Source organism: Phycisphaerae bacterium (genome assembly GCA_018003015.1).
GTDB lineage: Bacteria > Planctomycetota > Phycisphaerae > UBA1845 > PWPN01 > JAGNEZ01.
On sequence record JAGNEZ010000001.1, the window covers coordinates 230,686 to 272,925 of the forward strand.

Below are 42,240 nucleotides of genomic sequence, written 5' to 3' on the forward strand. Positions count from 1 at the left end.
TCGGTTACGTCATTGCGGCACTTGTGGCGATGACCGGGGCGGCAAGGCTGGAGGATGCCGCGCGGGTTGCGGTGGCGAGCCTGCTCGTTGTTGAGCTCCTGTTGTGGTGGTTTGGCCTGGTTTACCTTTCGCGGCACATGACCGGGCGCGGTGCCGTGGGGGTATTCGTGGTGGCGCTGGCTGGTCCGCTAGTCTGGCTTCTGGCTGTCGGCCTGACGGTGGTGGCGGTGAGGTTCCTGGTTGTGTTCCCGGGGCTGATCTACCACAGCCTACGAGGATGACTTTGCTCCTTCCGAGGCGGATTCCGGGCCCGCCGACCGGCCGTTGAGGTAGAGGGTTGTCTTCGCGTCCGGATCCGGCCCGGCGAAGGACACCTGGGGCACCGCTCCCTTTTTTTGATAGTATAAACTACTATCAAACTCCAAAAGCGGACTGCTCGGCAGGTAGGGCAGGTAGTCAGGGACCAGGGCCTGAAGGGTTGCCGGCCGCTCACCATGGTCCAGCTCATACATCCGGATGGCCAGGACGGTAGCGGCCAGTCGCGCCCGGGCCAGTTGGTAGAAGCAGGTACGATGTAAATCGCGGGAAGACAGCACCGAGCCGCCGCCGAAGCCGTAGGCGGTCCGGCTCTGTCCCGGTCGCGGTGAGGTTTTCAGCCCGGGCGCGACCTGGGAGAAACAGGCTGCCTTGGCACCGGTGATCAACCCGCGATCGAATTGCCGCAGTTTCCTGCAAGTCGCAAGGACGAGCATTGGACGGACCATGGACAAGTACGCCCGTTCCAGATGGCTGATCGGCGGCGGGGCCAGCTGAAAACTCACGGTCCGGTCTTTCCCGCTGCTGAGCCTGCGGTCGGCATCGAAACTGACGGCCCTTTCGGCGTAGACTGCCCAGAGGAAGGCTTCCCGAATGGGGCGTTCATCCAGGAGCCGGTTGATAAGTTGTTGGCCGTGCTGTCGCGACGCGTGTCGAGTCGGAGCGGCTGTTGGTTCAGGTCCGGAGAAACGCAGGGTGGGGCTGAGATTCTCGATCGCGTTGGTCACGGAGTCGATGGTGCCCAGTTGAAGCCAGGCCACCGTGAGGGTGCGGTAGTGGGCGACGTGGGCCGCCAGACCGAGGGCGTCCTGCAGCGACCGGATGGCCTCGAGGTCGTCCCCCTGGAGATGGGCCACGTAGGCGGCGGTGACGATGCAGTCGCTGAGATCGTGGAAGTTGGAGAAGGGAGCGGCGCGGATCAGGGATGGGCCGGGGAACCCCCAATCCACATCGGGGAGTGCTCCGGCCTGACGGACCCACGAACGGGCTGCGGTGGTAGCAGCCATGAGCTGATTGAGTTCTGAGAGATGCTGGGGGACATCGGCCTTGTATCGGCCCAGGGACTTGAGGAGTCGGGTTTGGCCCTGGTTGAGTACCCATGCCTGCGTTGCCTTGACCAGCAGTGGAGCCGCGTTTTGATCCTCGGGCACGGGCGGCAGGAGGAAGTCCTCTGGGAAGAGCGGCTCGTCGGCGGCTTTGATGCGGGCGACTTCGGTCTCGTAGATGTGCCAAGCCTTGGCACTCCACCACCAGCGGGCGGCGGCCACAGCGAGGACGATCAAGCCGGCGGCGATGGTAATACGTCGGAGCCACCAGAACCGCGTGGGGATGGGTTTGACGAGGGTGCTGGCGTGGACGGGGGGTTGGGAGGACATGGTTTCAGCTTACCGTTTGGCACGGCAGCTGGACAGTGTCTGACGAAGCCGATTCCCTTCCAGGGTATCTCAGTAGCCCAGGGACTTCAGGTGCGAGTCGAAGTCGGGTGGCACGGGGGCGATCGGTTTGTCGGCATCGTGGGCGGCGTAGCGGAGCATGTTGCGTAGCAGGCGTTCGGCGGTGGGATCCTGGCCAAGGGCCTGGCGGACGCGGAGGGCGTTCAGGATGAAGCGGCCCTGGCCGAGCTTGTAGACCGTCAGCATCAGTTCGGCGCAGTTGTAGCCCATTCCGGTTCGGAAGGCGCCGGCCACGGCCTCGTCGGGCGTGTCCTGACCGGTGTATCTGAGGTCAGGAATGATCTCGCGGTAGAAGACGTAGTCCATCAGGCCGGTTGGCAGGCCGTCGAAGATGGGGTGCCGCTTAGCCCACTCGTCGCGGATGTAGACCTGAGGGAAGCGGTACTCGCTGACCAAGCCCATTGAGCCCTTGTTAGCCAAGGGGAGCCAGCCGAGCGGATTGCCTTTCTTCTCAAACACGTCCAGGGCCAGGAACACGGCCGTAGAGCCGGCGGCTATTCTCTCGACCAGTTCGCGCCATGCCTGGGCATCGCCGGCGCCGGCGGGCACCGCGGGCACGAGGATGACTTCTCGCCTGGCCGGTTTGCCGGGGGCAAACGGATGCGTCTCGATGCCGTGGTTTCTGAGCCATTGGGCGAGTTCCCGGTCCTCACCCCAGCGCGTGATGACGGTTTTGACGGTAGGCATATCGTGCGGATCGGTGACGTAGAACTCGACGGACTCGCCGGTGGCCGGGCCGCCCTTCAGGAGTCTCGCGACGAACCGGCACTTGCCCGACGGAGCGTCCACGGGCAATTCCTCGGAGAATACCGGGATTGCATAGGGTGGTTCGACGTTGCCGGTCTTCGCGGGAATGTTGACGGTGATGTTGCGTTCGATGAGGCGCTCCTCACCGGGGCCCAGCACCTGGAGCAGGGCTGGGTAGTTGCCCGGCTGGAGCACGTCTTCGCTGGAGAGGACGGCCTCGAACTTCACCGTGTCCCCGCGATAGACACTGACGGGTTCGGTGAAAAGGCACCAGCGCAGGGGGGCGAAGACGTCGCACATGGCGTCGAAGGTTCCGAGTTTATGTTCGCGGAAGGCGGTGATCACGCCCTCGGAGTAGGCCTCGGCGGTGTCATGGGTGCCGGTCAGGTTGTAGCCGACGATGGCCGGATTGGACCGCAGGGCGTTGATGCCCATGGTGCGGAGGCCAGCCATCCTGGCGAGGCACTTGTCGAAGAAATCTTCCGGGCTCGGGAATGCCTCTCCGAGTTTCCACCGATTCCAGTCGGCCATGAACCTGGCGAGCATTTCCTGGTAGCTCTTCGCCCCGGGGTAGGATTCCTCGCCCAGAGCCTCGTAATGGCGGAGCATTCTCGGGAAATGCGTCCCGCTGCCCATGCCGTATTCGGCGAGCAGGAGGGGGCGGTCGATGTAGGCTACGGTTCGGAGTCGCTCGATCTCGAGTCTCCGGTGCGGTGATCTCGGATAGGTGTGCAGGTCGCCCAACACGTTTTCCCACTCGCTGGAGCCGGGGTTGCTGATGCCTCCGATGTTGGGAGCGTTGAGGATCTCGCAGTTGGGATAGGCGGCGAAGGTCGTGGTGTCGGGCGACTGCCCGGGTGCGAGTGAGCCGTAGCACCAGGGGCCGTTGGGGTTGTGGGCGTTTGAGAAATCGGCGGCCAGGTCGAATCGGGCACCGCTGGACGACTGGATGGTTGCGTGGACTTCGGTGGTATCGGTCCAAGGTGCGAGCCCAGCCGCATCGGGGGCATAGCCTCCACCCCAGCCCACGATGAAGTCGAGGGTATCGCCGGCGGCGAGGTTGAGAGTGGCGGAGTGATTGCATTGGTCGCCCCAGCCACGGATATTGATGAAACCCGCATAGATTGGTTTGCCCGCGTGGAGCACGTGGACGTCGGTCGTTGAGAAGCTTCCCGTTCCTCTGAATTGGGCGGAGACGGTGTAATCGCCAGCCGCGGGCGCGGTCCAGCGGGCGACGCTGTACTCACCTTTGGTGCCGGGATTCAATGACACGGACTTAGCCGGCCAGAGCGGAACGTGATAGATGGCGTAGGGTTTGGAGTTGAAGAGGACGTTAGGTTGAGTCTCTTTGGCGGGCTTCCAGAGCTCCAGGCCGTTGAGGTAGGCGGATACGGCGTCGAAGCGCCCGCTGCCCAGCATCACCACGCGGGTTTCATCAAGAGCTCGCAGGAGGGGCAGGGCCTTCACCGCCTGGCGGAAGACGGGACCCTCGCCGGTTTCGTTCAGGAGTCCCCAGATCACGATGGCGGGATGGTTCCGATCGCGGCGGGCCATAGAAGCGACCTGCCGGTCAAAGCGTTCGGCCATGTTTGGGGAATCATAGAACATCCACGAGCTCGGGTTTTCCTCGTAGACCAGGAGGCCGATCTCGTCGGCCATATGGAGCTGGTTGCGCAGGGCGACCCGGCCGATGAACCGGACCATATTGAATCCCATGGCTTTGCAGCTGACCAGTTCGCTGCGTAGCACGCCCGGATCGCGCGGGAGGCAGTGTCCGACCGGCGCTTCGGCGGCCGTGTGCGAGGAGCGAAGGAAGATTCGCCGGCCGTTGAGGCGGAAGAAGCCGTTGTCGAACCTGAAATCCCTGAAGCCGCAGCGGGTGGAGGACTCGTTGAAGATGGGGGAGTCGGGCGTTGTCACTCGGACGGTAACGCGGTAGAGGATGGGATCGTTGAGATCCCACAGTCGCGGGTTGGGGACCTGGAGTTCGCCTTCGATCAGGGTGTCACCGGAGGGCGTTTCACGGGAGATCGTGATGGCGTCAAGCGTTTCACCGCTGGTGGCGGGGGAAACAGTGAACTCGATGTTGCACTTACGGGTGTTTGTTGTGGCGTTGCGGAGGTTGACCTGGGCGCGGATTCTGCCGGTTTTGGGATCGGCCCGGACGAAGAGATCCTCGACGCGGACTGCCGGCGTCAGCAGCAACTCGACGCTGTCCATGATTCCGCCGGTCTGGGTGAAGGCTGCGCCGCCATGCGGTGTCTGACGAAATGTGAAGCCCTCGATTGGCGTGTCGCCGGGGAGGAGGACGCGCACGGCGAGGCGATTGTCTGATCCGGGCTTGACCACGGCCGTCACGTCGAAGATGAATGGAATCATGGCTCCCTCGTGCGAGCCGACGTGGGTTCCGTTGACCCAGACGTCGGCCAGGTAGTCCACATCCCAGAAGCGAAGCAGGTAGCGGCCATCGGGGCATGGATTGGCTGGCATCTCGAGACTGCGCCAGTACCAGAAGACGCCGCAGTAGCCCGGGAACGTATCGCCGATGAACCAGGGGATCCTCGCGGGCTTAGCTTCGGGGCGAGGCTGCTGCCACCACTTCTCGGCGACGCCGACATTCGTCGGATCGATGGCAAGTTGCCAGCCGTCGCCGTCGAGCGAGATGACCTGACTGGCGATCGACGTTGTACCGAAAGCGGAGGCGGTCAGTACGAGCCACAAAGCGATGGTTGTTGAGGGCCGCACAAGAAGGTCCTTTCGTTGAGACTAAAGTCGGCAGTGGTTCATTCCGGCGAGGTCCCGGTCAAAGGTGGTTGAAGAGCAGGCGTCACAATGACCTTCATTTTCTGCGTGATCGGTTTCCCGTCGGCCTCGCATCGTGCGGTGACGATGTGGATACCAGCGGGGGTGAAGCGATGAGACAACTCTGCGTAGGACGGGTAGTTTGTCACCTTGGTGCCGTCGTCGAACTCGATGGTGATTGGGCCGCTATCGCCGCCCTGGAACCAGAGTCGGAAGGTGACCGGCTGGTTCGGGCGGATGTTCTCGGTGGGCGAACAGGTCATGAATAGGTGGGGCATGCCTTTTTCAGGGTTGAGCTTCGAGTAAACCTTGATCTGGCAGAAGTCTACGTCTTCGTTGCCCTGGCTGTCCTTAACCCAAAGTGCGGCGACATGGGCGCCGGGCTTGTCGAACACCTTTTCCACTTTGGATTGTCTGACCGTCTGTCCGTCGGGAAAGGCCCATTGCCATTCGACGATTCTGGCGCCGCCCCAGGCCAAGGAGCACGAGCCATCAAGGGTGACTTTCTCGCCGGCCATGGCGATCTGATGCGGCCGGGCCACGGCGAAGAGTCCCTTCGGATGGCGGGCCTGGTAGGCGGTAATCAGCCATGGATAGAGGTTGAGTCCACGGTTGGGTCTGTCGGCGGCGATGTGGCTGCGGGCCTCGTAGGATCCCACATGCAGGTGGGCGAAGTTGCCGGACGGCCCGGTCCGGCCGAGCAGTCCGATCTTCTGGCCCTGCCGGACCGACGCGTTCAACACGATGTCCGGCTCGACCGAGCTGAGATGGGCGTATTCCCAGAACAGGCCGTCGGGATGTCGGACGACAACGGAGCAGAGGTCCTCGCGGCTGGGCCAAAACAAGACGATCTGGCCGTCGGTGGCGCTGATCACCTCGTCGCGACCTTCGAAGCCGGCGGTATCGAAGCCGTAGTCGTGGTAGAAATGGTTGCCGCCGGGGTCGTCGTCGCCGAGGCCGAGGTGTACGGGTTCATTGTAGCATTGGGTGCCGTGGGAGAACAGGTGATGGTGGCGAAGCGGGTAGCGAAAGTGTCTGGTGTTGACGATGGGATCGGCGGCGTCCCAGATTGAAAGCCGGGCGGTCTTGGCGGTATTGCCCCAGCCGCTCGTGGAATCCACTTGAACGCGGAGGCCGGCGACTTCGGTTGGCATGACGTAGGGCATGCAGACCAAGTCGAGCGGCCGGCCGTCGATCTCGGCGCGGACTTCGGCTCGGCGCATCAGGTTGACCACGCTGTCGCGGTGTTCCCGGATGGCGAGAATACGGAGGGTTCGCTCGGCGCCGCTCCTGAGCTTGAAGGTGAAGGGTTCGTTGAGGTCGAGTTCGACGATCTGTTGCGAGGAATACGGTCGGATGAGCTGGTTGAGATCGATGCCCGATTCCTCGGCGTAAAGCGGGGCGGCGGCCGTGGTGATCAGCGACAGGGTCGACAGCAAGGTATGGCATGTTGGGTGCATGGCTCCTCCTCTCACGGGTTTTCGGCCTGGTATGGCGTCAGGGTCCGGTCTTGATGAGCCCGCTGACGACGCGATGGGCCTCCTCCGCGGCGAGCACGTTCTTTTCAACCAGGAGTCTGGCGGCCGCGGAGGCCACTGCAGTCCTGTCGCGGGCGTTGCGGTTGGCCCAGTCTGAGAGTGAGGCCATCTGGTCGCCGCGGACGAAGTTCCATGCAAAGCCTTGTTTCTTGTCCCGGTCGAAGACGTAGTGATGCGTTTTCCACCAGCCGACGAGGGCGGCCGTTCCGTCGGCCACGCGGCGGGCGCAGTCGTGGTCGTCGCGGGCCGGTCCGTTGATGGCGGTCAGCAGGCCGATTCGGGCGGTTGTGTGGGCCGCGAGGATGTCGAGGTAACGTTGGGGTCCGCCGGGAATGCAGCGGGCTGCATCGCCGGTCAGGGTGGTGCCGCGGAGGCGATCCGGGAGGTCCCTGGGCAGGCGATCGAGAGGCAGGGTGAGGGACTGCCATGCGGGGAGCAGGAGGTCGGCGGGGCCGCCGAGGAGCTGGGCGAAATCGCGGAGCACTTCTTCATCGCCGCGATCCAGGTAAGCCGGGTCCCAGGCGCCGCGGGCGAAGAGGTAGACATTGGGGAGGACCATGATCGGTTGTTGGGCGTTGCCCATGACGCCGGCGGCTTTGGATGCCAGATGCATCTCCTCCTTGAGGATTCGGCGTATGGCGTCGAACTGAAGTGTGGCGGCCGGAGGCGAAGGTTCGAATTCGATGGCTTCGTAGCAGAGGATCATGGAGCGGTCGATGAGATCGAGTTGTTCGGCGAGGGCGACGTTGACCCGGCCATTGCCCCAGCCCTGGCCGTGGCTGCGGCCGGGGATGATTTGCCAGGGTTCGGGCAGACGCTGTTTAAGGAGGGTCATGGCGGCCTTGGAGAATGGGGTGAGATCGCCCTGCCAGAGCGGGAGCTTCCTTCCCCATCCGGCCCAGATCCAGGGGATCACCATCTGGTGAGGCGGATCGATGCCCCAGGCGTCCAGTGTCTGGCGGTCTGCCTGGAAGATGCGAAGGAAGTCTTCGGGGCTGGCGTCTGGGTAACCGCCGGGGTCGCCGTCAATGGTCACATAGGCGTCTGCGTTATTGACGACGCGGAGCATGGACCGGCGATGGGCCAGGAACAGATCGGCCTCGCCGGGTTTGTTCAGGTGGACGGTCTGGTAGGTTCGGAAGGGATTGCGGTCGGCGAAGGGTTGAGTGGCGATCTCGGAAGGCGAGGTGAGATTCGGCGTCAAGACCAGCCAGCAGCGGAGCCCGCTGGTGCGGGCGTCGGCAATGACGTCGCGGACGATGCCGAGCGAGGCCGCGTCCTGGGCGCTGATCGGGGTGGGGATGGCCTCGATCTGCGGCCAGTACATGACGATGTCGAAGCCCAGGCGGCGCAGCAGTTCGAACATGCTGCTGAAGTCGGCTCGCGACCAGGCGTGGGGTGCGAAAGGGTGATCGAAGGCCCATCCGCAATGCAGATAGAAGCCACGGTGTTTGAATGCCGGCCGGCCGGGGAATGGGGCGGGCACGGTGGGCGATGTAGCCTGTGGGGAGAGAAGCTCGACGGGCGGGCGTATGGGCTTGACTTGGGCTGACGAGGTGGTGGGACGAACGGCCCCCACTCCGAGGAGCATGGTCAACAGGGACACGGGAATCCGGGTCTTGAGCATGGCCAGTCTCTCCACTTATTGAACCGGTCGATACACGAAAAGTGCGGCTGCAGGACGATCGCCCAGGTTCACGCGTAGGCCTTCGCCCATCAGCTTAGCGCCGGCCGACCTTTGCGTGCTGCCGGTATCGAGGTTCTCCACGATGTAATCTGTCCCGGGGGCGAGTCCGTTCAACTGGAACGTCCGTGCGTCATCGTTGGCCTGAGCGCGCCGGAAGGCCTGCACGACGCCTTCGCCCTGGTCGGGCCGGTGATACTGCCAAGCCATCCACTCGCTGCCCGAGGCGCTGTAGGGGGTCAGCGGGTAATAATCGCCGTTGAGGATGTGGACGCGGAGACTGCACCACTGATCGAGCAGCTTACGGTGAAGATCGTAGTTGGCCTTCGGGGTGAGGTCCCAGCAGGAAGTGAAGCTGGGCCCCATCTGGCTACGGAAGATGTAGGGCAGGTCCTTGGGGTCGGAGTGCATGATGCCGGTGCCCCAGAAGGGAATCCAGTCGGCAAGTCCGTAGGTCTGGCACTGCTGGCCGACGGGCTCACCCCAGGTATCGCTGCGTAGCAGGGGCACAGACCGGCGCAGCGTCTCCACGTCGTTCCGCCGGCCCCCGGAGGCGCAATTGTCGATAGGCATTTGCGGGTGCCGCCGGATGAGCTCGTCGTAGTAGGCGAGGAATCCGGTGACGTACTTGATCTCGGTGACGCCCTGACGGTCGGGTGGGTCGTTGGCCCGCCAGAAGATCAACGGCTCGATGTTGAAGTCATGGCGGTAGTAGTCGATCCCCTGCTCGCGGAGGACTCGGTCGGTGTTGTCCGTGACCCACTTGAGGGCCTCGGGATTCCCCAGATTAAGGACGGTACGGTTCTTGAGGGGCATGCCCTGGTTGATCTCGGCCTCGTGGCCGGGGGGGGCTTTGAGCAGCCATTCGGGATGATTTTCGACGATCCAGTTACCCGGGCCGGGGTAGTAGTGTTCCGGCTCGAACCAGGCGATCAGCTTGATGTGGTTCTGATGGAGGTAGTTGCTCAGCGACTTGAGCCCCCTGGGGAACCTGACCGGATCGGGGTCATAGAGAGCGTTAAAGACATAGGTTTTGTCATCCAGTGCGAACCAGGACAGGTCGCACCACCAGTAGTCGTAGGCGATGTTCTCTTCCTGGTAGCGTTGGATCCAGGCTCGCTGGTTCTCTTCGGTGATGCCGAAGTAGCCGAACTGGTTGGCGTTGCAGACGTTGAGCTGAGGCGGCAGCCGCTTGCCGCCGGGTCGTGGTGAGTTGTGGGTGTTCATCCAGCGGCGCCAGAGGTTCTGGGCGCGTCGATGGTCGCTCTTCCAGGGTTCCAGGACAACGAGTGGCGAGCGCAGCTCCTCGCCGGGCAGGAGCTTGAAGCGAGTGATTTCCTGGCCGGCGGTCACGTGCAGCGATTCAGCGTCGTCGCGAATGAAGGAAGCGGACCACTGGCCAGGCCAGCCGATGGCGATGACCCATCCCCCTTCTGGTGATTGGACGTTGAAGTAGGGAAACTCGGTGCTGCACGGCCGGCCGCCGTTGGGGGCGAAGCGTTTGGCCTGCCCGGGGGCGAGGGTGATTGGATCCGGCTTGTAGATATCCGCCCCGCCGTCACCGACGGTGCGATGTACGATGAACTCTCCTGCCGATGCTCGCTTGATGGTCAGGTCCAGGGCCATGACTTCCGAGATCAGGGGCGTGTCGTCCTGGCCGGCGTTCTCGAAGTACAATGTCCACTCGATCATTGGCAAATCGGCGTAATCGACGACGACACACCGGACGCTGAGGTTGGTCTTGGGGTCGGTCCAGGTCAGGGTTTGCTGTGTTCGGGCATTGTCGAGTGTGCGGGTTTCGGCCTTCTTTGGCCACGCGGCCAGCAACTCCGCGGATGGCTGCCCGCCGTAGTTGAAGGAGAACGGCAGCCGGGGTGCCGAGGCCGAGAAGTACTGGTTGATCCATTGGCTCTTCGGCCGCATTTCGTCGGAGGTGGCGGGCTGGGGTGTCTGGCCGAGGGTGGTCCCGAACGCCGCCGCGACCCACAGAGGGAGACACACAGCGATCGCTTTTCGAGTCAGCGGATTCGTCATTCGCGTCATTTCTGGTCCTTTCGAGTCACGCATGGTCCACTGCAACGGTTCGGAAAGCAACTTGGGTTCGCGTTGCCGGCTACTGGCGCCGGAATCGCAGGACTTCGGATTCACCGCGGCCGAGGGGAATCGTCAGGCCGGCCAGTAATTCCCGGCCGGCGAGGTTACGCACGTGACTGCCGTCCGTGTGGCTGAGCTTGTACTTCATGTCCGGCTCGATGCCGCAGAGCCGCACCTCCACCGACGCGTAGGCTGATTCTTGCGGCCGCAAGATCACGAGGAAGCCTTCACCGGTCGTCGGATCGTTGAACTGCCATCCGACCCACTGGGCGAGGTCGAAGGTCTGGGGGAGGAGCGGGTAGTAATCTCTGTTGAGCAGATGGCGCACGGTCTTGTAGGCGGTGATGGCCTGACGCACGCGATCGCGGGCTGGGGGGTCCAATCGAGTCCAATCACAGGCGAAGCCCAAGGGACCGGCGAAGAGGCTGTGCAACTCGAAGCAATTCGCCGAAGATGAGGCTGGGAGATTGGTGTTCAGCAGGACGCCGGGCAGGAATCGGTTGCCGCCTGTCTCTTGCGAGCGGGCCGCGGTCAAGTTGCCCGTTTCATCGCTTTTCCAGTAGGTGTGGGCGCGGCGCATCGTCTCGAGGTCGATCCGCCGGCCGCCGCTGGAACAGCTCTCGATGAGCAGATCGGGGTACTTGCCGCGGAGGCGATCGAACAGCTCGTACTCGCCTTCCAGGTAACGAATCTGGGTGAGGCCCCGCGTTTCAGGCTGGTCGGTGCGGTCCCAGCCGGCGAGCGGATCGAAGTTGTAGTCATAGCGGATCCATTGGACGTGTCCTTCGTCGATGAATCCGCACATCATGTGAAAGAGCCACTGGCGGGCTTCGGTGATTTCCATCTTGACGCGGTTGCCATCGACCCAGTCGGGATGTTCGCGGCAGAGCCGGGTGCCGGGCTCGGCACGGGCGGGTTCGAACCATAGCCCCAGCTTCATCCCCTTATCGGCGACGTACTTGCCGATCGGGGCCAGGCCGTTGGGGAACTTGGCTCGATCCAGGATCCAGTTACCGACGCCGCCGGGAAAACCGCCTTCGAACCAGCCCGAGTCGATGCAGAAGTACTCCAGTCCGAGGTCTGCGGCGGCATCGGCCTGGCGCTTGAGCATATCCTCACTGACGGCGTTTTCGAAGGTGAACCAGTGATTCCACGAGACCGGCGGCAGCGGCTTCTTGTCCCCCAACAGGGCGACGTAGCGGTCGTAGAGAATGCGTCGCAAGGCGTTGGAGCCGGTCGGCGGATCGCCTCGATAGAGACCCAAGAGCACACTTGGCGAGAAGATCTTCTCGCCGGGCGGCAGAGCCAGACTCATGTTCGGCATTTCGATCGTGACTCTCGTGCCATGGGCTGCATCGGGGCGGAAATCTGCCTGCCACTGTCCCGACCAGCCAATGCCGACGAAGAGGCCGGTCTGGGCGAGGCCATGGTGAAGCTGAAAGAAGGGAAGGTCCTTAGCGGAGGATCGGCCGCCTGCGGCCGACAGGGTGACAGGCGACGCGAGGTTCGACTCTGAAATCAGGAACGCCGGGGCCTCGCCGAGAGGCACGAAAGGGCCCGTCAGGCCCCCGGTGCTATGGATCAGTTGGAAGGAGCGGGCTTCGGAGAGCTGCAGATCGAGGGCGTAGACGCTCGTCAGCGGTTTGGCCGGTGTTTTGCCGCGGTTCTCGAAGAACCAGCGGAAATCCAAAGCATGGTGGTCCTTGAACACCTCGGCGTGCCAGGTAGCCGCCAGGCCGGTCGGCGATTCCAGCCAGGTGATCTCGTGAATACGGCTGTGCTGTGTTTCCACCGGCGGCTTGGTCGTTCGCGCCCAGTCCTTGAGCAGGACTCGCGAGGACTGGCCGCCGTAAGAAAACGACGCGGGGGGAGCGTTGGCACGAAGGGCTCTTACGAGGGCAACGGCGGCACTGAGCTGAAGGGTTTTGCCGCTCGCGTCGATCAGACGGGCATCGCCCCAATCGCTCTGGTCGTAGGAGATCCCATCGCCGGCGTCGGTTACGATCAGCTCCAGTTGCCGGACGTCAGCAATAGACACCTGAATGTGCTGGGGTGGCTGGCCGTAGCGGCAGACGGGTGTTCGAGCCAGCTCGCGGTTGTCACCCTTGACCACGAACACGGCGCTGGCCTTGTCGCGCCCGCGCGAGGTGTCGTCGTTGTGGTCGATGCCCACGTCGGCGGCGAATGTCTCCATCGGCGATTCGATCTGGAAAACGACGCGACCGTTGGCATGAGTCCCGAGGCCGTCCTTGTAAGTTTTTTCACCGATCCGCAGCGGCGTACGTGTGTGGCAGGAGGCAGCCACCGTCAATGTGCCGTAGTCCTGAACGGCACTGACCATCCACACAGGCAGCGGCAAGTCGGACTGCTCCGACGGCAAGCCGATGCTCGACAGGAAGTGGTTGAAGTCGCCTGATTCATCGGCCAAGGCCAGGGCGTGATGTCCTGCAAGACACGCCAAGGAGACGGCGATCACACGAGTCATCATATGCGGCTCCCTTTCGAAAGCTTGACAATCACCGACGCCCGCGCAGCTTCAGCAGCAGGTGTCCTCTGGTCGGGATTGACGCCTTCACGATCACCTCGTCGCCATCGTGCTGAGCCGGGGCACCTTCGACGTCGATGGGGCCGGCGGGCAGGCCGACCTGGTTAGGCCGGAATCGGATGCTGCGATCCACCGGTTTGTCGTCGAGATTGAAGGCATTGACGACCGCTTCGCCGAGATCGGGCAGGGTGTGGACGTGGATCATCTCGTCGAGGCCGTAGAAGACGCCCTGGGTATAGAACCGCTTGAGAGTCTTATATACCTGCATAGCCTTTTTCTGGGCTTCCCAGACCGGGCCGCCGGCCTTACCGCCGACGCCAAGGTGGCGGCAAGTACTGGCGAACCACCAGAGGACCAAGGCGTTCTCGTTGTCGGGCTTGAGGCTGACGTGGAGGTAGAGCGGGATGCTGTAGGCCAGGTTGTAGTAATACAGGCTAACGGCCCGACGCGAGAGGAGATCGTCCATCGAGTTCCACATGAACTCGTGACCCCAGAGGCAGTCGAAGGAGTGGGGCTGGGCATAGCCGTAGTACGAAGGCGTGTAGTGGATTCCGCTCGGGCCGGTGATGAAGTCGTGCATTTCGATGAGCACGTTGGGGTACTTGGTTTTAACTCGCCGGGTGAGTTCGAGGAGGGCCCGGGCGTGGTCTTCGCGGGTCGAGGGGATCTGGTGGCCGTGGGTCTTGTCGTAACAGGGGCCGGAGAACTGGTTGCTGTCGAACATGAGGAAGGCGGCGCCGTTTCTGCAGACTTCGAGCAAGCGCTGCTCCTTGGTGTCCAGGAAGGCCGGTGAGGAGAGGCAGAGCAGGAAATTGGCGGGCTTGCCGTCCTTGTCGACGACCCGGGCATTGGGGGGACACACGTTGGGGTCGCCGTAGGTTGGCGGCACGCCGGCGAGCGAGCACCACAGGGAGACCGCTTTCAGGCCGTAGTCCTCGCGGATCATTCTGACGAATGAGGCCATTGGCCCAAGGCGATCCGTGTCCCAGATCTGTTCGCTGGACCCGACATCCCAGCCGGGATCGAGGTAGAGCGACTCGCAGCCCAACTCCTTGGCTTTGGCCGCCTCGCCTTTCATCAGATCGAGGCTGTAGAACTCGGCGAGGAGCTTCTTGGTCTGCTGCTTGAACTCCGGTCCGAAGACCTCGGCCGGGGGGTGGTTCTTTAGTCGCTGCTCACAGAGCTCACAGGCCTTGAAGTAGTACTGGTTGTCGTAGAGCTCGTTCCAGTGGATGGGCGGGTTGTAGTCACGGGGTGTACGGCAGCCCTTGGCTTCGAGGTACCCGCGATAGGCGTAGAAGGCCTGCTGCCAGTCACCGATGACGGCCTGGAGTCGGGTTTCGCCGAAGCGGTAGGACTTGCCCGGTTCGAGGCGGGCGGCGGGTTCGGGATGTCCGTGTTTCCACCGGCCGGCGCCGCCGAATCGCAGGATGGTGTCGGTGCCGCGTTTTTCTGGTTCCATCAACGACCATTCCATGGAATGGGGGTTGTACTTAGCAAGGAGGAAGCTGGCCGAGCCGTGGCTCCATACCCAGCCTTCGGCGCCCCAGATGGGCGTGGGCGTTGGTGGTTCGGCCCAGCCGCCGTAGGTGATGCCGTGCTCGGCCACCTCGCGCAAGGGGAACTCCTGCATCTGGCCGTTGGTTTCGCGTCGATAGGGGATGGGGCAGAAGCGGATCTCGACGTCGGGCGACCAGGTTTCGCCTGCGCGGAGGAGTTTGGCGAAGCCGCACTTGAAGTCGGCGGTGGCCAGGGGGTTGTCGGTGGCATTGGTGACAGTGAGGTTCTCGAGGATCACGCCCGGCTGGTTAGCGGGTGCGGTGAAGGCCTGCTCGATCTGGAGTGGGCCGAGTTGGCCCTTGAGAGTGACAGACTGGCTGCCGTCGTCGGATCTTGCGATGTCGGGGCTGCCGATCAGGATGGGGAACGCACCGCCGGGCCAGGAATAGTCCCGGTCGGCATAGACGATGCCGTTTTGCACGTTGCGGAGCGAACGCGGGTTGAGGCCGGGCCTAGTTTCGACGGTCAGCTGCAATGGGTCGTTGGTGAGCACCGCTCGTCCTTGACCGGCATCCCAGGTGACGGTCGGTTCGGCGAGAGCCGGCGTGGTCGACGTGAACACCAGCAGCAGCACGGCCCGGCAGCAGATCCATGAAGGCGTCATTGTCTCTCCTCCTATCGCAGTTGAGGCCACGGGTAATCCCACAACGCCGTCGTGGGCCTCATGGCTGGCGACGATAGGTGAACAGCAGCGCGGTCTGCGGGTTCGCCGCGGTCACTTTCAGTCCGGTTTCGAGCAGCTCCTGGCCCTTGATCGCGCGCGGTTCGGCGCCGTCGATATCCTGGAACACGTAGCGGGCCTCAGGATCGAGTCCACGGAGCTTAAGGGCGATGGACGAATCCGGGCATGTTTTCCTGCGGAAGGCATGCACGACGCCCTCGCCGGCGTCGGGCAGGTCGAACTGGTACGCGGCCCACGCGTTGGCGTCCTTGCTGTAGGGCATCAGTGGCCAGTAGTCGCCGAGGTAGCACTTCTGGACCTGTTTGACCTGCCTGCGGATCTTGCGGGTCAGATCGTAATCCCAATCTGGTTTCCGGGTATCGATGCCGATGCCGACGATCGGCCCCATCATGACGCTGCGAGCCCAATACAGATCGATGTGCTCGAATCCGGAGCCGTGATAGGGCATCCAGAGACTGATGCCGTGGATGTGGTTCTGCTGGCTGAGCACGTCATAGTTGGGATCTTTGGGGTTGCCGGCGTAATCGCTTCGCAGGATCGGCACGGCCCGGCGAAGCGTTTCGAGATCGTTGCGCCGGCCTCCGGACGCGCACGAGTCGATCCACAGTTTCGGATGCCGCTTGATCAACTCGTCCCAGAAGGCCAGATAACCTTCGACGTGCCGGATTTCCTCGATGCCCTGCCGATCCTCGGCGTCGGCGGCTCGCCAGTACAGCAGCGGGTCGATATTGAAGTCCTGCCGGTAGAAGTCGATGCCCTCGGAGGTGAGGAGTTGATCGACGCGATCGGTGATCCACAGGCGGAAGTACGGATCGCCGATCTTCATCAGTCCCCCGCCGGGGCCGCCGTAACACCATCCCGGGTGGTTCTGAGTCAGCCAGGTACCGGCGGCCGCCCTTTCGGGCTCGAACCAGACGATCTGTTTGACGCCGTGGGCATGATGCCAGTCGCTGGCCTGCCGGAGGCCCTTGGGCCAACGGGTCCTGTCGACTTCCCAGGTACCCACGTTCCACCAGCCGTCGCCACAGGGATACCAGCCGGCGTCCTGGTTCCAGTAGTCAGGAAGGAGGTCTTCCCTGGCGTAGCTCTCGAAGAACTGCAGTTCGGTGGCGGCGTCGGTCTTGAGGCCGGGATAGGAGTTGCCCGTGCAGCCGTAGATGAATGGCTGGAGTACCTTGCCGTCGTGCCGGGGCACGTTGCATTCCATCATCCATGACCGCCAGACGTTCTGCGATCGGATCCAATCGCCCTTGTAGAACTGCAGGACGGCCATCGGGCTACGGACTTCCTCGCCGGGGTGCAAGCGGAAGGAGGTCGCCTCCTGGCCGCCGGTGACGCGGAGGCTGTTGCCGTGGTCGCGGGTAAACTGCGCGGCCCACTGGCCGGACCAGCCGATGACCGCGATCACGCCGCTGTTCCTGCCTGTCTCGATATTGAAATAGGGCAGATGCGTATTGGTCGGGCGGCCGCCGGCGGTGTTGACGCGTTGGGCGGCTTTCGGCCCCAGCCGGACTTCGAGCGGCTCGTAGTCGTTGGGCTGACAGGGGCTACCCACGGCGTAGTGCAGCAGGAACTCGCCGTCCTCACCGCGCTCGAAGCGGGAATCGAGCGGGAGGATCCCCTCGATGATCGGCGTGTCGGCCGAGCCGGTGTTCTTGAAGGCAAGCGTCCATTCGACGGTTGGAAAACTGGCGTACTCTGTGATGCTGTGGCGTGCGACCAGACCGGTCTTCGGATCGGTGTAAGAGCGGACGCGGGTGGTTTTCCCGGGATCCGACGTGTCGCGATCTTCCCTGAAGGTCCAGGTGGGCAGCAACTGGTCGGAATGTTGCTGGCCGTAGGTGAAGGAGAAGGGCGGCACGGTACCGAGACGTTCGGCGGTCAGAGCGTCATACAGGGGGAGATCGGCGATGTAGACTTCCTTGCCGTCGGCCAGTGTGACCTTGGGGTCGCCCCAGACGCCTTGGTCGCTGCTGAGACCGTCGCCGGCGCATCCCACCGAGAGGATGAACTCCTGGGCCCCGTCCAGCTCCGCGGTGACGAACTTGCCCGCTTCGCCGCGGTGCATGACCGGAGACGAGACAAGCCGCTTCTCGCCGACGTCGACAGAGAAGATGACGCTACCGCCCTGGGAAGCGGCGTTGGTGAGAATACCGACCACCGCCGCGAAGGATCTAGCCGGTCCGGGCAGACACACTCGCACGCGGCCGGGGGCGTGGCAGAAGAGGCCGTGTTCGAACTTCTGGTCGGCGATCTGCATGGGCAGGGTGGGAAGCTGGTTGCAGAACGTTGGGCCCAGACTGGTCCAGGCGGTCAGGCCGGGCTGGGACCGCTTCGCTGATTCAGGCGCCGGCGACAGTCCAGACGATTGGGCGGGGAGGTGGGCGCGTACCCAAGCGTCGCGCTGGGCCATTTCCTCAACAGTGGGCCGTATTGCCCATGCATGGGAAACAAAGACGCCTGCGACGCAGAGGAGCGTAGCGATTCTCGAGCAACGGGGAGCCAACATATTGAGCCTCCTTCAGGAACTTTTAACCCCCTGGGTCAAGGTCGACGTTGATAGCGGTAGATCAGGGCTGCCGGCTGACTGGAGGCGGTGACCTTGAGGCCATTTTCGAGCAGGTCCATGCCCGGCATCTGTTGGGGTTCGCCGCCGTCGAAGTTGGTGAGATCGTAGCGGGCCTCGGGATCGAGTCCGCGGAGCTTGAGCGTCGTTGATGGTTCCGGGCATGCCTCTCTGCGGAAAGCCTGCACGATCCCTCCGCCGGATTCGGGCCTATCGAATTGCCAGGCGATCCAGGCGGTCTTCTCGAGGCTGTACGCCGTCAGGGGGTAGAAGTCGGCCAGCAGGTACGGCTCGACCTTGCGGAACTCGGCGATCATCTTGTGGAGCAGCGCGTAGTCGAGGTCGGTTTTGCGGGTATCCCACCCGACGCGTGACGCGGGGAAGATACAGCTTCGGAACCAGTATGGATCGCTGGTTCCCTGCCCGGACCCGTGGTACGGAATCCACAGCGAGAGGCCGTAGGTTTGGCACTGCTGGGTAATCGTGTCGCCGTAAGCGTCGCTTCGCAGGAGAGGCACGCTTCGCCGGAGGGTTTCGAGATCGTTGCGCCGGCCGCCGCTTGCGCAGGAATCCAGCCAGAGTCTAGGATGACGACGGAGCAACTCGTCCCAGTAGGCCAGGTAGCCGACGACGTGCTTGATCTCGGTGACGCCCTGGCGGTCCTCGGAATCGTTGCCGCGCCAGAAGCCGAGCGGGTCGATGTTGAAGTCCTGGCGATAGACATCGACGCCTTCGCTGACGATGAGGCTGTCAATGCGTTCGACGACCCACTTCCAGGCCTCGGGTTTGCCGAGATTGACGAGCCCCCCGCCTTTACCGCCGAGCACCCAGTCGGGGTGGTTCTCGGCCATCCAAGTTCCCGCCCAGGCCCGCTCGGGCTCAAACCAGAGCACGAACTGCATGCCGTTGGCCCGGGCATGATCGGAGACTTCCCGTATGCCGTTCGGGAACCGTGTCTTGTCGACCTCCCAAGTGCCGGTGGTTTCGAACCAGTTGCCTTTGCCCGGGTACCAGCCAGCGTCGATGAAGTAGAAATCCAGGTCAATCTTCTCGCGGATGTAGCCGTTCAGTACCGCGAGCTCGCTTGCCGCGTCAGGGTGGAGATCGACGCTCCAGCAGGCGCCGTAGTGTGTCGGGACGGGTTTGTCGTCTGGCCGGGGGATGTTGTGGGCGACCATCCAGTTTCGCCAGAGGTTCTGTCCGCGCATCCAGTCGCCCTGGTAGAATTGGAGGACCACGAGCGGAGAGCGGAGCTGTTCGCCGGGCTGGAGTTTGAAGTGGGTCAGTTCCTGACCCGCGCGGATCCGTAGAGCGGTTTGGCCTTGGCGATCGAACTGAGCGAGCCACTGGCCCGGCCAGCCGACGGCCACCATGAATCCGCCGCCTGGCGTGGCGACATTCCAGAACGGGAACTGGCCGTTGGTAGGCCGGCCGCCGCCTGGAGCCATACGCTTGGTGAAGCCCGGCCCCATGGTCTCGGCGTAGGGTTGGTAGCTGTCGGCCGCACACGTATCGCCCTTGATCGAATGAAGGGTGAATTCGCCGTCGCCGGAGCGAATGAAGCTCGCGTCAAGAGCCTGGATATTCTCCAGGATGGGGGAGTCGGCGGCGCCGGTGTTCTTGAAGGTCAGGACCCACTCGATGATCGGAAAGTCGCGGTACTCGACGGTCCGGCAGGTGAGCACCAGTCCTGTGGCCGCGTCGGTGTAGGTGATGGTGCGTTCGGTCCTGGCGTGGTCGAGTATGGTGGAGCGACGTTCGGCTTTCCAGGACTTGATGCACTCGGCCGCTGGCTTGCCGGCACAGGTGAAGGAGAACGGGGGCTCGGCCGATGGGATCTTCTCTCCATTGCCGAAGTGGGCAACGGCCCACTCGCGAGCGCGGGCGAGTTCGCCAGGGGTCACTTTCACCGCCCAACAGGGCGGCGGTGCAGACACAAGCACTGCAATCGACGCCAGAACCGCTGCTGAACGCGTGTGCATGACCTCATTCCTTTCCGTTGCCTGGGCGCGGGATCCGCCGAAGCAGCCGGCCGAGGCTTCGGCGAACGGTGGCCGTTGCGGTCCCGAGCACCCGGAGATCAGCGCCGGCCGTCCTGATCCGGGGAGGGACAGACATCAGTCATCTTACAACTTATAGCGCCGGAGTCGATGGACGGACGCACCGGCCCGCCGTTTTCTCGGACGCATGCGCAGGAGGAGATCGCCGGTGCCCTGTCGACCGGAAGCGGTAGACAGACACAACTTCATAATAACCAATATGTTAAAGACATCCAGGGCGACGGGGTGTCAGCCGTAGTCTGGTCTTCTTCCCGGGGAGCGTATGGGAGTTGCACACGGGATGGTTACCGCGTCGAGGAGGACGGGGAACGCGGTGTGTGTGGGATGCCACTTGCTAGGGATTGGCGGTGAGTGGCAGCAGGTTCATGACGCAGCCACCTCCTGGATCGAGCCGGACACGAATCGGATGGACGTCTTTCACCCTTCTTGATTCGATCTGAACACCGTGGGCTGCGGTTAGCTCGTCCCGATAGATCGCTGCGTGGTATCGATCGCCGCCCAGAAATCCAAGGGGGATTTCGATCTCCCGTGCCTCCCGATTCGTCATGGCTCCGATCCACCAGCCGCTACCGGATCTGCGGGCTACCACGACATACTCGCCTGGCGCACCGGCCAAGCCTATGGTGTCGTCCCAAGTGGTAGGGATACGGGCCAGTACCGGCGTCAGCGGGTGGCCGCGATAGGCCGACGGGTAGTCTGCGACCATGGGCAGGTGGTTTTGGAATACCACGTAGCTGGCCAGTGTTCGGCAGGGTGTACCCATGATCAGCGGGGCCGCGTTGCGCGGCTTGAAGTTGGCGACCGGCACGGTGCGGAATGAACCCTGGTGGAAATCGAGCGGACCGGCCAACATGCGGGTGAACGGGACCATGACCTCATGCTCAGGAAGCACGCCGACCTTGTCCCACTTGTCGTATTCCAGACTGAGGACCGCCTCGCTGGTGAGCAGGTTGGGGAAGGTACGTTCCAGACCGGTTGGCTTGGACACGCCGTGAAGAGTGACGGTCAACTGGTTCTCGGCTGCCAGTTTGAGCAGATCGTGCAGGAACCGCACCATCTGCTGGTCGTCGCGATCCATGAAATCGACCATGACGCCCTCAATGCCCCACTCACGATAGAGGGGGAAAGCGTGGGTCATGTGATTGCGGGCGGCCATCCAGTGCATCCACAAGCGGATTCGCACGCCCTTGTGCTTGGCGTGGCGCAGGATTTCAGGAATATCGAGTCCATCCACGGCTTTGGTCGGGTCTGCGCCCTGATAACCGATGGGGCCACCGTACCAAGCCAGATCATTCCGGCCATCAAGCGAGTGGCAGGGGATTCCCGCCTCGGCGCAGAAGTCGATGTAGTACTTGGCGGTCGCGGTGTTCAGATCACACTTGAAAGGGAGGTTCTCTTCATAGAAACCGTTCCACCAGGGAAACGTCGTCTTTCCCGATTTGATCCAGGAGGTCTCCTTGATTGCGCAGGGGGCGTTGAGGTTGAGCAGCAGGTCCGACCCGATCAGTTTCTCGGGCTTATCGGCAATCAGGACCACTCGCCAAGGGGAATCGTGGGGCAGGGTGGCCCGCACCGCGACCTTGGGCTCTTCCGGCAACGGAGAAAGGCGACTGACCAGTGCCGCGCCGGTGCCGGACTGCCGGGCCAAGTACATTCCGGCGTAATCGGTGAGATTGGCCTCGGTGACCGCGGCCCATGCGGTTCCCGGCACCTCGACCAAGAGTGGAAGGCCCAGCAGCCAATCGGCGGGCAATTCGGCGACGAGCTTGCGCTGATAGCGCTTCTCGTACGGCGTCGTAAAGCTGTTCAGCGGGAGGGCGAATGCGATCGTGCCCTCTGGGAAGGCGACTCCGGTGCGTTCGCTCGCAACCACGAGGGAGTCGCAGCCTTGCTGGCGTGGGAAACGATAGCGAAGCGCGGCACCCTCGTCGTACGCGCGCACAACGAGTTCCCACTTCCGGACGGGTTCTCTGCGTTCATGCAACGAGATCACCGTCTCGAAACCGTGATCCACAACCCGACTTCGCTTGCCGGGATGCTGGCGGTACTCGGTATCGATGGTTGTCGTCCGCGCGCCTTCGATCACGGAATCCGATCCGAGCCTCGTGCCGTCGGCGAGGTCAATCTGCAATGGAGAGTCGACAATCACCGGACGTTCTTTGAACGTCACCCGATATCGAGGCACCGCCCCACCTTGGCCAGCCGTATGGAGCGAGATTTGCACGTGAACATGGCCACCGGGCGAGGTCACGGTCACAGGTTTGACCGCATCGGCTCTCGCCCTGGCGGACACCATTGCGAAGCCGAGCCCCACAAGAACGAACCCCGAAGAGAGGAAGATACGGTGCATGGATCATTCTCCGCAAACTAACTCTCCGTCGCACAGAAACCGGCCAGGGCCACCCACTGGGCGACCCGGATACACTCCGGGCGAAGCGACAGGTCCCACCGGCCATCCTGCTCAGCACGGGTGAGCTGCCGCTGGTTCAACAGATTTCGCAGGCTCCAGCGGAGGGTCTTGCGGCGATGGTTGAAGCAGCCGTGGACCAGCCGGTTCAGTTCGTTTTGGACCGCCGGGGAGATGGGCGCATCCGAATGACGGTCGATCCGCAGCATGGCCGAGTCGACCTCCGGCACCGGCCAGAAGGCCTCGGGGGGGACGTTCGCCACCCGCTCGGTCGTGGCCAAGGCTTGGGTCCTGATACTGACCGGCCCGTAATCCTTGGTGCAGGGGGCGGCCAAGAAGCGGTTGGCGACTTCGGCCTGAACAGTGAAACAGAGGGGCGAGACTGAGAGCTCGTGCAGCAGGAGGTTGATAATCAGGGGTGTGGCGACCTGGTAGGGCAGATTGGCGACCAAGGCGATTCTCCCGCCGAGGATCTGGTGCCTAGCGGCGAGTTCTTTGCCCACGGCCGGTGCGATGCGGTTCTTGCTTTCGAGGACGTCGGTATGGATCAGCGTGAAGCGGTCGCTTGGACCGATCACTTGGCGGCAGACTGCCTGGAGAGTGTTGTCGATTTCGACGGCGACCACATGGCCCGCGAGGGCCACGAGTTCCTGGGTCAGCGAGCCGGTTCCCGGGCCGACCTCGAGCACCACGTCGTCGGAGCGGATGCCGGCCGCTGCGACGAGCTTCCGCATCAGGTTTCCGTCGATCAGGAAGTGCTGGCCGAACCGTTTGAGCGGCCGGATGCCTGCGGTGGTCAGGAGGGCCTGGATCTGATGTTTGGTCTGGGCCACGGGGCCACAGGCTACGGCGGTTTCGATGGAGGGACAAGCGGCTGGCGATTCGGGCAGGGCTCATGGTCGCTCAGGGCGTGCAGCGAACCTCCGGCTCGCGAGAACGGCGGTACTCGCGGGTCAGCGTTGTGTCAGCGAACAGCCGATTGAACAGCGGCATCCGAACCCGGTGGCTGAACAGTCGGCAGAAAAGACAGATGGTTGCGGGTGCGTAAGCCAGCCGGTCACAGATCCGTGGTCGAACCGAGGTCCTTCCAGGTGACGACCGAGGGCTCGTAGACGTTTTTCTTGGCGTTGACCATGGCCATGCGGGCCATGATGCACATCAGGCTGCAGACTCGGCCGGTCTCGACGTTGGCGTTGGGCAGCCGCTTGGCGTCGGTCTTGATGTTGAGCACGAAGTCGGCCAGTTCCTCGGGTGTGCCCCGATCCCAGGCCTTGCCGCTGGCCTCGCCGAGGTCCTTGTTCTTCTCGTCCCGTCCCCAGTATTTACCTGCGTTGAGGTCTACTGCGCCCTTCTCCCCGAACACGGTGAGGATTTCGGCGTCGTACTTACCGGGCAGCAGCCAGAGGTGGGTGTAGGAGAAGAGGGTCCCGTCGGCCCACTGGAAGGTGGTCGAGGAGTGGGTCTCGGAGAAGGAGGGGTTCTTGTCCTTCTGGCTAGAGGCCATAGCGACGCACCGAACTGGGGCGATGTCCTTCATAGCCCAGGCCATGACGTCGGTGTGGTGGCTAGCCTGCTCGATGAATCGGCCGCCGTCGCAGTCCGAGGGGGCCTCCGATGGGTCGCTGGACCAATGCCAGCCGCCCTGCATGAAGGTGACCTTACCTAGGAGGCCGTTGTGGATTTCCTTCATGCACTTGAGGTAGGTTGGATGGCAGCGACGCTGGGTACCGATCTGGTAGAACTTGCCCTTCCCCTTCCAGGCCTTGCGTGCGGCGTGAGTGAGGGCGTCGCAAGCGGGCACGTCCTTGTCCATGGGTTTCTCGGCGAAGCAATGATAGCCGGCCTCGAGGACGGGGATGGCGACCTCGGCGTGCTTGCAGATCTGGGTGATGCACATGACGCCGTCGATCTTTTCTTTCTCGAACATCTTGCGGAAGTCGAGATAGCCGTTGGGGTTGTCGCGTTTCCAGAAAGCCTTGGCCTTTTCCATGCGTTCGGGGATCAGGTCGCAGACGCCGACGACCTTGGCGTCGGGCACGCTGTTCATCATATGGTGCATGAGTCCGCTGCTGCGGCCGCCGCACCCGATCCAGCCGAGCTGGACTTTCTCGTTGGCCGGGAACCCGCGGGCGACTCCGCCGGAGGACAGGGCCGTGATTGTGGCGGCGGCGGCGGAACTGCGAACGAACTGGCGACGTGTGAGCTTGAGAGCCATCGAAGATCTCCTTCTGACGAAAAGGCGAGGACGAGCCAAAACGGACTTCGTACAACGAACGGGCCTATCGTAACCGGGCGGGGCGAGGGCGACAAGCGGTCTGTGGCTTGACGGGCGAGCACCGTGCGGATCTCGTCACCCGTCTCGATGGCGCCGATCCTGAGCGGATTGCCGGTCGGCTTTGGGTTTCATCCAAGAGTTCAAAATATGCGGATCGTCAACTATCGGAAGAGGGGACGGTCACCCCCCGAGTGATTGACGAGAAAGGGGGTGCCCGCACATCAGCTGAACGGACCCAATGCAGAAGAGACTGATGAGCCAAAGGGACGGGTGGTCGCTCTCCCTGCCGGGGGCGGTCACCAGGAGGAGCGGCCGTTTGAAATCCGGGGTACTCCATTCACGGACGATCTGTCAGGGCCGCGACGAGGTAGGCGAGGCCGCAGAGTTCGCTGTCTGAGGGCTCGCCCTGGCCGGCTCGATGGCGAGCGTAAGCCAGGAGTCGGTCGCGGACCTGGGGGCTGTGGCGGGCGAGGCGGCCCCAAGTGAAGGGGGCGTAGGCATAGGTGTTGGTCTTGCCCTTGCCGCTCAAGGTGTCAGAGACGGTGGTTGGGGCGACCATCACCCGAGCCAGAAGAGTCCGGGCGACGCGATCGACGTCGGCTTTCTGGAAGACGATCTTGCGTTCGTAGCAGAGGGTGAGGAAGTCGGCGTTGATGGCCGCGTGGGAGACGTCCTCGAAGGCCGTGCCTGGGCCGTCCAACCCGGGCCAGTAGGCCCACTCGCAGGCCCCGTCGGCGCCGATCCGCAGACGGTTCTTCATGAAGCGGGCCAGCCGGGTTGCGCGTTCGGTGTACTGTTTTTCGCCGGTGAGCTGAGCCAGGCGGATCCAGACCCGGGCCGGGGCGTTCTGCTGGTTGAGGGGCAACGGCTTGTCGAGGAACAGGCCGAAGAGGTAGCTTTCGTCAGGCGCGGGACCTTCGCGGTACTCGTCGTCGTGGACGGCCACGCTTTCGGCGGCGACGCCGGCGAACCGGTCGGCGTCCCCGGCGAATTGTTCGTGCAGGCGGGCTTCGGCCCGCACGGTGACTGCGAAGTGGGCCATCGGCTCGGCGATCATGCCGGTGTGTACCGCCCACGCGTTCCGCCGGCCCTTGCTGTACCTGGTGGAACTCCAGGCCGGCACCACTCGCCTGCGCAGTTCGTCGGTCAGGTTGCGGTGATCGTCACGGGCGGCCACGACGTGATCGCCGAGGCGGGTGAACAGTCCTGCGTACTTGGGGTCGCCGGTGGCCTCGAGCATCTGGGCGAGGGCATTGAGCTGGTAGCTCATCCCCCAGGCGATTCCGCCGGCGTCGTTGTTGGCTGGCCGGGCAACGGCGGCGTCGACTCGCCTGGTGATCCACGCATCGAAACGACTGACAAGCCATTCCCGATCCGCGGAGGGGGTGCTGGCAGGCCGGGTGTGGGCGGTCGCGGGACCCGTCTGGCCGCAGAGCACCGTTGCGGACATGGAAAGGGCGGACACGAATACTGGCTGGAGCAGATTCACGGTATCATCCTTCCTTCAACGATCCTCAGGGTCATGCCCTCATTTCCGTTCGCCAATCGGCGTGGGGATCGACGCCAACTCGCGATCGAGCCATGCGTAGATCTCCTTCAGCGTCTCCGGTGCGATCGCGTGCTTGCCGGGCTTAAGCACGTTGGTCAGCCGCTCACCCTGGTTGTGGAGCCTCCAGCATGCCCGGGCCGCCTCGCCTGCCTGGTACGCACTTACCGACTCGGTGAAGATGTCATCGTTGAGGGTGTTGTGCAGGTAGAGGGCCCGGGGAGCGACGAGTCTGATGACACAGTCCCAATCCCAATGAGGCTGGCGGCCTTGAAGGAAGACGGGGCGGAGCGTTGGCATGTAGCTGAACCAATGATCGCGCGCCCAGCGCAGGGGCTCCTTGTCGGCCTTGAAGGTCGCGAATCCGCAGCTGGCCACGGTTGCTCTGACCTCGGGGCTGAATGCCGCCAGCATCAAGGCTTCTTCTGCCCCAAGCGAATGGCCGATAACGCCGAGGCGTGAGGGATCGACTTGGCGGGTTTCGCGGAGCACCTGCAGCCCCTGCTCGGCGTCGAACAGCATCTTGCCCATGGCCGACTGCGTCCCGTGCCGAAGGTAATGTCCGCGGGTATCGAACGGGCCGTACTTGCCCACGCGTTCGCCGGCGGTGACGGAATCGGGGGACAAGGTGACGTATCCGCGCTCGGCCAGATCCGAGCCGAACGCCAGAGTTGGCGAACCCTCGAGGCCGACCGATTCCCGTTTTCCCTGCTTGACGGTCTGGTGGAAGACGAGCACGGCCGGCTCTGGGTGGGCCGCCTGCCGGGGGATGCACAGATAGGCCCTGATCCGGTCTCTGCCGTCGCCGTCGTACTCGATCAACCGGCGTTCGTACCTGGGGAGTTGCTCAACGGCGAGGGTCTCAAGGTGCAGAGAGGTCTGATTCTCGACAGGCTGTCCGAGCGTTCGCATGATGACGCGCCGGACCAACTCACGTTTCTGTCTCCAGGTTTTGAGGTCGGCGGGGACTGGATGCAAGTCGCCGATAGGAAAGAACCGCTCTTCCAGCCAGCGATAGGCCTGCGATCGCCCGTGGGGCGGGAAGCTATGGGGGCCGTCGAAGGCCTTCCAGGCCAGCTCGTTACCGGCGCCGTACAAGCGATAGGCGGTGACGACATCCTCGAGGACCGCATCGAGGTTGTCGGCGTGGGGGAAGATCGTGTCCTGGGTAGCGTACCACACGAACAGCGGCCGCGGGGCGATGAGGGCGAGGATTTCGGGCCAATCGAAGGGGATGCTGGCCACGTCGGGGAGATAGGTGCCCAGTTGGGGCATGAGAGGGGTCAGGTGGGACCAACGTTCGGGCGTCGGGTCGGCGCGCAGGGTGGTGAAGCCGCAGCTGGCGATGACCAGGGAGATGCGTGGCTCGAACGCCCCGGCGAAGATCGAGCCGTAGGCCCCGTGTGAATGGCCGATGCAACCGATTTGAAGCCGATCCACGCGGTCGAGCGTTTCGAGGTAATCGACCACGCGGGAGACGTCCCAGATCATCTTGCCCATGAACGACCACCGGGGATGACGGCGGTAGAAAGCGAGGCTGTCGTGATAGGGTTGCGTGCCTGGGGGGATGCGTTCGCCGAAGCCGATCGCATCGGGGGCAATGCACACGAAGCCACGGCGAACCAGTTCGAGGCCGAAAGCCAGGTCTGGGCTGCCGCTCATCCCGCACGGCTCCTCCTTGCCCTGGGCGACGGTCTGATGCAGACAGATCATGGCCGGCCGTGGAACGTCGGGAGCATCCTTCGGCAGGAGGAGGTACGCGGGAATCCAGTCATCCTGCTCGCTGTGGATGCGGACGTGTCGGCGCACGTGATCGGGGAGTGTCTCTTCGCTGAGCAGGTCGACCACGGGGGGCTCGGACCGAAGGCTGGTCGATTCGCCCATGATTTGCTGAAGGGTCCGACTGATCTCGGCCCGCTTCTGCTCCCAGGCCTTGATTTCGTCGATGACCATGCTGGTCTGGCCGCGGATTGAAAGCACGGGGACCAGTTCTCTGCTTCCCGCCTGGTTACAGGTGACATCCGGTCTGGTCCAGGTGGTGATCTCCTTCCACTTCTGCCAGTCATGGCCCGGCCAAGCGTGGGCGTTCATGGTCGTCATGAGCACGATGATGTAACAGCGGGAATGGACGGTCATGAGTGATTACCCCCTGTCGGTCGGTCCTCGCGCCGGCATCGGCTGGCGATAGCCACTCTGCGCTGCGATGAGGCAGGCGATGGACTAGCCGCCGGCCGTCGGGTGAATCGGTGCCAGAGGGCGGAGGTCCGGCCTGCAGTCTAACGCGCAGTCGGCTAACGGCCAAACAACCCATGCTCGGGCGGTTACCCGTTGTTTCGGGTGGGCGTTGCTGCTACCGTAGAGGCGCCATGACATTGCGTCATCGCCTGCTGCTGGTTTATCTGATTGTGGTGTTGCTGAGTGCGGCCACCGTGGGGGTGGCCATTTTCGAACTCGAGGCCGCCCGGCGGATCTACGGGGCACTGCAGCCGCTCGGGGACATTGCCCTGGGCGCCCAGAAGCTTCAGTCCGTTCTTCCTCGAGGGGGAGAGCCGCTGACCGACGCCGTCGGCGGTGACTTCGAGAACTTGCTGGCCGGTCAGAACATCAAGCTGAGCGAAGTGGCCGATTACCGCAACGTGGATGACCTCCGGCAGGCTCTGATCACGCTGAGCCTTCGATTCCAGAGGTGGCGGAGTGCTCCGGCCGAGGATGCGGCCGAGCAAGCTCCGGGCGTTCGCGGGGCGTTGCTGATGTACTCGCAGCTGGTTGACGAGAATCTGCTCCGACTCCAGGGCGAAGCGAGCCTGCAGGAGCTGCGCAAGCAAATTCTGCTCAGTGTGGTGCTGGTGCTGACCGTGTTACACGTGGCGGTGATCGCGGGGCTGATCAAGCGGTGGCTGCTCCGCCCGATGGAGCGGCTGGGTCGCCAAGTCGAGGCTTTGGCGCGGGACGAGTCGCCCCGGGAACCGCTGCTGACCTCGCCGCGGGAGATGGCCGCCCTGGCCGAGGCCCTGGATCGCGCCCACCGCTCGCTGAGGGCTATGCGGCAGCAGCTCATCGACTCCGAGCGGTTGACGACCATCGGTCAGTTTGCCGCCCAGCTGGCTCACAATCTCCGCAACCCGCTGGCCAGCATCCGGGCGACGGCGCAGCTGACCGCGCGGCACCAGAAGGACGTACCTGAGACCCGGCAGAGGATGGAGGAATTGATTGCCTCAGTGGACCGGATGAATCACTGGATTGCCGGGCTGATGGAGGTGGCCAAGGAGCGTCCGACGCCTGCCCAGAACATGAACGTCGTGCCGACCCTCGAGCGGGTCCGGGATGCCCTGGCCGCGGAGGTGACCGCCAAGGAGCTCAAGTTGACCGTGGCAGCGCCGGAGGAGGGTTTGGCGTGCATTCACGATCCGGCCACGCTGGAGCAGGCCCTGGTGGCGATGGTGACGAACGCGATTGAAGCTTCGCCGCTGGGTGAGGTGATCGAGGTTCGTGCCGAACGGGTGGGATCGTCGCCGGCCGGGGAGAAGTGCCGAATCACGGTTCGGGACCACGGCTGTGGTCTGCCGGCGGACGCTCCCGAGCGGATCTTCGAGTTCTCCTACTCGACCAAGCAGCGGGGCATGGGGCTGGGCCTGGGTCTGGCTCGACAGGCCCTGCAGCGTCAAGGGGGTTCCGCCCATGCGGAGAACAACCCCGAAGGCGGGGCGAGTGTGTACGTGGAATTGCCCATGATCGGGAATGGAGATACAAAGGGAGGGAGTGGAAGGTGAGAGGCGAGAGGCGAGAAGTGAGGTCGAAGGCAATCGGGCTTCGCCGCTTGCGAGGTGTTCCGTTTCCAGGCTCCGGCGGGTTTCTCACCGGAGTGATGTTCTCTGACGAGCTGGTGTTTCGACGCATGATCTTGGCTTGTGGTGTTGCAGCCTATGCCCCGCGTGCTTGTGGTTGAGGACGAACAGAGTCTGGCCCGTGCCATGAGTGACGCTCTGGCGGAGGCCGGGCACGAGGTCCAGGCCGTTTACCTGGGTGAGAAGGTGCTGGGCGAAGTCCGGGCGTTCGAGCCACAGGTCATGCTTCTCGACGTACGTCTGGGCGGCGTGAATGGGCTGGACCTGCTGGATCAGATCAAGCGGGCGACGCCGGACATCGAGGTCGTGGTGGTGACGGCATACGGCAGCGTCGAGGTGGCCGTCGACGCCATGAAGCGCGGGGCGTCGGAGTTTCTGACCAAGCCCGTGGATCTGGATGTTCTGACGGTCACGGTGGACAAGCTCTGGTTGGCCTCGCAGGCCCGGCGACGACTGGAGCAGTTTCGCGTCGCCCAAGACGGGCGGTTGCGGAGTGTCCAGTTCATCGGTGGCTGCCAGGCGATCGCGGCGATTCGCGAACAGATTGCCCGTCTGGCGGGTCGGTCTGCGGCCGCGGCGAGCGGTGGCATGCCCACGATTCTGCTCACCGGGGAGACCGGTTCTGGCAAGGATCTGCTGGCCACCTACATTCACGCGGCCATGCCGCACCGCACGGGTCCGTTTGTCGGGCTCAACTGCAGTGCCGTCCCGACCGAGTTATTCGAGTCGGAGCTCTTCGGCCATCAGCGAGGCTCATTCAGCGGGGCCACCGTGGACAAGCCGGGCATGTTCGAGACGGCGGACGGGGGCACGCTCTTGTTGGACGAGATCAGCGACCTGCCGCTGAACCTGCAGCCCAAGCTGCTGCGAGCCCTGGAGACGCGCACCATTCGGCGGATCGGCGACACGCGGGACCGGCCGTTCGATCTGCTGCTGATTGCCGCGACCAACCGTGGTCTGCCCGAGCTTGTGGCCACCGGGCGATTTCGGGAGGACCTTTACTATCGGCTTCGGGTGGTCTCGATCGAGCTGCCTCCTCTTCGGCAGCGTGGTGACGACGTGCTCCTGCTGGCCGATCATTTCCTGACCCAGCTTCGGGCCAAGTACGGGATGGCTAACCTGGCTCTTTCGGAGGCCGCTCGGCAGGCCCTTCGCGGCCACGACTGGCCGGGCAACGTCCGCGAGCTTCAGCATGCGCTGGAGAGTGCCGCCCTGAGCATCGGCGGTTCGACGATCGAGGCGGCCGATCTGCCTCGTCCGGCCTTGGCCGATCCCATTCGGCGGGCGGAGCGAGCCATTGACGCTGATCGCCCCATCGATCTCGAGCAGTTGGAGAGGTCTTTGATCGAACGTGCGTTGCGGCGGACGGGCTTCAACGTGTCCGCTGCGGCCAGGCTTCTTTCCATCGGGCGGGAAGCAATGCGTTATCGGATGGTCAAGTATGGTCTTTCGACGGAGACTCCGCAGGCCGACGGAGACTGAGCCGGGCGTCCGATCACGGCCGTTCGACAGCCATGCCCGCCTGGTGCCCCCCTCCAACGACCCTGAGCAATCGTTGAGTCGCTTTCTTGGCACTGCTTTTTGAACACCCGAGACCTGCGGAGATGGGGCGGGTGGGAGGCGAAGGGCGATGCTCGAGGCCTTGACCGCGGGGCGATTGTGGATAATATATCGTGCACGATTTCCTTTCAGCTTTCCGACTCTGCTGAGGACCGACCGTGGTCACCCGACCAATCCGGCGTGTCAATTTCGTGGACGAGGCGTATGCGGTCATTCGCCGGTTGATTGTCAGCGGCGAGTTTCCGCCGGGGGCCCAGCTCAAGATCGACGCCCTCGCCCGCATTCTGGGGGTGAGCAACTCTCCGATCCGGGAGGCTTTGCGACGGCTGGAAAACGAGCGCTGGGTGCAGACGATTCCGTATCGTGGGGCTTTTGTGCGGGCCCTGGACGAAGCGGAGCTGGTCGAGCTGTACGAGCTTCGCGAGTTCATTGAGACCTCGGCGTTGCGCAAAGCCATGCCCCGCCCCGCGGGGGAGCACCTCAAGGCACTCCGGGAGGCCCAGCGGAGGATTCGAGCTGCCTTGCGGGGCAAGGATCTCGCCGCGTACTTGGCGGCTGATACCCGGTTTCACCTGATCATCGTGGAGATGGCCGGCAATCGCCGGCTGAGCAAGCTGTTCGCGACCCTCGTCGAGCAAGGCAAGTGCTTCATGCTCGGCCGGACGCAACGAGCGATGGCCAGATACCGCGACGGTCGCGACCAGCACGCGGAGATGGTGGAGGCGATCGCCCGGGGCGACACCGTGAAGGCGCTTGGACTGCTGCAACGGCATTTGCGTATCACTCTGGAACAGGTCCGGCACTTGGCGAGCCGGGAGTGAGGGTTGTGCGCATGCGTTGGACGAGAGTGGCCGAACACCTCGTGCTAGCTCTTGGAGGTTTAGGGCTGGGCGCGGCGGGCTGCGCCGGGCTGGCAGGTCCGGCGGTGGGGTTGAGTGCCGGCCAGGATGATCGCGGGCCCTGGTGGATGCGCCAGACAGCGATGAGCCGCGATGGTTCGCTGGACCTCCGGAGCAAGCCATGGTGGCCGCGAGCGATGCGACTCGGCGTCGGCGAGCGGTTCATGATCGAGGAGAACGGACCGGCTGGCGGGAACATGCTGGTTCGGCGGGAGCGGATCAAGAACCGCAGCAAGGAGGTTGAGGCTCTTGTCTGGATCCTTGACGATGACACCGACGGCAGCCTTCGAACCGGCGGGGATGAGGATTCGGATTGCTACGTGGCCGACTACGGTTGCGACGGCGTCCCGGATCGCATGGTGGACTACATGGACGACGACGGGGACGGCGCCGCGGATGAAATGGACATCCGGTACTACGTCGGCGGGCGGCTCAACTACTGCTGGTTCGGCAGGGATTTTGACGGTGACGGGCGCATGTGGAGCGTGCGCGGCTACGAGTATGGTGGTCCGAGCTTCTTTGAAGCGGACCCGTACGGCGACAACATGATCTACATGAACAAGTTCAATCCGGTGAAGGGCACCTGGTCGCCGATCTCGGAGTGTCCGTTCGCCTTCTACGATACCGATGGCGACGGCTACAGTGAAGTGGTCATCCGGTTCAGCGCCGTGCCGCTGGGCTACGATCCCGGCGTTCATCCGGACTACGCGAACAATCAGTTCTCCGGGTCGTGGGATCCGGGAATGGACCGGATGGGCGTGGTGAACATCCGCTACAGCTTTGACATCGACAACCTCAGCGGGAAGGAGACGCCGCTGCACTACGACTGCGGATTCAACCTGGTCGGGGCGGCGCCGTACGCGTTTGCGGGGATGCGGCATGTCAACCCGAGACGTCGTCCGCCGCAGGTGACGTGCGTGGTTCCGTATGATCGGGTTCGATCGGTGAGCGATCACTATGCCGCCCGGGAAACGGGTTTCAGCTGGCATGAGCAGCACGACGACACGATCGCGATCGGCTACGGAGAGCAGCAGAAGGACGACTGGCGATGGGAGGGCGTCTTCTGGATCTGGGAGCGGCGGTTCATGGAGAACACCGGCGGGCCCTGCCAGCGGTGGAACGTGCGTCGGGAATGGAGCAGCAGGCCCAGCAACCGCCGGGCGTTGTACTACAGCGCAGTCGACGGGCGGGTTCACCTGTTTGGAGCCGAGGAGGGCTGGATTCAGCGGGGGCATTTCGCGGGACTGGGCAGTCTGGGTGAGATCCGGATGTACGACACCGACGGGAATGGTTACTTCGACCGGTGGGAGGTGTACGACGGCCGGGACCCCTTGCCGGTGCGGGTTTCGACGGTGGGTGACGAGAAGGTCCGACGCCTGCCGTTCGACGAGCGGTGGTTGCGGCGTTTCTACCTGGAGGAGGTGGTTCCGCAGGCGACGGCCAGCAGTGTCATGCTGCTCGAGGCCATGGGCGAGGTTCACCCTTGGGTCATGCCGGCCGGGCTGGCCGGCGCGACCCGAGCCGGGCCGCCCGGATACCGGCGTTACGCCCTGGATGTCGCGTGCGAGCTGCACTACCAGTCTCTGCGACGGTCGTTGAGTGGGGTGGCCGGCCAGGTCTTGGCCGGTGCGAGGATGGACGATCTGCGCCCCCTGAAGCCGGACCAGCGGGCGGCGACGGCGAATTCGCAGACCGCCTGGCAACTGGTGCGGTCGCTAGAGAGGCTGGATGCGGCCTGGGGGCAAGGCGATCTTACGAGCGTGAAGGCGGCGATTGCCGAGCTGAAGCGCTCACCGCTGCTGGACCGGACGGAGGGGGGCGGCAAGGCGGAGCGATGATCTCGCGCCCGGCGCGAACGGCCGGTGGGTGAAACGAAAGGCGGTAGGTTGATGCTGCTGGCGGCGGGCGAATCGAGTCATCTGGCCGGGCCGGACTACTTCATCCTTGTCGGGTACTTTGTGATCATGCTCGGCGTCGGGGCGTACTTCTGGGGCCACATGAAGGGCATGTCGGACTACTTCTCGGGGCGTCATCAGATTCCCTGGTGGCTCTCGGGGGTGTCGTTCTACATGACGAGCTTCAGCGCGTTTCTCTTTGTGGCCTATTCGGAGCTTGCCTTTCGCAAAGGTCTGGTGGCGGTGACGGTGGGGTGGGCGGTGGTTCCGGCCGTGCTGATCGGCGCGATCGTTCTATCCGGCCGCTGGCGACGTGCTCGGATCAACAGTCCTGCCGAGTATCTGGAGGAGCGTTTCGGTCTTGGTCTGCGCCAGACGTTTGCCTGGGCGAACGTTATCGTTCGCATGCTGGATGACGGCCTGAAGGTTTACGCGACGGGGCTGTTTCTCTCCAAGAGCGTGGGGCTTGGGCTTGGGGAGAGCATTGCCTGCACCGGTTTGATCACGCTGGCGTACACGTTCATGGGCGGCTTGTGGGCGGTGGCGGTGACCGACTTTGTGCAATTTGTGGTCATGCTGGCGGGAGCGGCGGTGTTGTTGCCGATGGCCCTGGTCCGTGTGGGCTGGCTCGGCGGCCTGGTGCACCATGCTCCGCCGGGCTTTTTCAGTCTGACCGCGGCGCCTGATCACAGCTGGTGGTTTCTCGGCGGGTGGTTCCTGCTGCTGGTCTGCAACTACAACACAAGTTTTGGCCTGGTGCAGCGGTACTACTGTGTGCGCGACGAGAGAGAGGCCCGGAAAGTCGGGTATCTGGTGGCGGTTCTCTGCCTGGTGGGCACGCCGATCTACTTCATTCCGGCGATGTGTGCCCGGCAGTTCATGCCCGATGCGGTTCCGGGGAGTATCTACGCGGCCCTGTGCGTGGAACTGCTTCCCGTCGGCCTGCTGGGTCTGGTTGTGGCGGCGATGTTTTCGGCGACGATGTCCACGCTGAGCGGCGACTATAACGTGGTGGCCGCGGTGCTGACCAACGATGTTTACCACAGGCTGATTAACCGCCGGGCGTCCGAGCGGCGGCTCGTTGCGGTGGGGCGGGCCTGTACGCTGGTCGTCGGCCTGGTGCCGATCGCGATCGGGCTGTGCATTGCGTATCTCATCGGCAACGACCTTCTTTTCAGCTGGATGGTCAAGCTATTCAGCGTCGCGTCTCCGCCGATTGCGATTCCCATGCTGGCCGGGATTCTCTGGCGGCGGTGTTCGAATGCCGGAGCCTTGGCGGGTTTCCTCGGCGGTCTGGGCGTGGGGCTGGGGCTGTTCTTCTGCGGTCTGAAAGACTACCAGATCGCGGCGGCCACCACGGCCGCCACGCTCATTGAGATGGTGGTGGTGAGCCTGCTGGTGACTCCCAGCGAGCCGGAGCTGCGAGGACGTGACGGTGTGTTTCGCAGGCTTGATGCGGCGGTCTCTCCGGAGGAACTGGCTGCGGAGAGGGGTGGTCCTTCGCCGTTTCGCATTGTCGGCCTGTCGACGATCGCGATAGCGCTCTTGCTGTTGCTGGTCATGCCCTTTGTGCCGTGGAGCTCCGGCTGGATCGTCAATCTGCTTATTGCCATTGGTCTTTTCGTACCGGGCGTCATCTGGATGAGGCAATCGGGCGGTGAATCGAAGGAAGCGGAGCGAGAATCATGAGTGACATCGGCATTGGCGTTGTCGGATCGGGTTTCATGGGACGCACGTACTCGGAGACTCTCTCCAAGTACTGTGCCCGCGGCCGCCTCAGGGCGGTGGCGGCAGGGTCGCGGGCCGGGCAACTGGCCAAGGATTACGGAATAGACCTGGAGCCGTCGTTCGAGGCCCTCATCGCCCGCAAGGACATCGACGCGGTGTTCATCGCCACGCCGCACCATCTCCATGCCGAGCAGGCGATTGCCGCGGCCGGGGCCGGCAAGCATGTGCTGATCGAGAAGCCGATGGCTTGTACGGTCGCCGAGTGCGACGCGATCCTGGACGCCTGCCGCAAGAACAAGGTTCACAGTTCGATCGCCTTCACGCAGCGGATGCGGATCTGCAACATGCGAGCCAAGCGGATCATTGCGGACGACCAGATCGGCAGGATCCAGCAGATCGCCTCGACCCAACTGAACGGCGGTGGGGTGGGCACGCTCCCCAAGTGGCAGAGTGAGGTCGAGAACCTGGGCACGCTGTTCGGGCATGGCATCCACAACTTCGACTCCATCCGCTGGCTCACCGGTCAGGAGATCGAGACGGTGTACGCCAAGTGCGGCAGTTTCGAGCCCGGGCTCAAGGTTGAGGGCACGTCCATGGTGGTCATGTCCATGAGCGGAGGCGCCTTTGCCAGCCTGTGGAGTTCGTTCCAGATGCCCCGGCCCTCATTCCCCAGGGCTCAATTTGCGGCCCGCATCGTTGGCGAACGGGGTCTGATCGACCTCGACGCCTATGGTGAGCTGCGTCTGTCCGTGGGAGGCGGGCCGTGGGAGGTGGTGGAAACCCAGGCTCCGATCGACTGGCAGGGCAAGGGCTTCCTCGATCCGGTGCGGCTGGAAAGCTATACCCGCCAATGCCAGGACTTCATTGACGCGTGCATCGAAAATCGTCCTCCTTTGGTGACCGGCTGGGACGGGCGGCAGGCGGTGGCGGCAGCGCTGGCGGCGTACGAATCCGCCAGGAGCGGCAAGGAAGTTGTATTGGCGTAGAGGGAGGTGCGGACGGAGCGATGCGGTCCTGACATGGGGCGTGACCTGGGGAAGTTCGACCGGCGGGCCGCCGGCGTCCCCGCGGTTGGGGAGGGCGGCCCTGCGGCTCCGGGTTTGGAGTGTGGCATGCGTTTCGACCATTCACGCGCACTATACGAGCGGGCCTGCCGGACCTGTCCCGGGGGCATTCACAGCAACGTGCGGGCCCATTGGGTGCCGCAGCCAATGTACTACGATCGTGGCCGGGGCTCGCACGTCTGGGATGCCGACGGCAACGAGTTCATCGACTATGTGCTGGCCCGCGGGCCGCTGCTGCTGGGCCATTCGCCCGCCGGCGTGCTGGAGGCGGTCAGGAAGCAGCTTGATCGCGGCCTGATGTACGCGGGCCAGCATCTTCTGGAGATTGAAGCCGCGGAGAAGTTCTGCTCGATGGTGCCCTGCGCGGAGATGGTCCGGTTCAGCAACTCGGGCAGCGAGGCGGTGCAGGGGGCGATGCGGCTGGCGCGCGGCGTGACCGGCCGGCGGAAGGTGCTTCGCTTCGAGGGCCACTACCACGGCTGGTTCGACAACGAGATGTGGAGTGCCGCCCCCGCGCTCGATGCTGCCGGCCCGCGCGAATCGCCCCGGGCGATACCCGGCAGCAAGGGCCAGGTGCCCAGCGACGCCGACAACCTTGTCGTGCGGCCATGGAACGACCTTTGCCTGGTGGAGGCGGCCTTCAACCGGCACCGCGGCGAGATCGCCGCCATCTTGACCGAGCCGATCATGTGCAATTGCGGCGGCATCATGCCTGAACCGGGCTTCCTCGAGGGTCTGCGCGAGCTATGTACAAGAGACGGTGCCCTCCTGATCTTTGATGAGGTCATCACCGGTTTCCGGGTCAGCCTGGGAGGGGCTCAACAGCATTTTGGCGTCACCCCGGATGTGGCGACCTTTGCCAAGGGCATGGCCGGCGGTTTCCCGGTCAGCGCCGTCGCGGGCAAGCAGGAGTACCTGCGTGCTTTCGGCGACCTGTCGATCAGTCACGCGGGAACCTATAACGGCAACGCCCCGTGCATGGCGGCCACGCTGGCGGCGTTGACCACGCTGGGGGCTGACAACGGTGCCCTGCTCGAACACGCCCACGACATGGGTCACGAGCTCATGCGCGGCATCGAGCACCTTGCCCGGAAGGCCGGCAAGGACGTCCATGTGCGGGGGTTTCCGACCGCGTTCTTTGTCTCCTTCAATGATCGCGAGCGGATCGTCGACTATCGCACCTCGCTGGGCCGGGACCGAGAAGCCTACGCTCGATTCTGGCTGGCCCTGCAGGAGCGCGGGGTACGCACCCTACCGGAGGGGCTGTGGTTTGTTTCCACCGCCCACACGCAGGAGGACGTTGACCAGACTCTCCGGGCGGTGGCCGAGGCGGTCAAGGAGGTGTGAGATGGGAAGCGCGGTCAGCAGTCAGCGATCGGGGGGCAACCGGAGATGGTCCGCGGTTGGCCTGCCGACGGTTCTGGTCCTGGTCGGGCTGTCCGGCGCGGTTGCGGTGGCTCAAGATGCCCGGCAGCGGCTTCTCGAGCGCGTGTTTGGCGACCGGGTCAAGTTCGATCCGGCGATTGTCGCCCAAGTCAGGGCCCTGCCGACCGAGCAGCGGCTGCTCCTCGACAGCGATGGCGATGGCAAGAAAGACGAAGCCTGGTTTATCGACACTCACGTTAGGCATTCGGCCCAGCTCCGGCCGCTGCTGGTTCGGGCGATCGACGAGGACGGGGATCTGGACCAGGACGGCGGGCCGGATCTGGACAGTGATCTCTACATTGCCGACTGGCGGGCCGATGGCGAGGTTGACGTCGCCCTCGACTACCAGGACAACGACGCCGACAACGACGTCGACGAGACGGCCTTCTACTTCTACATGCCGAGCCACCCGTACTTCGGCAGGGACGTGCTTCGCGTCTGGTGGGGCAGCGATGACGGCGACGACAACTTGCTCTGGTACGATCAGGACTACACGTACTACCAGGATCGCTGCCAGTATCGCTGCCACTTCAGCGGCGACGAGTCGTTCGTGGCCTTTGGCCTGACGGCGGGCAGCAGTCATTGGACGTCGGCTTTCGAGAATCCCTTTCTGTTCTATGATCCGGACGGCGACCGGTGCAGCGAGGTCGTCCTGCGGATCGAGGGAATCGACGACCAGATCCGAGCGATCCGCTACAGTTTCGATGCCGACGACGACGCCTCCGGCCGGCGAACGCACGACTACGACTTCTCCATCACCGCCGTGGCCGAGAAGGACAAACCGGTCAAGCTCTCCGGCGCAGTCACGGCGAGCATGAAGCTGCGCGGCATTCCCACCCAGGCCTGGCTCAAGCGCGAGGCCGCCCAGCCGCTTGCGGTCCGTACCCCGTGGCACAAGGCCTGCTTGACCTGGGACGAAATGAACGCCAACACCGAGGAGAACGTGGCCAAGGACCCGCATGAGCGCTGGGAGGGAATCATCGCCCACTCGTCCAAGGAATTTCCGCAGATCGGCGGGCCATCCTGCAGCGTTCTCAACAAGCGCAATGAGATCGCTCTCCGCCCGGCCAGCCCCATGCGACTCTACCGCCACCCGGCGGATCACCGGTTGCACCTCAAGGGCGCAAACCAGGGCTGGCTGGAGGTTGATTTCGATTTCGACGGCAAGGTGGACGCCAGGTACACGTGGCTCGACAGGAACGGGGATGGGATCTTCGACCAGCGTCAGCTCGATCTCGACGCGGATGGAACCGCGGAGTTTTTGTGGCCGATGCAGGCTAAGGGCGTCCTGGAGATTGAACCCGGTTTCCGCAGGATCGTCGACGCCTACCGGCCGGAGCTGGTTCGCGTCCTGGCTGACAGCCAGACGTTCATTGACGCGGCCAAAGGCCTACGTTCCAGGGCTTCTGCCAAGGCCGACCCGGCGGAGACGTTCTTCCTTCGAAAGCTGGAATCCTGGATGTCAGAGGCCGGTTTGGGGGCTTCCATCCGCAAAAGCCCTGGCGGCGCCCGTTTCTACGTTGATCTGGTGCGCGACCGGTTGCTGCTTGCCCTCCGGGACGACTTGGGACATGACCCGCGGTGGGCCGAGTTGGAGCAGGCCTATGCCGCCGGTGACTACCGGAAGGCGGCGGCGCTCATTCCCCGGCTCGATCCCGAGCCCGCGGAGATCGCCCCCGCCGCGAAGCCCGGGGCATTTGGCGCGGCCTTGCGGTTCGGACCTTACGCCGCGCGCATTCCAATCCGGATCGACAACACCGGCGGTCGGCCGCAGCCGAACTGGCCGGTGGCGATCCCGGTCAAGCACGTCAAGGCGGTCGCGAAGGACTTCATCCCTGCTTGCGCGGTGGTGGGGCCCGATCGTTGGCTCGACTGGCGTGAGATTCCACACCAGGTGGACACCCTTGATGCGTCGGTCGGCGATGAGATCAGTTTCCTGGTCGACGTTCCAGCGAATGCGGCGGTGACGTACTACGTCTACTCCACCAGGTCTGGCGGTCCCGGACGCACCTTCCCGCGGCGGACGGGTACGGCCGAGGACTGGGTTCCACCGAACATCGGCTGGGAAAACACCCGCGTCGCCTATCGTTCCTACTGGGGCCAATTCGACTTCTTCGGCAAGAAGATTGACCGGCTCATCTACGATCATCTTGGAAGCAAGAGTTACCACGGCGAGGTCGAGTGGGGCATCGATGCCCTGCACGTAGGCGAGGCATCCGGCATCGGCGGCCTGGCGCTGTATCAGGGCGATAGGGATTTCCTGGTGCAGAATCCGGCCGGCAAGGGCGCTGTGAGATTCGTCAAGAGGCAGGTGGTTCAGGGCCCGGTGCGGGCCGCGGTCGAGGTTGTCGCGACGAACGTGTTGCCGGAGCAGCCGGACCTGGCGGTACGGCTTCTTTCCGTGATCTATGCTGAACGGCAGGAGAGTGAGATCCAGGTGTCACTCTCCCGGCCCGGCGCGGGTCTGCGTCTTGCGCCCGGCCTGGTGAAGCTTCCCCGGGAGCGGGTCTTCGCCGATCGGGCGACCGGTTGCATGGGCACGTGGGGTGTGCAGCAAGAGGTGATCGGGGAGATCGGTATGGCAATCATCGTACCGCCCGGCCAAGTGCATGACGTCCTGGACCTGCCCGCCGAACGCCGGTTGTGCTGCCGCCTGGTTGAGGACTGCAAGCTGACCTACTGGATCTGGGGCGACTGGCGCCGCGGCCGGCAACACCCGAACGCCCCGACGATCGACAACTGGCGAGCGGAGGTGAGAGAACTGGCCGTGCTGCTGCATCATCCGCCGCGGATTGAGATCGGGGACCCTGAGGAAGCGCCATGATCATCGACGGTCACGTCCACATCGGGCCCTCGCAGTTCCTTCAGATTGACGCGGACGCGCCAACGCTGATCGACATTGCCGACAGGGTCGGCATCGACCTGTTGTGCGTGACCCACGTTACGGCCCTGTTCTACGACATGCGTGAGGGCAACGACGCGCTGGGGAGTGAACTGACTCGTTATGGTCACCGGCTGCTTGGTTATGTTACCATTCCGAACCATCGCCTGGGCCGGACGGCCTGCGACGAGATTCGCCGGTGCGTCGAGATCTACGGCATGCGTGGAGTGAAGATGTACTCACATCCCGAATCGCCGATCACGGAGGCGAGTTCGACCGCGATCCTGGCCACCGCGGCCGAGCTCAAGCTGCCCGTGCTCGGGCATTTCACGCCGAGCGAATGCGACGTGCTCATGGCCCGCGTGCCCGAAATCCGCATCATCATGGCGCACATGGCTGGTCAGCCGTACGCGTTCGGCAACTGGCACCTGGCAGTCGAGGTCGCGGGCCGTCATCCGAACCTCTACCTGGACACGGGTACATCTCAGATCGACAGCGGCATGCTGGAGCACGCCGTCGAAGTGCTGGGGCCGGAGCGGATTCTACCCCCCAGTTGCATAAAAGCCAGCACGAAGGTGCCGAATTGCACGGCCCGGCCGGGCGAATCGTGCCCGGCGGCCGTTGCTCCCGGAGTTCACCGGCGGTGAGGTTCGCGAACCGCAGGGCTA

24 protein-coding genes (1 of these 24 only partly in view) are annotated in these 42,240 nt (G+C 63.8%); 10 read left to right on the forward strand and 14 right to left on the reverse strand.

Annotation, left to right across the window (positions count from 1 at the left end; translation table 11 throughout):
• Window positions 1-281, forward strand: partial view of a zinc ribbon domain-containing protein gene (locus KA354_00800; protein ID MBP7933157.1) — the final stretch only. It extends 559 nt beyond the left edge of the window; only the last 281 of its 840 coding nucleotides appear in the window; its start codon lies beyond the left edge, outside the window; its stop codon occupies window positions 279-281.
• Here the strand turns inward: KA354_00800 and KA354_00805 are convergent.
• From KA354_00805 to KA354_00870, 14 genes are all read right to left on the reverse strand, one after another.
• The gene (locus tag KA354_00805; GenBank protein ID MBP7933158.1) at window positions 270-1,691 is read right to left on the reverse strand and encodes a hypothetical protein; all 1,422 of its coding nucleotides are present in this window, start codon (window positions 1,689-1,691) and stop codon (window positions 270-272) included. The two genes, KA354_00800 and KA354_00805, sit on opposite strands and share 12 nt — an antisense overlap.
• 69 nt (window positions 1,692-1,760) lie before the next feature.
• Window positions 1,761-5,261 (reverse strand): glycoside hydrolase family 2, encoded by a 3,501-nt coding sequence (locus KA354_00810; GenBank protein ID MBP7933159.1) that lies wholly within the window; start codon window positions 5,259-5,261, stop codon window positions 1,761-1,763.
• A 38-nt stretch (window positions 5,262-5,299) separates the two neighbouring features.
• Window positions 5,300-6,778 (reverse strand): peptidoglycan DD-metalloendopeptidase family protein, encoded by a 1,479-nt coding sequence (locus KA354_00815; protein MBP7933160.1) that lies wholly within the window; start codon window positions 6,776-6,778, stop codon window positions 5,300-5,302.
• A 37-nt stretch (window positions 6,779-6,815) separates the two neighbouring features.
• Window positions 6,816-8,483, reverse strand: coding sequence for a hypothetical protein (locus KA354_00820; protein MBP7933161.1), 1,668 nt, complete (start codon window positions 8,481-8,483; stop codon window positions 6,816-6,818).
• Window positions 8,484-8,498: 15 nt separating this feature from the next.
• Window positions 8,499-10,583: an alpha-galactosidase gene (locus KA354_00825; GenBank protein MBP7933162.1), complete on the reverse strand. Its 2,085-nt coding sequence runs from the start codon at window positions 10,581-10,583 to the stop codon at window positions 8,499-8,501.
• A gap of 70 nt (window positions 10,584-10,653) precedes the next feature.
• Entirely contained in the window at window positions 10,654-13,122 is a 2,469-nt protein-coding gene (locus KA354_00830) for an alpha-galactosidase (GenBank protein MBP7933163.1), read from the reverse strand.
• Window positions 13,123-13,150: 28 nt separating this feature from the next.
• A complete protein-coding gene (locus tag KA354_00835; protein ID MBP7933164.1) occupies window positions 13,151-15,343 on the reverse strand; it encodes a hypothetical protein in 2,193 nt (730 codons plus the stop codon).
• Between the two features lie 58 nt (window positions 15,344-15,401).
• Window positions 15,402-17,834, reverse strand: a complete 2,433-nt coding sequence (locus KA354_00840; GenBank protein ID MBP7933165.1) for an NPCBM/NEW2 domain-containing protein — start codon at window positions 17,832-17,834, stop codon at window positions 15,402-15,404.
• A gap of 131 nt (window positions 17,835-17,965) precedes the next feature.
• Complete coding sequence (locus KA354_00845; GenBank protein MBP7933166.1) at window positions 17,966-19,969, reverse strand: alpha-galactosidase; 2,004 nt, start codon at window positions 19,967-19,969, stop codon at window positions 17,966-17,968.
• Window positions 19,970-20,381: 412 nt separating this feature from the next.
• Window positions 20,382-22,397: a glycoside hydrolase family 97 protein gene (locus KA354_00850; GenBank protein MBP7933167.1), complete on the reverse strand. Its 2,016-nt coding sequence runs from the start codon at window positions 22,395-22,397 to the stop codon at window positions 20,382-20,384.
• A gap of 17 nt (window positions 22,398-22,414) precedes the next feature.
• Entirely contained in the window at window positions 22,415-23,287 is an 873-nt protein-coding gene (gene rsmA, locus KA354_00855) for a ribosomal RNA small subunit methyltransferase A (GenBank protein MBP7933168.1), read from the reverse strand.
• Between the two features lie 224 nt (window positions 23,288-23,511).
• The gene (locus tag KA354_00860) at window positions 23,512-24,669 is read right to left on the reverse strand and encodes a Gfo/Idh/MocA family oxidoreductase (protein ID MBP7933169.1); all 1,158 of its coding nucleotides are present in this window, start codon (window positions 24,667-24,669) and stop codon (window positions 23,512-23,514) included.
• A gap of 397 nt (window positions 24,670-25,066) precedes the next feature.
• Window positions 25,067-26,218: a hypothetical protein gene (locus tag KA354_00865; protein MBP7933170.1), complete on the reverse strand. Its 1,152-nt coding sequence runs from the start codon at window positions 26,216-26,218 to the stop codon at window positions 25,067-25,069.
• 39 nt (window positions 26,219-26,257) lie between these two features.
• Window positions 26,258-28,411: an acetylxylan esterase gene (locus KA354_00870; GenBank protein MBP7933171.1), complete on the reverse strand. Its 2,154-nt coding sequence runs from the start codon at window positions 28,409-28,411 to the stop codon at window positions 26,258-26,260.
• Window positions 28,412-28,641: 230 nt separating this feature from the next.
• Between KA354_00870 and KA354_00875 the strand changes: the two genes are divergently transcribed.
• From KA354_00875 to KA354_00915, 9 genes are all read left to right on the forward strand, one after another.
• Window positions 28,642-30,045, forward strand: a complete 1,404-nt coding sequence (locus KA354_00875; protein ID MBP7933172.1) for a HAMP domain-containing histidine kinase — start codon at window positions 28,642-28,644, stop codon at window positions 30,043-30,045.
• A gap of 153 nt (window positions 30,046-30,198) precedes the next feature.
• Window positions 30,199-31,602 (forward strand): sigma-54-dependent Fis family transcriptional regulator, encoded by a 1,404-nt coding sequence (locus KA354_00880; GenBank protein ID MBP7933173.1) that lies wholly within the window; start codon window positions 30,199-30,201, stop codon window positions 31,600-31,602.
• A 236-nt stretch (window positions 31,603-31,838) separates the two neighbouring features.
• Window positions 31,839-32,501 (forward strand): GntR family transcriptional regulator, encoded by a 663-nt coding sequence (locus KA354_00885; protein MBP7933174.1) that lies wholly within the window; start codon window positions 31,839-31,841, stop codon window positions 32,499-32,501.
• Window positions 32,502-32,512: 11 nt separating this feature from the next.
• Entirely contained in the window at window positions 32,513-34,417 is a 1,905-nt protein-coding gene (locus tag KA354_00890) for a hypothetical protein (protein MBP7933175.1), read from the forward strand.
• A gap of 51 nt (window positions 34,418-34,468) precedes the next feature.
• Window positions 34,469-36,163 carry a hypothetical protein gene (locus KA354_00895; protein ID MBP7933176.1) on the forward strand — a complete coding sequence of 565 codons (1,695 nt, stop codon included), beginning with the start codon at window positions 34,469-34,471 and terminating at the stop codon, window positions 36,161-36,163.
• Window positions 36,160-37,188 carry a Gfo/Idh/MocA family oxidoreductase gene (locus KA354_00900; GenBank protein MBP7933177.1) on the forward strand — a complete coding sequence of 343 codons (1,029 nt, stop codon included), beginning with the start codon at window positions 36,160-36,162 and terminating at the stop codon, window positions 37,186-37,188. The genes KA354_00895 and KA354_00900 overlap by 4 nt, the downstream gene beginning before the upstream one ends.
• Before the next feature lie 126 nt (window positions 37,189-37,314).
• Window positions 37,315-38,613 carry an aspartate aminotransferase family protein gene (locus KA354_00905; GenBank protein ID MBP7933178.1) on the forward strand — a complete coding sequence of 433 codons (1,299 nt, stop codon included), beginning with the start codon at window positions 37,315-37,317 and terminating at the stop codon, window positions 38,611-38,613.
• 1 nt (window position 38,614) lies between these two features.
• The gene (locus KA354_00910) at window positions 38,615-41,515 is read left to right on the forward strand and encodes a DUF4861 family protein (protein MBP7933179.1); all 2,901 of its coding nucleotides are present in this window, start codon (window positions 38,615-38,617) and stop codon (window positions 41,513-41,515) included.
• Window positions 41,512-42,219, forward strand: a complete 708-nt coding sequence (locus tag KA354_00915; protein ID MBP7933180.1) for an amidohydrolase — start codon at window positions 41,512-41,514, stop codon at window positions 42,217-42,219. Before KA354_00910 ends, KA354_00915 begins: the two co-directional genes overlap by 4 nt.
• Window positions 42,220-42,240 lie beyond the last annotated feature (21 nt).

Bases quoted from the DNA above. Each gene is read 5' to 3' on its own strand.
- KA354_00910 (MBP7933179.1), top strand. From the start codon at position 38,615: ATGGGAAGCGCGGTCAGCAGTCAGCGATCGGGGGGCAACCGGAGATGG.
- KA354_00895 (MBP7933176.1), top strand. From the start codon at position 34,469: ATGCTGCTGGCGGCGGGCGAATCGAGTCATCTGGCCGGGCCGGACTAC.
- KA354_00805 (MBP7933158.1), bottom strand. From the start codon at position 1,691: ATGTCCTCCCAACCCCCCGTCCACGCCAGCACCCTCGTCAAACCCATC.
- KA354_00905 (MBP7933178.1), top strand. From the start codon at position 37,315: ATGCGTTTCGACCATTCACGCGCACTATACGAGCGGGCCTGCCGGACC.
- KA354_00820 (MBP7933161.1), bottom strand. From the start codon at position 8,483: ATGCTCAAGACCCGGATTCCCGTGTCCCTGTTGACCATGCTCCTCGGA.
- KA354_00890 (MBP7933175.1), top strand. From the start codon at position 32,513: ATGCGTTGGACGAGAGTGGCCGAACACCTCGTGCTAGCTCTTGGAGGT.
- KA354_00875 (MBP7933172.1), top strand. From the start codon at position 28,642: ATGACATTGCGTCATCGCCTGCTGCTGGTTTATCTGATTGTGGTGTTG.
- KA354_00860 (MBP7933169.1), bottom strand. From the start codon at position 24,669: ATGGCTCTCAAGCTCACACGTCGCCAGTTCGTTCGCAGTTCCGCCGCC.
- KA354_00915 (MBP7933180.1), top strand. From the start codon at position 41,512: ATGATCATCGACGGTCACGTCCACATCGGGCCCTCGCAGTTCCTTCAG.
- KA354_00835 (MBP7933164.1), bottom strand. From the start codon at position 15,343: ATGACGCCTTCATGGATCTGCTGCCGGGCCGTGCTGCTGCTGGTGTTC.
- KA354_00850 (MBP7933167.1), bottom strand. From the start codon at position 22,397: ATGCACCGTATCTTCCTCTCTTCGGGGTTCGTTCTTGTGGGGCTCGGC.
- KA354_00900 (MBP7933177.1), top strand. From the start codon at position 36,160: ATGAGTGACATCGGCATTGGCGTTGTCGGATCGGGTTTCATGGGACGC.
- KA354_00880 (MBP7933173.1), top strand. From the start codon at position 30,199: ATGCCCCGCGTGCTTGTGGTTGAGGACGAACAGAGTCTGGCCCGTGCC.
- KA354_00830 (MBP7933163.1), bottom strand. From the start codon at position 13,122: ATGATGACTCGTGTGATCGCCGTCTCCTTGGCGTGTCTTGCAGGACAT.
- KA354_00870 (MBP7933171.1), bottom strand. From the start codon at position 28,411: ATGACCGTCCATTCCCGCTGTTACATCATCGTGCTCATGACGACCATG.
- KA354_00815 (MBP7933160.1), bottom strand. From the start codon at position 6,778: ATGCACCCAACATGCCATACCTTGCTGTCGACCCTGTCGCTGATCACC.
- KA354_00825 (MBP7933162.1), bottom strand. From the start codon at position 10,583: ATGACGCGAATGACGAATCCGCTGACTCGAAAAGCGATCGCTGTGTGT.
- KA354_00845 (MBP7933166.1), bottom strand. From the start codon at position 19,969: ATGCACACGCGTTCAGCAGCGGTTCTGGCGTCGATTGCAGTGCTTGTG.
- KA354_00840 (MBP7933165.1), bottom strand. From the start codon at position 17,834: ATGGCCCAGCGCGACGCTTGGGTACGCGCCCACCTCCCCGCCCAATCG.